This is a genomic window from Pseudomonas sp. RL_5y_Pfl2_69 (assembly GCF_963970465.1).
Lineage (GTDB): Bacteria > Pseudomonadota > Gammaproteobacteria > Pseudomonadales > Pseudomonadaceae > Aquipseudomonas.
In genome coordinates, this window is record NZ_CAXAOU010000004.1 from 1 (window position 1) to 57,671 (window position 57,671).

52 protein-coding genes, 1 tRNA gene and 2 pseudogenes (1 of these 55 running past the window's edge) are annotated in these 57,671 nt (G+C 56.9%); 27 read left to right on the forward strand and 28 right to left on the reverse strand.

The window, feature by feature from the left end; translation table 11 throughout:
• The 3 genes from AACY07_RS08475 to AACY07_RS08485 all read left to right on the forward strand — a co-directional run.
• Positions 1-109: IS3 family transposase (locus AACY07_RS08475; protein ID WP_339474677.1), on the forward strand; the 109-nt coding region annotated here is incomplete at its 5' end.
• Between the two features lie 109 nt (positions 110-218).
• Entirely contained in the window at positions 219-569 is a 351-nt protein-coding gene (locus tag AACY07_RS08480) for a hypothetical protein (RefSeq protein WP_339474372.1), read from the forward strand.
• Positions 566-799: a hypothetical protein gene (locus tag AACY07_RS08485; RefSeq protein WP_339474374.1), complete on the forward strand. Its 234-nt coding sequence runs from the start codon at positions 566-568 to the stop codon at positions 797-799. The genes AACY07_RS08480 and AACY07_RS08485 overlap by 4 nt, the downstream gene beginning before the upstream one ends.
• 171 nt (positions 800-970) lie before the next feature.
• Here AACY07_RS08485 and AACY07_RS08490 read toward each other — a convergent pair whose 3' ends face one another.
• The gene (locus AACY07_RS08490; protein ID WP_339474375.1) at positions 971-1,186 is read right to left on the reverse strand and encodes a hypothetical protein; all 216 of its coding nucleotides are present in this window, start codon (positions 1,184-1,186) and stop codon (positions 971-973) included.
• A 269-nt stretch (positions 1,187-1,455) separates the two neighbouring features.
• On the opposite strand from AACY07_RS08490, the gene AACY07_RS08495 reads away from it, so the two are divergent.
• Complete coding sequence (locus AACY07_RS08495) at positions 1,456-1,788, forward strand: phage holin, lambda family (RefSeq protein WP_169885330.1); 333 nt, start codon at positions 1,456-1,458, stop codon at positions 1,786-1,788.
• A gap of 282 nt (positions 1,789-2,070) precedes the next feature.
• On the opposite strand, the gene AACY07_RS08500 is transcribed toward AACY07_RS08495, so the two are convergent.
• Together AACY07_RS08500 and AACY07_RS08505 are read right to left on the reverse strand one after the other, a co-directional pair.
• The gene (locus tag AACY07_RS08500; protein WP_339474380.1) at positions 2,071-2,400 is read right to left on the reverse strand and encodes a hypothetical protein; all 330 of its coding nucleotides are present in this window, start codon (positions 2,398-2,400) and stop codon (positions 2,071-2,073) included.
• A 133-nt stretch (positions 2,401-2,533) separates the two neighbouring features.
• Positions 2,534-2,893 (reverse strand): hypothetical protein, encoded by a 360-nt coding sequence (locus tag AACY07_RS08505; RefSeq protein ID WP_339474381.1) that lies wholly within the window; start codon positions 2,891-2,893, stop codon positions 2,534-2,536.
• A 131-nt stretch (positions 2,894-3,024) separates the two neighbouring features.
• Here AACY07_RS08505 and AACY07_RS08510 point away from each other — a divergent pair.
• The 11 genes and pseudogenes from AACY07_RS08510 to AACY07_RS08560 form a co-directional block, all read left to right on the forward strand.
• Positions 3,025-5,256, forward strand: a pseudogene (locus tag AACY07_RS08510) (phage tail protein); the annotation flags it as partial.
• Positions 5,257-5,581: 325 nt separating this feature from the next.
• Positions 5,582-6,277 (forward strand): hypothetical protein, encoded by a 696-nt coding sequence (locus AACY07_RS08515; protein ID WP_339474385.1) that lies wholly within the window; start codon positions 5,582-5,584, stop codon positions 6,275-6,277.
• A 78-nt stretch (positions 6,278-6,355) separates the two neighbouring features.
• On the forward strand, positions 6,356-6,997 hold the full coding sequence (locus tag AACY07_RS08520) for a hypothetical protein (protein WP_339474386.1): 642 nt from the start codon (positions 6,356-6,358) through the stop codon (positions 6,995-6,997).
• Complete coding sequence (locus tag AACY07_RS08525) at positions 6,997-7,329, forward strand: hypothetical protein (RefSeq protein ID WP_339474387.1); 333 nt, start codon at positions 6,997-6,999, stop codon at positions 7,327-7,329. The genes AACY07_RS08520 and AACY07_RS08525 overlap by 1 nt, the downstream gene beginning before the upstream one ends.
• Positions 7,316-7,588 (forward strand): hypothetical protein, encoded by a 273-nt coding sequence (locus AACY07_RS08530; RefSeq protein ID WP_339474389.1) that lies wholly within the window; start codon positions 7,316-7,318, stop codon positions 7,586-7,588. Before AACY07_RS08525 ends, AACY07_RS08530 begins: the two co-directional genes overlap by 14 nt.
• A gap of 57 nt (positions 7,589-7,645) precedes the next feature.
• Entirely contained in the window at positions 7,646-8,179 is a 534-nt protein-coding gene (locus tag AACY07_RS08535; RefSeq protein WP_339474390.1) for a glycoside hydrolase family 19 protein, read from the forward strand.
• Entirely contained in the window at positions 8,176-8,697 is a 522-nt protein-coding gene (locus AACY07_RS08540; protein ID WP_339474391.1) for a lysis system i-spanin subunit Rz, read from the forward strand. Before AACY07_RS08535 ends, AACY07_RS08540 begins: the two co-directional genes overlap by 4 nt.
• A 100-nt stretch (positions 8,698-8,797) precedes the next feature.
• Positions 8,798-10,723 (forward strand): DEAD/DEAH box helicase, encoded by a 1,926-nt coding sequence (locus tag AACY07_RS08545; RefSeq protein ID WP_339474393.1) that lies wholly within the window; start codon positions 8,798-8,800, stop codon positions 10,721-10,723.
• The gene (locus AACY07_RS08550) at positions 10,716-11,126 is read left to right on the forward strand and encodes an EcoRII N-terminal effector-binding domain-containing protein (protein ID WP_339474395.1); all 411 of its coding nucleotides are present in this window, start codon (positions 10,716-10,718) and stop codon (positions 11,124-11,126) included. The genes AACY07_RS08545 and AACY07_RS08550 overlap by 8 nt, the downstream gene beginning before the upstream one ends.
• Before the next feature lie 14 nt (positions 11,127-11,140).
• Positions 11,141-12,754, forward strand: a complete 1,614-nt coding sequence (locus tag AACY07_RS08555) for an ATP-binding protein (RefSeq protein ID WP_339474396.1) — start codon at positions 11,141-11,143, stop codon at positions 12,752-12,754.
• A complete protein-coding gene (locus AACY07_RS08560) occupies positions 12,744-13,586 on the forward strand; it encodes an HNH endonuclease (protein ID WP_339474397.1) in 843 nt (280 codons plus the stop codon). The genes AACY07_RS08555 and AACY07_RS08560 overlap by 11 nt, the downstream gene beginning before the upstream one ends.
• Positions 13,587-13,716: 130 nt before the next feature.
• On the opposite strand, the gene AACY07_RS08565 is transcribed toward AACY07_RS08560, so the two are convergent.
• The 6 genes from AACY07_RS08565 to AACY07_RS08590 form a co-directional block, all read right to left on the reverse strand.
• A complete protein-coding gene (locus AACY07_RS08565) occupies positions 13,717-14,979 on the reverse strand; it encodes a type II restriction endonuclease (RefSeq protein ID WP_339474398.1) in 1,263 nt (420 codons plus the stop codon).
• Positions 14,940-15,443, reverse strand: a complete 504-nt coding sequence (locus AACY07_RS08570) for a very short patch repair endonuclease (RefSeq protein WP_339474400.1) — start codon at positions 15,441-15,443, stop codon at positions 14,940-14,942. Before AACY07_RS08570 ends, AACY07_RS08565 begins: the two co-directional genes overlap by 40 nt.
• Before the next feature lie 60 nt (positions 15,444-15,503).
• Positions 15,504-16,910, reverse strand: a complete 1,407-nt coding sequence (dcm, locus tag AACY07_RS08575) for a DNA (cytosine-5-)-methyltransferase (protein WP_339474402.1) — start codon at positions 16,908-16,910, stop codon at positions 15,504-15,506.
• A 666-nt stretch (positions 16,911-17,576) separates the two neighbouring features.
• Complete coding sequence (locus AACY07_RS08580; RefSeq protein WP_339474403.1) at positions 17,577-18,689, reverse strand: hypothetical protein; 1,113 nt, start codon at positions 18,687-18,689, stop codon at positions 17,577-17,579.
• A gap of 340 nt (positions 18,690-19,029) precedes the next feature.
• The gene (locus tag AACY07_RS08585; protein ID WP_339474404.1) at positions 19,030-20,136 is read right to left on the reverse strand and encodes a hypothetical protein; all 1,107 of its coding nucleotides are present in this window, start codon (positions 20,134-20,136) and stop codon (positions 19,030-19,032) included.
• 619 nt (positions 20,137-20,755) lie between these two features.
• On the reverse strand, positions 20,756-21,394 hold the full coding sequence (locus AACY07_RS08590; RefSeq protein WP_339474405.1) for an EcsC family protein: 639 nt from the start codon (positions 21,392-21,394) through the stop codon (positions 20,756-20,758).
• Between the two features lie 1,216 nt (positions 21,395-22,610).
• On the opposite strand from AACY07_RS08590, the gene AACY07_RS08600 reads away from it, so the two are divergent.
• Together AACY07_RS08600 and AACY07_RS24285 are read left to right on the forward strand one after the other, a co-directional pair.
• Positions 22,611-23,234, forward strand: a complete 624-nt coding sequence (locus AACY07_RS08600; RefSeq protein ID WP_339474406.1) for a glutathione S-transferase family protein — start codon at positions 22,611-22,613, stop codon at positions 23,232-23,234.
• Positions 23,235-23,267: 33 nt separating this feature from the next.
• Positions 23,268-23,390 (forward strand): annotated as a pseudogene (locus AACY07_RS24285) (nucleotidyltransferase family protein); the annotation flags it as partial.
• Positions 23,391-23,403: 13 nt separating this feature from the next.
• Here the strand turns inward: AACY07_RS24285 and AACY07_RS08605 are convergent.
• On the reverse strand, positions 23,404-24,243 hold the full coding sequence (locus tag AACY07_RS08605) for an endonuclease (RefSeq protein ID WP_339474407.1): 840 nt from the start codon (positions 24,241-24,243) through the stop codon (positions 23,404-23,406).
• A 126-nt stretch (positions 24,244-24,369) separates the two neighbouring features.
• Positions 24,370-24,876, reverse strand: a complete 507-nt coding sequence (locus tag AACY07_RS08610; RefSeq protein ID WP_326398005.1) for a GNAT family N-acetyltransferase — start codon at positions 24,874-24,876, stop codon at positions 24,370-24,372.
• 351 nt (positions 24,877-25,227) lie between these two features.
• Between AACY07_RS08610 and AACY07_RS08615 the strand changes: the two genes are divergently transcribed.
• Positions 25,228-25,302: transfer RNA gene (locus AACY07_RS08615), tRNA-Gln, on the forward strand.
• Between the two features lie 152 nt (positions 25,303-25,454).
• Here the strand turns inward: AACY07_RS08615 and AACY07_RS08620 are convergent.
• The 10 genes from AACY07_RS08620 to AACY07_RS08665 all read right to left on the reverse strand — a co-directional run bounded on the left by AACY07_RS08620 (position 25,455) and on the right by AACY07_RS08665 (position 35,440).
• Positions 25,455-26,867, reverse strand: coding sequence for an amidase (locus AACY07_RS08620; protein ID WP_339474409.1), 1,413 nt, complete (start codon positions 26,865-26,867; stop codon positions 25,455-25,457).
• Entirely contained in the window at positions 26,864-28,144 is a 1,281-nt protein-coding gene (locus tag AACY07_RS08625) for a Zn-dependent hydrolase (protein ID WP_339474410.1), read from the reverse strand. The genes AACY07_RS08620 and AACY07_RS08625 overlap by 4 nt, the downstream gene beginning before the upstream one ends.
• Before the next feature lie 16 nt (positions 28,145-28,160).
• The gene (locus tag AACY07_RS08630) at positions 28,161-28,856 is read right to left on the reverse strand and encodes an ABC transporter ATP-binding protein (RefSeq protein ID WP_133077411.1); all 696 of its coding nucleotides are present in this window, start codon (positions 28,854-28,856) and stop codon (positions 28,161-28,163) included.
• Positions 28,856-29,614 carry an ABC transporter ATP-binding protein gene (locus AACY07_RS08635; RefSeq protein ID WP_339474411.1) on the reverse strand — a complete coding sequence of 253 codons (759 nt, stop codon included), beginning with the start codon at positions 29,612-29,614 and terminating at the stop codon, positions 28,856-28,858. The genes AACY07_RS08630 and AACY07_RS08635 overlap by 1 nt, the downstream gene beginning before the upstream one ends.
• Complete coding sequence (locus AACY07_RS08640) at positions 29,611-30,621, reverse strand: branched-chain amino acid ABC transporter permease (RefSeq protein ID WP_133077413.1); 1,011 nt, start codon at positions 30,619-30,621, stop codon at positions 29,611-29,613. Before AACY07_RS08640 ends, AACY07_RS08635 begins: the two co-directional genes overlap by 4 nt.
• A gap of 1 nt (position 30,622) precedes the next feature.
• Positions 30,623-31,483 carry a branched-chain amino acid ABC transporter permease gene (locus AACY07_RS08645; RefSeq protein WP_019821837.1) on the reverse strand — a complete coding sequence of 287 codons (861 nt, stop codon included), beginning with the start codon at positions 31,481-31,483 and terminating at the stop codon, positions 30,623-30,625.
• A 69-nt stretch (positions 31,484-31,552) separates the two neighbouring features.
• On the reverse strand, positions 31,553-32,755 hold the full coding sequence (locus tag AACY07_RS08650; RefSeq protein WP_219261432.1) for an ABC transporter substrate-binding protein: 1,203 nt from the start codon (positions 32,753-32,755) through the stop codon (positions 31,553-31,555).
• 94 nt (positions 32,756-32,849) lie between these two features.
• Positions 32,850-33,620 carry a FadR/GntR family transcriptional regulator gene (locus AACY07_RS08655; protein ID WP_219261433.1) on the reverse strand — a complete coding sequence of 257 codons (771 nt, stop codon included), beginning with the start codon at positions 33,618-33,620 and terminating at the stop codon, positions 32,850-32,852.
• Between the two features lie 189 nt (positions 33,621-33,809).
• On the reverse strand, positions 33,810-34,667 hold the full coding sequence (locus AACY07_RS08660) for a GNAT family N-acetyltransferase (RefSeq protein ID WP_339474412.1): 858 nt from the start codon (positions 34,665-34,667) through the stop codon (positions 33,810-33,812).
• 53 nt (positions 34,668-34,720) lie between these two features.
• Entirely contained in the window at positions 34,721-35,440 is a 720-nt protein-coding gene (locus AACY07_RS08665; protein WP_133077417.1) for a murein L,D-transpeptidase catalytic domain family protein, read from the reverse strand.
• Between the two features lie 144 nt (positions 35,441-35,584).
• On the opposite strand from AACY07_RS08665, the gene AACY07_RS08670 reads away from it, so the two are divergent.
• Together AACY07_RS08670 and AACY07_RS08675 are read left to right on the forward strand one after the other, a co-directional pair.
• Positions 35,585-37,144, forward strand: coding sequence for a L,D-transpeptidase family protein (locus AACY07_RS08670; protein ID WP_339474414.1), 1,560 nt, complete (start codon positions 35,585-35,587; stop codon positions 37,142-37,144).
• 265 nt (positions 37,145-37,409) lie between these two features.
• A complete protein-coding gene (locus tag AACY07_RS08675) occupies positions 37,410-38,492 on the forward strand; it encodes an NAD(P)H-dependent flavin oxidoreductase (protein ID WP_339474416.1) in 1,083 nt (360 codons plus the stop codon).
• On the opposite strand, the gene AACY07_RS08680 is transcribed toward AACY07_RS08675, so the two are convergent.
• From AACY07_RS08680 to AACY07_RS08705, 6 genes are all read right to left on the reverse strand, one after another.
• A complete protein-coding gene (locus AACY07_RS08680) occupies positions 38,465-39,778 on the reverse strand; it encodes a spinster family MFS transporter (protein ID WP_339474417.1) in 1,314 nt (437 codons plus the stop codon). The genes AACY07_RS08675 and AACY07_RS08680 overlap by 28 nt on opposite strands.
• A 71-nt stretch (positions 39,779-39,849) precedes the next feature.
• On the reverse strand, positions 39,850-40,872 hold the full coding sequence (gene dmpG, locus AACY07_RS08685) for a 4-hydroxy-2-oxovalerate aldolase (protein ID WP_339474419.1): 1,023 nt from the start codon (positions 40,870-40,872) through the stop codon (positions 39,850-39,852).
• A 10-nt stretch (positions 40,873-40,882) separates the two neighbouring features.
• A complete protein-coding gene (locus AACY07_RS08690) occupies positions 40,883-41,812 on the reverse strand; it encodes an acetaldehyde dehydrogenase (acetylating) (RefSeq protein ID WP_133077422.1) in 930 nt (309 codons plus the stop codon).
• A gap of 21 nt (positions 41,813-41,833) precedes the next feature.
• Positions 41,834-42,625, reverse strand: coding sequence for a fumarylacetoacetate hydrolase family protein (locus tag AACY07_RS08695; protein WP_133077423.1), 792 nt, complete (start codon positions 42,623-42,625; stop codon positions 41,834-41,836).
• Positions 42,626-42,760: 135 nt separating this feature from the next.
• A complete protein-coding gene (locus AACY07_RS08700; RefSeq protein WP_339474422.1) occupies positions 42,761-43,534 on the reverse strand; it encodes a glucose 1-dehydrogenase in 774 nt (257 codons plus the stop codon).
• A gap of 25 nt (positions 43,535-43,559) precedes the next feature.
• Positions 43,560-44,540, reverse strand: coding sequence for a flavin reductase family protein (locus AACY07_RS08705; protein WP_338647071.1), 981 nt, complete (start codon positions 44,538-44,540; stop codon positions 43,560-43,562).
• 173 nt (positions 44,541-44,713) lie between these two features.
• Between AACY07_RS08705 and AACY07_RS08710 the strand changes: the two genes are divergently transcribed.
• From AACY07_RS08710 to AACY07_RS08740, 7 genes are all read left to right on the forward strand, one after another.
• A complete protein-coding gene (locus tag AACY07_RS08710; RefSeq protein ID WP_339474424.1) occupies positions 44,714-46,150 on the forward strand; it encodes a coniferyl aldehyde dehydrogenase in 1,437 nt (478 codons plus the stop codon).
• 122 nt (positions 46,151-46,272) lie between these two features.
• Complete coding sequence (locus AACY07_RS08715) at positions 46,273-47,856, forward strand: amidase (RefSeq protein WP_339474425.1); 1,584 nt, start codon at positions 46,273-46,275, stop codon at positions 47,854-47,856.
• A 168-nt stretch (positions 47,857-48,024) separates the two neighbouring features.
• Positions 48,025-49,212, forward strand: a complete 1,188-nt coding sequence (locus AACY07_RS08720; protein ID WP_133077428.1) for an acyl-CoA dehydrogenase family protein — start codon at positions 48,025-48,027, stop codon at positions 49,210-49,212.
• Between the two features lie 59 nt (positions 49,213-49,271).
• On the forward strand, positions 49,272-51,017 hold the full coding sequence (locus AACY07_RS08725) for an FAD-binding protein (RefSeq protein WP_339474426.1): 1,746 nt from the start codon (positions 49,272-49,274) through the stop codon (positions 51,015-51,017).
• Positions 51,014-52,774, forward strand: coding sequence for an FAD-binding protein (locus AACY07_RS08730; RefSeq protein ID WP_339474427.1), 1,761 nt, complete (start codon positions 51,014-51,016; stop codon positions 52,772-52,774). The genes AACY07_RS08725 and AACY07_RS08730 overlap by 4 nt, the downstream gene beginning before the upstream one ends.
• Before the next feature lie 33 nt (positions 52,775-52,807).
• Positions 52,808-53,839: a ferredoxin--NADP reductase gene (locus tag AACY07_RS08735; protein WP_339474428.1), complete on the forward strand. Its 1,032-nt coding sequence runs from the start codon at positions 52,808-52,810 to the stop codon at positions 53,837-53,839.
• A 19-nt stretch (positions 53,840-53,858) separates the two neighbouring features.
• Positions 53,859-55,445, forward strand: a complete 1,587-nt coding sequence (locus AACY07_RS08740) for a FadD3 family acyl-CoA ligase (protein ID WP_339474429.1) — start codon at positions 53,859-53,861, stop codon at positions 55,443-55,445.
• A gap of 1,712 nt (positions 55,446-57,157) precedes the next feature.
• Here AACY07_RS08740 and AACY07_RS08745 read toward each other — a convergent pair.
• Positions 57,158-57,671 carry the 3' portion of an enoyl-CoA hydratase-related protein gene (locus tag AACY07_RS08745; RefSeq protein ID WP_133077435.1) on the reverse strand. It continues 272 nt past the right edge of the window, so the window shows 514 of its 786 coding nt (coding positions 273-786); its start codon lies off the right edge, out of view; the stop codon is at positions 57,158-57,160.

Genomic DNA, 57,671 nt, shown 5'->3' on the forward strand with positions numbered 1-57,671 from the left:
CGATTACATCGAGATGTTCTACAACGCAAAACGCCGCCATGGTTTCAACAATCGGCTGTCACCGGTAGAGTTTGAAAAGCGTTACGCAATGAGCTTGCAAGGTGTCTAGAGAATCCGGGGCGATTCAGTCAATATCTGCACGGATACAGCACGCCATTGACACCTTACCCAGTCGACTTAAATCTTTTGGCAATTTCATGTATAGCCCGCTGGCCACCATGGACGACAAAGAGGAGGCCGAGGAAGCACTCTTCATCGCTGCATATCGCATGGGGCCTAGGATGACAGCTAAAAAGTTTGAGCGTGCTCGTTATGTGTCGATGGGAGTGATACACCGTTACCGTCAGATGCATCAGGGCGGACAAAGTGAGGGGATCGATCCGTTCCCATCCCCAGAGTCCTTCCGTGCTCACCTGTTACGAGTTTACGATCTGAAGCTCTCTTCGGAGCAATGGAGGCGAGAATGGGGCGGGTTCATCGACCTGTGCTTCGCAGCATGTAATGATTTAGACAAGGCGGCCCTGGTGCCGGTTTCGAGATGTATCATCGTGATGAAGGAAGCAGCATGAGCACTATAAGTGGACTTATGGACGCAAGTCAGACTTATCAGATTGGTAATGGTGGGGTACCGCCATCGGAAATATGGGTTCATGACCAAGATACTTGGGACAACCTAACGCAATTACCGACACCCCATGTCAAATGCGATAGCCTTAAAAAAACCTGTACTTATCGGGATATACCTCTTGAGCTAAAATTAGATTCTTCAAAAACTGATGAGTTTACCTTTTTGCCTTGAAATAGAATCATGTGGAAGTGATGCCACGACCCTTGACTAAATGTCCGGCTGACGGCATCCTTTAACTATATTGAGTATTTTGCCTGCGGCAACTTGCTCAAAGGAACCCGGCCATAGAGCCGGGTTTTTTATTGTGAGGATTTTGGTCTAGTAAATAGCTGTCGCGGTATTCTAGGCGTTATCTCGTTTCTTACCGGAAGGTTCGCCAGTCTTGCTTGGCCAGTTTCGAACGTGTTCGAAGATCAAAAAGTCTTCCCCGTCGAAAGACACCCCCCGCGACACGTCAACGATGGGGCGAAACCCGTCATGAGAGAAAACTCGTATTTCCTTGTCGCCATATTCCTTCTTTTTGGCTTCCAGCAGGCCTATCAGTTCGCTGATTTTCATGGGGTCTCCTTGGGGGGCAGTTTGATACTCAACCTTAGCAGGCAATTTGAATTGCACTAATCAGCATGGCTCCGGATGCCCCGGATAGTTACATCCCCCCAACGCTTCGGTAGTGATCCGCGTCTACTCAAAGCCTTGCATTGTGCGAGGGTTTTTCGTTTTCGGCCCCACCACACCCATCGCCTCAAGCTGGGAGTGCTGCAGGGGCTGATTCAATCCGCAGGTCATGGCCTGTCGTATCCCTAACTCCCTGACGGGGAGGAACCGAGATGAACAACATGCCCGAGAAACCGGACACCTGGCTGCTCGTGCTTGCTTGGTTCAGTCAGCACACGCCCGCGCTTTACGCGGCAGGGTTGGCAGTATCGATATCCGCCCTGCGCATCATCTATGGCGGCGGCACCCGCAAGGCGGCGATCCTTGAAAGTCTGTTGTGCGGCTTCATTACCCTCGCAATTCTCTCTGGGCTGGAGTTGCTGGGTATCCCACAGTCGGCGGCTGGAATCATTGGTGGGATGGTGGGCTTGCTTGGGGTCGACAAGATCCGGGCTTATGCCGATCGCTTTACGGGTTTCAAGTTGCCAGGTCGCGGGCCTGAGTAAGTAGCTCCAAGTTTTCGAATGCGCCAAATTGTGGCGCACATAAATCAAGAATCACCATGGGCAACCAGAACAAGAAAAAGACTGGCTACCGCGACCTGAGTTCGATCAATGCTCTTGAGGCTGATGTCAGTGAACCGATCAAGCAGATCGGCCAGATTTAAGGTGTAGGTCTGCTCTTGTTGGCATTGTCCAAGGCAAACCTGCTGCTGGGCTTCATGTGTTTCGCTTGCTCGCTTGCCAAGTCAGCCGGCACTTTTAGCCGACCGCAATCTCAGCGCGCTGTTACCTGAATGTGTCTGGATAAACTGATCCGAAAATATCCTGACATTTATTCATGTCGACCTTGAGCATAGACCCATTTTTGTGTGGGATGAGCACAATCTGTCCCTGGTCTTTGATGTGCGTGGGTGTTTCAGGCGGGTGAGAATGAACCTGAACATCTCTTATAAGGTAGCCAGCATCTTCAAGGCTTTTCTCGCATAAACTGAGGTACGTTTGGGCGCGCTGTATTGCCTCTGGAGTGCCCTGAAGGGCGCCGCTCAAGATATAGCTCGCCGCAACAAAGTGCGCTGCATGATCGGCTATTACATACGTATCGATTGAAGTTGACATGGAGTTTTCCATTTCGTAGTCGGACAATTACCAAGCGCAACATCTGCACTGGCGGCACAATACGTACACTTGTCATTGAGCCGAGGTGAGTTTTGTAGGTGTGCCGCAGGTGAATGCGGCACGGGTTATGGAGTTAGTCCTCCTCAACCGGATCCTCAGCTTCCGCAAGAGCCTCCTCTTCCAGCGATTCGAAGTCCAATTCAGAACCGTCAACTAGCCGCTTCAACATATCCCCCATCAGGCGTTTTGCCGTGACCGCTTTAGCGCCTTCCAGGCTTTTTGCCGATACAAGGGCGTAACCGCCAGTGTCCAACTCGATCAGATACAAGCCAAAGTCGGCAAGGGCGTCAGAAACGGAAACGACAAAAGCAGATTTCAAGCGGAACCGGTACGACAGAAGCTTCAAGGTTTTTTGGCTAATCCGAACGCGGCTGAGCTCTGACCGCTTGAAAAGTACTGACAAAAGTATTGCGGTTTGAATTGGTGTGCGCATGAGGCTCTCCATAGGCTTTCCAGATTCGCCTTTCGAATCCTATTTCAGGATCTTGATCCTTAAATAGGATCTTGTAAAGTTTTATTTCATTTGTAGATATCTGACGGAGGAATGACCCATGGACAGGCCATACGTTCAGAACCGGTCTGGCAGGGCGTATTCCATTGCCAGGGTATGTGATCCCCATTGCTGACGAGTTGATCGCAGGGCGGCCGGTTGGTGGCCTGGTGTCGGCGGTGGGTGGCAAGGTCATTACCCTGGATCGCGAGACCTCGGCCAAGCCGGGCGATCGCCTGATTCTCAATCTGCCCGACGGCAAGTGTGAGGGCCGAACGATTCAGTTGGTCAGTGGGCGCAAGGTAACGGTGACCACGGCGTACTCCGTCGCACCTGAACCGGAACTTGTCTGGTGCCTGGACGCTGACGATCTGGCGGTACCGCTTTACCGGGTCACCTGCGTGTCGCGACCAGAGCCCGGCGTATTTGAAATCTCGGCCGTGCAGTATGACCCGAGCAAGTTCGCGCATATCGACACCGGCGCCCGGCTGGAAGAGCGGCCCATCAGCGTGATTCCGATCACCGTGGTACCGGCGCCGGCCAGCGTGACACTGGCGTCAAATTCGTCGGTTGCTCAAGGTTTGGCCGTGACCACAATGACCATCGCCTGGGAGTCGGTGCCCGGCGCGGTTGCCTATGACGTGGAATGGCGCAAGGACAGCGGCAACTGGACCAAGATGCAGCGCACGGGCTCGTCCAACGTCGACGTCACCGGCATCTACGCGGGCGCTTATCTGGCCCGGGTGCGGGCAGTCAGTGCGTTTGATATTTCCTCGATCTGGAAGTCGTCTCAGCTGACACAACTGAACGGCAAGGAAGGGGTGCCTCCTGCGGTCAGCTACTTGAGCGCCCAAAGCAGGTTGTTTGAAATCGGCCTCAAATGGGGCTTCCCGGAAGAGGCAGAAGACACTCAGCGCACCGAAATCTGGTACAGCCCATCCAACAGCCTGGAGAACGCCACCAAACTGTCGGATCTGGCCTATCCGCAAAATGATTACCGCCTGCAAAGCTTGGCCGCGGGCGCGCAGTTCTTCTTCTGGGCACGGCTGGTCGACCGCACCGGCAATTTCGGGCTGTTTTACCCGGTCAAAAACGGGGTGATGGGGCAGGCCAGTGCTGAGGCTGGGCCGGTGCTGGAGTTGATCGCTGGGAAGATTGGCGAAACCGAGTTGGGCAAGGAGTTGCTGGATCGGATCGAGTTGATCGATGGCAGCGGGCCGGGGTCGGTCAATGACCGGCTCAACGAAGCCAAAAAGGAACTAGAAGACCTGATAGGTGAAATCACCGATGCGCTGGAGTACGACAACACCAAGGACTATGCCTCGGGCGAAGTCGTGCGCTTTGGCAATCGTCTATTTCAGGCGATCGCAGCTACCGCCGGCCATCCGCCGCCTGACGCCACGTACTGGCTCGACATGGGCACCCTGGCCGAAACCACCAACGCCTTGGTGCTGCAGGTGCAAAGGAACTCGGCCAGCATCATCGAACACGACGGCAAGATCACGGCGCAGGTCGAGCAGCTCAACGCGATCAACGCCAAGGTTACAGATCCGGTTACGGGACTCGAAGCCACGGCCAGCGGCTTGAGTTCGCTCACCAGTACCGTGAAAACCCTCGACGGCAAGGTCACTGCAACGGCTGAGAAAGTCGATGGTGTGTATGCCTATATCGACTCAGGCTCTGCCGGTGATGAAAACGGCAGTGCAGGGGATGAGCGTTATTCTGCGGGTGCCGAATCGCTGATGTCAGTGATTGCCGAGCGTGACTTTGCACAGGCAGTACGCACCGACCGGGTTCAGGCTGAGGTGGGTGAAACATCTGCCGCCGTGGAAGTCGTGAGCAAGGCCCAGGCTGAGTTCGAAGGCAAGGCCAGCGCCATGTGGTCGGTCAAAATGCAGGTTAATGCCAACGGGCAACTGGTCACAGCCGGTATCGGGCTGGGCATCGAAACCAACGCTGAAGGTGTTTTGCAGAGCCAGTTTCTGGTTAGTGCCGATCGCTTTGCGGTGGTGGGTGCGCTGGCAGGCGGGCAGGTATTTACGCCGTTTGTGGTTGAAAACGGGCAGGTGTTTATGGCATCGACGTTTATTCAGGACGGCACGATCACCAACGCGAAAATTGGCGAGTACATCGCTTCGACCAACTATGTGGCCGGTATCAGCGGCTGGCGTTTGGACAAGTCCGGTACGTTTGAAATCAACGGCAGCGTCCCGGGTGAAGGCAGGATGATCATGACGCACAGATCGTTGCGCGTATACGACGCCAATGACACCAAGCGCGTGCAGCTGGGAGATCTGACCGAATGAGCTTTGGATTAAGGACGTGGAGTGAAAAGGGGGCTATCGAGCTGGACACCGATAACTTCACCTATCAGGTAATCCATAACCAGCGCTATCAACTGAGTCGGGGGGCTGTGATCACAGTCCCCATTGCAGGGTTTGACCCCGCCAAGTGCTCGGCTTCAATCCTGCCGGTAAATCCGGCGATTTACGGATACAACACGGAAGCCATGCCCTTTATGTCGGTCGGGGCCGGGTATGTGAGTATTCGATCATTGCACCCTAACGAAGACCCCAAGTTTGGCTATGGGTCCACCATAGCCTTCAGGTTGCTGGCGATGAGGTACCGAAATTGAGCTTTGGTCTGACAGTCCGTAACGATGACTCATTTATTCAGATTGACTCGGAAACCCCCAGGCTGTGTTCGGTTTACAACGGGACATACGCCGCCACCGGGGACAGGGTTGCGCGGGTGTTATTTCCTGCGCCCATAACGACCGAAGAGCCACCGTGTATCTTCATTCGCAATTCGCCGGATAGAGCCCACGAACTCTACGACGGCATGACTATCAATGGCTCGGCGGGTAACTGGACCGGGTTCAGCGTTTCGGCCAACAACGTCAGTTGGAGACCTGCCGGCAAGTGGTTTGCGGCCGTGTTCGCTTCGCGCACGGCGGCTCAGTATGGCCTGAGGTTGTGGTCTGCCGCTGGGGCGCTGGTCTACGACTCCGGGGCCGCGCCCGTGATCATGACCAGAGCCAGCCACACCTGGGCGTATGCAGGAAGCACGCAGCACCCTCCACTAGGCAACGCTTATTACTGGGTAAATGGAGCTGTGGGGCCCTTGAAGGCAGACGAGTACTTCATGATCAACCCATTCTCCCGGGGCCAACTGAACCCCGGGCTTGCCGTCTGGAACACTGCCGGAATCAGGTTTGATTACGGGGCAAACAGACTGCAGTTGTTCATCATCACCAACAGGCCGGGTGGCGTCTGGACAAACATCGGCCAGCCTTCGGCAGTGTTCGCGAGGCTACCGGGCACGTAATCAGTACGTATTGGGACCGACTTCATCACCCACTATCAGCCCGCCCAGATGCGGGTATTTTTTCGCCTGGAGAACAGCATGGCACGGCAAGAAATCATCCTGGGGACGCCGCCAACGGGACTGGGTGGTGATCCACCGCGGGTGGCCAGTATTAAAATCAATGCGATGACAGAGGAGCTGTATAAGAAGGTCGAAAGCCTTGTTTCGACCGGAGACGTAGTGCCCATTGAGAGGGGCGGTACAGGCGGCACTACGCAGGAGCTGGCTCGATCTGGACTGGGTTTAGGATCTGCGGCTGTTGCGAATCTGGTGGGTACGATGGCTAACGGTGCCATTATAGAGAAGGGCTCCAACGCTAATGGCAACTTTATAAAGCTCGCAGATGGGACGATGTTGACGTGGGGTGCGCAACTCAGAAACGTAACAACTTTAGCCGGGCAGGCGGCATCTTGGGATGATGAAAGTCAACAGCCGGCACCCTTCTTGGAAGGGTCTGGCAATGTACAGACCACAGTTTCATTTGGGTTCTATATAGGCATTAATGGTGCGGGAGGTCTACTTTACTGTGCTATGCAGCATTACAACAATGGCGTGAACTGGTATCACGCGGGTGTGAACATGGGTGTTAGTCCATCTGCTTCACATCCGTCCTTTGCATACGGAAGTATCACGTCCCTGTCTTATGTAGTTTCCTTTCAATCAATGGGGAGGTGGAAATAATGAAATTCACATTAAGTCCTCAGCGCAGAGACGATACGGTTAGTTATAGAAAAGCAGGTGATACCCTTTCAGTTGATGGCGAGGTCTTTGACTTTTCCAAGGTGGGCGAAGGGGACATATTGCCTAGAAACGCAATCAAGTCAGAGTGGTTTTCCGGGGATGTAATCCGAGTCAATGGCGAGCTCCAGCTGGCCCTGATTTTGCCAAACCCCTGGAACTACAGCCAGGCGCAGGCGTTCCCGGTTCCCATAACTGTCACCAAGAATGGTCTGGTTGAGTTGCCAGGGCCTTTGCCTGTTGCCACTGAGGGGGCGACTTATGAACAATATTGACTGGTCAAAACTGCGTAAGGCAGCAGATATCAAAGCTGAGGCCGAGGCTGCACGCTTGGCGCCTTTAATTGCTGTCGAAGTCCAGTGGGTCGAGCAGGAGCGTAAGTTCGTGGCTGAGCAGTTGGAGGCCATCGAGGATGGCGAGCAGGTAGGGGGCACAGAGCGCCTGTGGCGTGACTACCGTACTCAGGTTCGAGCCTGGAAGCTGGATGCAGAGGGCTATCCCGATTCAAGTCAGCGGCCAGCACGGCCAAGCTGAGCCGTGCAGCAATACCGAACCCGCCAAGTGCGGGTATTTTTTTGCCTGGAGAAAGTCATGCCCATCACTGTGCAGCAGTTGCTGCAGATCCTCCCGAACGCCGGCCAAGTGGCCGACGTTTTTGTTCCTGCCTTAAATACCTCCATGAACCGGTACCAGATTATCGGCTCCAAGCGCGTTGCAGCCTTTATCGCGCAGATTGGCCATGAGTCCGGCCAGCTCAAATACGTCAAGGAAATCTGGGGCCCAACGGCCGCCCAAGCCAGATACGAAGGCCGCAAAGACCTGGGTAACACCGAGGTCGGCGACGGCTTCAAGTACCGGGGGCGTGGACTGATCCAGATCACCGGCCGGGCTAACTACATAGCGTGCGGTGAAGCGCTGGGCCTTGACCTGATCACGCAACCCGAGCTGCTGGAGAAACCACAGCACGCCTGCATGTCAGCTGCATGGTTCTGGGCGACCAAGGGCCTGAGCACCCTGGCCGACGCGGGCCAGTTCGACAAGATCACCCAGCGCATCAACGGTGGCCAGAATGGTGCAGTCGATCGGCAGGCGCTGTACGCCCGGGCGCTTAAGGTGTTGGCGTGAAGATCGACGCGGTGAAGTGGGGCGGGGTAGTGCTGATTATTCTGGCCCTGATGGCGGGCAGCGCGTGGACCGCATGTGGGTGGCAGGCCAACGCCTACGGCCAGCAACTAGCCGCCAAAGAAGCTGTCCACCAAACCGAGCGCACCAATCTGGCCAATGCCCACTCTGCGCAAATTCTGGTGGAGCAGAGCAAGCGCTTCGCCCTGGAGCAATGGCTGGCAGCCAGCGAAAAAGCCTATTATCGAGCCCTTACCGATGAAACAACCAAACAAGCACGCCTACGTGATCGTCTTGCTACTGCTGACCTGCGGTTGTCAGTCCAACTCGACGCCGCAGCAACTGGTTGTGACGGAATGCAACCCACCACCAGCACCGGCGGCGTGGTTTATGGCGCCCATAGAGCCCGACTTGACGCAGCGCATGCTCAACGAATTATCGGGATCACCGGCGACGGCGACCAGGGACTGATAGCGCTGCAGGCCTGCCAAGCATATATTGAAGCACTACATCATCAGTAAAAGGGAGTCGCGTGGCATGAATTTTGACTCTTAAGAACATCGCACAAAACTACAAATGGCATGATATGTTGATTGAAGTTTGTAAAAGAAAAAAATCAGAATGGAATACAACATAGGAGGTTGTGTTTTGCAGGCTCGCTGGGAAATTAGAGGGAATGAACTATGGTTGATTGATGGTTTCGGCGTCGGCGCCATTCCGTCTATGGAAAAAATCTATCAATCCCTTGTCGAGAGGTGCTCAACCGAGCTTCCGATAGCTCCTAACTCCGTCGAAGGGTTGCGTGTATCGCGTTATCCTTTGGTCGCGGTTGTGGTCATTCGAGAACAATGCTTGGGTATCCCGGCATACTCCGTTGTTGCGACCTGCAGAGGCATAGTCATTGATCTTCAGTTAATTGATTTAGAGCGCGGCCATATTATAAGCAATGGTGTCTGGTATCCCATTGATCCTTGTAGTAGAGGCGAAGTATTGGGGTTATTCCATAGCAATGGAATAACCATAGGTCCGGCACAATCGCTTAGGGCGTTTCTTGCAATCTGTCAAGCTTCAGCTACAGGGGGACCCGTAGAAAATAAAATGGATGAAAAGTCTATTTCGCCGATGGCTTTTGCTCCTGCAACTGATGATTTACCTATTGGTATTAAAGCAACGCTATATCCTTACCAGCATGCAGGATGGCGCTGGCTCAAATATTTGCTCGCTGAAGGGATTGGAGGCCTATTAGCCGATGAAATGGGGCTGGGTAAAACGTTACAAGTGATTAGTGTTTTGAGTGATTCGGCTGGCCTTAAGCTTCGTCCCGCTTTGATTGTGGCTCCTGGGTCTATTCTCGAAAATTGGAGTCGTGAAATCGCTAAATTTGCCCCGCATTTGAAAGTTTTAAAACATCATGGACCGTTTCGTACCGGACGACCAATAGAGCTCGAAGCATACGATGTTATAGTAACATCATATGATTGTGTGGTGATTGATAATAGCCTGCTTAATATGATTTTTTGGAAGGTGATTGTTCTTGATGAAGCGCAATTTATTAAAAATCCAGAAGCGAGGCGAACTAAGGCAATTAAGAGGCTGAGGCGCGAAGTAGGACTCGCAATGACAGGTACGCCGGTGGAAAATAGCTTGATTGATATGTGGTCAATTATGGATTTTGTTCGGCCTGGCTATCTTGGAGACATAGGTTACTTTGTAAGAAATTTCCCAGATGGTATTGAAGGTGCTGCCAAATTAGAGGTGCTTGCATCACCGCTAATTCTCCGTAGAAAAGTGGCTGAAGTTGCAAAGGATTTGCCTGCACGTATAGATATACCTCAGCTAATAGAACTTGATGATAGTGAGGTTTTGTTGTACGAGTCTGAGCGAAAGCGAATTTTTGAAGAGTATGGTGCTGCAGCTACCTTGGTGGCTCTTACTTCACTTAGGCGCTTCTGCTCACACCCAAGCTTAATGGATCGTACATCTGATGTTGCCAGCCCAATGTCATTTTCAAAATTCCGTCGTCTGGACGAAATTGTTAAAGAGATTTTTGCTTGTGGTCAGAAGGTTATTATATTCACGTCATTTACAGCAATGGCGGATATGATTTCTCGTCATATAAACCAAAGTTTTAATAAGTTTGTAGGTGTTATTGATGGGAGACTTAATATTGATGATAGACAACCTTTGATTGATGAGTTTAGCGCTATTAAGGGTGGTGCTGCATTAGTTCTCAATCCGAAGGCGGGAGGCTCTGGGCTTAATATTACAGCAGCTAATCATGTTATTCATTACAATCCAGAGTGGAATCCAGCATTGGAAGATCAGGCTTCTGCTCGCGCTTACCGGAGGGGTCAAACTTTACCTGTAACTGTTCATAGATTACTTGTTGCAGATACAGTAGAAGATGTCGTGAATGATCGGTTAGTGAGGAAAAGGGAAATTTCAAGCGCCGCAGTGATTGGCGTTGTTGGTGTTGAAGGGGATTATGGGGATATTGTTAAGGCCTTGAGTCGATCGCCATTGAAGCGGAGGGATAGCCTTGAGTAGAAAAATTGTAAAAACATTGAGTGCCAATGATACAGGAGAAACAGGAGGGCATCAGGCGGGAATACTTGTACCTAAAGATCCTGAAATTCTTTCTTTCTTTCCCGGTCTTGACGCGAAGCGATATAATCCTCGCGTACATTTGAAGTTTCTTGATGATAGTGGTGTGTGCTGGGAATTTGCTTATATTTATTATAATAATGCACTTTTTTCGGGTACGCGTAATGAATACCGGTTAACAAGAATGACGAAGTTTATCAGGCAGGCTGCTCTAGTTGCAGGGGATGAACTAATTTTATCGCTAGATGACGATCGCTATTGTATTGAGTATTTGCGCAAGCGAAAATCTAAAGGTGAAGGAAAAATTTTGCAACTCGGGACCGGGTGGCGAGTAGTAGGAATTTAATAGAGGGATAGTGTATGGATAATGTAGAAGAGTATGATCTGCCGCCGGACCCCGAGCGTGTAATAATTGGTCTTCGTGATACGGGTTATGAATTTAATACTGCTGTTGCAGATATAGTAGATAATTCAATTGCGGCTAATGCATCGCTAATTCAGCTTTCACTTGCTGCAGATTTGAAAGGTAATATCCGATTATTGATCGCAGATGATGGCGATGGTATGGATCGGCGTGGGTTGATAAATGCAATGAAGTACGGCTCTGAAGTAAGACCAAATGCTGCTAGCTTAGGAAAGTATGGTCTTGGGCTCAAAACTGCTTCGACAGCATTTTGCAAACGGCTTTCAGTAATTTCTCGTGCTGAAGGGTTTGGTCCTGTGACTATGGCTACATGGGACTTGCACCATGTAGCAAAGAGTAATAAGTGGACTTTACTGCTTACTGAAGATTGTGATGATGAGGCTCTTGAGTTGTTGAACTCAGTTGCTCCTGAACGGGCGGGGACCGTAGTCCTTTGGGAAGATGTTGATCGTCTACTTAAAGATTACTCCGATCCAGGTGGGAAACATGCTAGGAAGGCTTTGTCAGTAAAAGAGGAGGCTCTTAGATTTCACCTAGCTATGGTTTATCAACGGTTTCTTGATGCCAATGATATAAGGGGTGCAAATGTAAGAATAGAGCTCAATGGTAAACCAGTAGTTGGGTGGGATCCATTTCAGCGATGTTATTCAGAGCTTGTGGCAGAAGATACAATCACTACTCAGCAACAGAGTGGAAGCAAAGCTGACTTTGAAGTTAAGGCTTGGATCTTACCCCGCAAGGAGGAGTTCCCCTCTGAGGACGCGGCTTCGAACGCATACCTTTCTAATGAACGACAAGGTATATATATTTATCGTGAAAATCGTTTAATTCATGCTGCCGATTGGTTGGGTTTATATCAGAAAGAAACTCACTTGGCTTTGTTGAGAGTTGAGTTCTCGTTTGGTCATGATCTAGATGACGCATTTCATTTGGATATTAAGAAATCTCAAATCATTCTTAATGAAGATATTGCAGAATGGCTAAAGACTGAATTTTTGCCAGCGCCTCGACGGGAGGCTAATCGACGTTCTCGTATAGGGCAGCAGAAAATATTTTCGAAGCAAGGTGAAGGAGCACATGATAACTCCAATTCAAATATCCGGAACCGGGAAGCCGCTGCTGGTGGTCCAATTGTAAAAGCTTCGGATGCTGACGCAGGTGAGGCAATCGTAGAAAACAAACACGGTAAGATGCGTTTAAAACTTGCTATTACATCAGCTAAGCGTCCAGGTGAGGTTTTTGTGCAACCTGTTGACGGAATTAATAATGGTCTTCTTTTTCAGCCGGCTCTAATAGAACAACATAAAGCTGTTCAGATTAATACAAGTCATCCATATTATCATAAGGTTTATGTTCCAAATCTTGGGCGCAGCGTTACAATGCAAGGTTTGGATTCCTTGATGTGGGCATTATCTGTAGCTGAGTTGTCCACTGTTCAAGATAACACGGCCTCTCTGTTTCAAGATATGAGATACGAGATCTCTCGGATTCTCGAAAAACTAGTGGAATCTCTGCCAGAACCGGATATTGAGCAGAATAATGTCGATTGATGCTGAAAGTCTGGCTGGATATATCAGTGCTGAAATTGGGCTTGAGTTCACAGGCATAGGCGGGCGAAATGGCGAAGGAAATCGTTATTTTGAACTATTGCCTGCTGGGCACCCGGCTGGACAAACCTTTGCCCTCAGGTTAATTGTTGGATGGCGAAGTGTTGAAATTCAATTTCGTCTTGGTACTTTTGCTGGTGAGCTATTAAACGCAATGGGGGCTGCGGACTTCGTCCGTCGAGAGGCGTTTTGCGCAGTACTTAGAGTTTGCCATGAGGCTGGTGCTGAAGTGATATTTACTCTAAATAATGTAACTAGCGATCCAAGAGACGACTCTACATGGTGCGTCCCGTGGAGGAGTTTAAGCCTGATAATTAAAAAAGGCATGCTTAATATAAACGAAGGTGATTCAGAGTCAGATATGGTTCATTTTCGACTCTGGACAGCTCGTTCGCTGGCAGCAATATTTGCTCTTCTCCCTCTGGAGGTAGAGGAAGACGAAGGAGAGGTCTCTGATTTTGATGGGTTTCCTGAAGGAGGGAAAACTCGAATTGAAGTTAACGCTTATGAGCGAGATCGGCGGAATCGTGCGGTAGCGCTTGCGATCCATGGTTTTTCTTGTAAAGCATGCAATCTGGACTTGGGCGAAATTTACGGTCCGGCTGCGGCGGGTTTAATTGAAGTACATCATGTTGTTCCAGTGTCCATGATTGGCACTGGATACATTATTAATCCCCAAAAGGATTTATTGCCACTATGCCCGAATTGTCATGCTGTTACTCATCGCCGCACACCGCCTTATTCACTAGATGAGGTGAAAGAAATGCTTCGGTAAAATTATTGTTTCATTGATCGGTCAAGGTTGTAAATAATAACTTTGGTCGATCATAATATTTTGGATTTCTTTGTTTTTAGGTTATGGCGGCTGTAAGGGTTTATGGTTTTTTCTAGGGTGAGTGAGCAGTTTAATTGGTTGTATTTAAATTGTTGTGTTTGACATGGTTTATGAAACTTTCTAGTGAAAGCAGCCACGTTGCTTGCGAGGTAGTGTATGTTGAGTGGATTGCAGATGGGATAATTAGTTGTAGGTTGTTTGATTGCATTTCACTTGTCTGTCTCTCGCTTATGGCTGCCTCAAGAGTGATTAGATTCTTTAATGGCACTCTATTCGCTTCACTAAGAACTTGTCTCCAACGATCTTTACAAGTTGTCTTGGCACCCAGCATATGCAGATTTTTTATAGAGAATTTTGGATCGCGATACGATTCAAAGTCCGGAAAAATAAAGTCAGGTTTGGAGTTGTTTTCAGTGGTGAACCCTTTTCCGCCGCCTTGTTGAAAGTGCAAACTGTGTGCTGTGAATATCTCTTTGAGATAGTGCTCAAATGCATGCCCTACACGAGACTTTCTGCGATTTTGCACGCTCAGCGAAAAGCTTATAAAGCCGTCAACATCAGCACCGTCGTGTCCAAAGCCTTGGCGGAGCCTGCCCTGAACCAGGTGGCGTTCGTAAATTCTGAACAGTTTTTCCTCGTGATCCATCCAGTCAAGGATGGCTTTATCCGGATCAGCACGCGGTTCTACTGTTTGCTCAATGGATTCACGGGCAAATTTAGAAAATATAGACGTCGGCGGGAATTTTTCGCCGCCAAACAGTTCTATGAGGCGCTCAAGCCAAGCACCGTCACCTGTCTCAGAGTTACCTGTCTCGATGCCGAGGTCTTCAAGCATCAGCCTCAGCGGGAGAAACAAGCGTAGAGTCTCAACGCTGCCGGCTTTAAATCGCTCGTCCACATTGTCCAGTGCAAAGAGAACGCGGAGCTGTCGTTCTATGGTACTTCCGGCTGGTGTGAAAACCATTAGCAGCGAGTCGTCACGCAATTTGGCGACCAGAAGAAAGTCACCTTCCGCAAGCAATTCAGTGACGGCATTTGTAGGGTAGTAGAGCCTGTATTCAGGACTGCGATGAGGCTGCTTTCGACGACAGTCATACCACGTAACCTCAGCCTCTACGGTCTCTGGCGCAACTGATTCGTCAGTGATGTAAATTTGCTTTGTTTTGAATCGGTACTCTTGGTCTTTAGACGGAGTGCCCAAGTACTGTTTAAATCCGGCTGCTGGGAGGCCACCAATCTCATGCTGATTGGAGCGTTCAGAATCAGCGTCGACGGCGCTCAAATATTTTGCCGCTACACCTTCGAAATAGTCACTGATACGGTCTGAGAACATGCTGATTCCAAATGGGTTTCGTCTATCTGGGCTAACTCTGAACCTTGTAGCAGCCAGTAAACAATTTGGTCAATCAACAATGGCGTTCTTTGTTTTTTCATGGACCGTACAGCGCATTCCCATATGGTCAGTACCCGCCAGTTGAGAGTCCTTAAGGCAGCAATCTGCTGTTCATCTCGAGCCTGGTTCTTACCGATCTTCTTCAACCAGAAATCCTGGCGCGTTTTGGGTACTTTGAAATAGCGGCAACGGTGGCCGTGCCAAAAGCAGCCGTGAATGAAGACTGCAGCTTTATACTTTGGCAGTACCAGATCTGGCGTTCCCGGGAGGTTTTTAGCGTGTACACGAAAACGAAAGCCTCTTGCATGCAGGGCTTTGCGGATCAAGAGTTCGGGTGAGGTGTTTTTGCTCCGGATGTTAGACATCATCCGGGAGCGGGTTTCTACATCGACAACATCAGTCACGGTGTCCTCCGCATCGGGGCTCTGATGGCCCCGACACTGGCGTGGAGAACGTCGGAGCGCTTACTGCTGCTTAGGGGCTGCGGTTATGGCTTTCGCCGCCAAAATCCGTTCCTTCATCAGTCGCGCTACTGCTTCGAATACAGGAACTGCAACTGAGTTACCGAACTGACGATACGCTTGCGTGTCCGAAACCGGAATCACGAACTTGCTTTCGCCCGGCTTATCGAAGCCCATCAAGCGGGAGCATTCGTGAGGCGTAAGTCTGCGAGGGCGATTCAGCTGATTGAGCTCGCTATTAAAATCGAGCATCTCTGAGAAGCCGCGGTCAACCAGTATCTCTGAGCCGTCTTTGTGGTACCTCGCCGAAAGAGTGCGTGCTACATCATTCGGCCCTGTCAAACCAAACCCGAAGCCGTTACCTTTCTGGCGGTGTTTCTCGGCATACCTGTAAAGGTAATCCCAAAGTTTCGGCGTGAGGATGTACTTGCTGTTTACTTCCTCCTTCGGCTCCAGAATGTCACCAAAGGTTGGTCGCTGTTTGGGTATCAGCTTGTCGATATCACGCAATGTGAAGCCGTCATGGATCCCTAGGTCGCGGCGGAAGCCGACAAGTACGATGCGTTCGCGGTGTTGCGGAACAAAGTTCCTTGCGTCGATGACCTTGGGATCAGCACCCTTGGGTGCATTGACGTCCGCGACTTCATACCCGAGTTCATCTAGGGCTTCGCAGATGATGCGGAATGTATTGCCCTTGTCGTGGCTTTTCAGGTTCTTGACGTTCTCCAGCAGGAAGGCAGCCGGGCGTTTGGCTTTGATGATCCTGGCGACGTCAAAAAACAGGGTGCCCTGAGTTTCACACTCGAATCCATGCTTGCGGCCCAAAGAGTTTTTCTTGGAAACACCTGCCAGGGAGAACGGTTGGCACGGGAAGCCGGCCAACAGGACATCATGATCAGGAATTTCACGATCGATATTCTGGTAGGCCTCTTCTTCGCTAACGTCGAGCTTGTCGGACAAGGTAACTGTGCGGATGTCCTGATTGAAGCGGTGACGCTCCGGGTCGCAGTAGTGGTTTGCCTTGTAGGTGCGGACGGCGAAGGGGTTCCACTCGGACGTGAATACGCATTCACCGCCGATGGCTTCAAACCCTTTACGGATGCCGCCTATGCCTGCAAACAGGTCGATAAAGGTGAACGTGGTCTTTTTTGTCGGCTTTGAAGGAAGAAGTGACTTCAAATGCATGTGTTCTGCATAGGTAAGGCGCGGTGTTAGCTTCCCTTTTACCCAGCGGTTTACCGTTTCCCGGCAATGCTGGGAACCTACCTCGTTAAGCTTTGCGGCAAGCTGCCCTTGGTCGTAAATCTCAAGGATCTTGTTAATCAGTTCGAGATCTTCAGCAAGGTGCGGTTGAGAGATCGGGAGTCCCAGTTGAGCAGATTCAGGAGCTGCGCTTTCAAAAAGGTTCATGAGTCCTGCTTTCCTCTGGGTAAAATCTGTGACGTAATATCACCATTCTATCCCTGTATCTTGTGATGTAAATTAATATCTTCCCGCTATGACCAAATTAGCCGTTTCTTGGGTCGGGCGTGCCAAGGATATGCTGCTGACAGGTTGCTGTATATCTAACCAGTATGCAAGGGTGGCAATTCACAATTTGTGTGTAATTGCGGACTGGTGCTAGCAGCTGTTTCGTGTCGGAGGGGATACTTATCGTTGAGCTGGATTGAAGCAGGCCTGTGCAGCCAGGAAGAGAAGGAGGAGTGACCGGCACTCTTTATTCGGCTAATCGGAGTCTTAGCTCATAAAGAGGCAAAGGCTAGGGCCTAATCACACCAAAACCTTGCGCCCCCCCACAGACCCCGGTTTACCGTTTGCCTACGCACGAATCGCAGTACATTTTGCCATCATCCATAATTGTATTTTTATCTTAATTACAATGGCTTACGATATTTTTACGAGGGGACATGGGGTGCTAGTGTCAGAACCCGCGGTTCCTAGGGCCCAATATCCGCATTCGCCCCATAACAGACCTTCGTGAAAGGCTGCTTTCGGCCAGAAGCAGTCACTCGCTGCCATCAGAGTCATCCGAGGATTCCCCCGCACGATCAATATCGTGATCTTTCACCGGTATTTTTACCGCTGAATTCGGTTATCAATCAAAAGCTGATCAGTGACAGGCCGGTTGAGGGCGCCTGTGGCTGCAAGGGCGATGTTTCTTGCCACAGTGTCAACTGGATCATCAAGCGTTCCAAGGAGTTGAAATTCAGACGCGCCAACGTAGCGGGCCTTCTGTTCATCCTTGCCGGTGAAGGACTGCTCTAATCCCGTTCGCCATGAGTCCCTAGATCGAATCTCGTGCAACGTACCTGCATCCAATAGCTTTGCCAGCAGCAACACGTTCTTCCGGTCGCCAATTCTATTTAAGAGATAGCCTGTCCCAAGATTTTTGTCCCAGATTGGCTTCACCATGATCATATGCAGTGTCTTTATTCCTCGACGTGCTAAATCCTGCATTACTCTCAATTGACCATTGTTAATGCCAAAAGAGAGTTTCCTGGAGTTTTTCTCCATATGCGGGTACTTGTGCTTCACCTCTAACTGCATGAGAGAGTTGTCTGGTAATCGCGCCAAGCTGTCAATGTCCCAGACACCATCGAAAAAAGGTTGTATCGCACAGTTCTTAAACAGCCGATGAAGCACGACATTCTTAAACAGATCATCGCTATAGTGGCTGGAAATACCTGCCCAGAAGGCTTGCTGAGATCGATTATCGTCAATCACCGACTCCGATGGAATCCTGAACTGGGGAGCCGAATGCCCTCGCTTTTCCAGCATGAAAGACTGAATAGGGATGTTGGTTTGCTCTCCCCATTTTTTAATGAAGAAATCACGGCTCATCTCGTGGTAGTAGCAATCAAACAGGAACTCACCCTGACCGGACGAAGGGGCCATAAGATGGCACAGGTCAGCTGCTGCTTGACCGGTCTCGGAGTGGTCCCACACCCACCAAGAGGTTACGAATTTCTTTTGTGGCTTTTTCTTTACCGTCAGAGTCCTTACGAGAGAAACCGGTAAAACATCGATTCCTTGAGCAACCAGCTTGCCGAGGTACTCATTGAACACAGCCTCAATGACCAGTCCTTCAAGCATTCTGCTCTTGTCAGAACGGACAAGTATTTCCTTTAGCTGCTCGATGTTGTCTAGGGGAATATCTCGGAGAGGCCCAAAAGGGGTCAGCAAGCTCATTTAGTGTCGCCCTTGTACTACACATCAAAGCCGATTCTGGCCAGACCCTAGAAAATTAGCAACCTCCAGAAAAAATAAACGATTCTAAATCAAAGACTTGAATAATCGGGGACAGACCACGGTGTTGATCACTGACAAGGGGTGTCTGGGACTGACTATGTTGGCAGTAGGCGACTGCTTTTGGCCGTTCTCTGCCAGTCAGCGACAGGCAGAAAACGACCCGGTCACTCACGTCTCACTAGCGTTGGTTGCCAGCCCGTCGAGGTTAATCGATAGGTTTATCCACTAGAAAAAGGTGGCGTCAATCATGCCTAGGTACCAGCTCATGACGCTGTGCAACTCATTTATAATCCACTGCAGCACATAGCTGCCGGGAAGAAGGACGACTGCTATCAGGCAGGGTTGTCGACTCGGGCAGTATCAACAAGATCTCTTCACCAAACTCGAAACAGTCCGGGCTTAGCGAGACGCTATCTACCTTGATATCGAATGGCAGCTTTTCCAGTATCTGGATGGTCTGCACGGCGAGCTCGCGAACGTTCGCGCAAATGCGCAATTTTGCCTGCAGCTTCTGAATACCGTATATGCGATACAGGTGATAAGGGTGATCACGCATATGCAGTAGTTCATTAAGCGAAATATGCAGCTTCTGCTGGAAGCTGTACGTAGTTGATTTCACGTCAATCAAAACTGAATCGTTGACTTTGAAATCGAACGCTTCTATAGCATTAGCAAGCGATGCCCACTGATAGGTCTGAATTCGGCCGTCTGCTTGCTCTTGACTAAGGAAGTAGTCAACAAACTCCTCACCTTTTTGGCCGGTCGCGTTCGCACGCTCTCTGGCTCTTTCAAGCTCGGCCTTGTCGATCTTACGACTTGAGGTCCAACCGGCAAGTTGTCGCTGGCCATCAATACCGCATAGTGCTGCATCTTCCAGGGCTGCTTCGATACCAAGGCCAGCAAGCTCTTCAGACGAAAGAGCGGCCATGGAGCGGCCGGCCATCAGCTTATGAAGCTCAGCATGCAACGTCTCATCCTTCTCAAGGCTGGCGCTTACCAACGTCATCGTAAGTTCTGTGGGTTCGGTTTCGCCGTCGAACCTCATGATCGCGTAGTCGCCTGAAGCAAGGTAGTTATAGCGCTTCGGCTCATCGGACGGGTTAGCGATTGCGGGGCCGCACAAACGCCAATTTTTACTGGGTTTTGAAATTATTTGCTTTTTAAGGGAGTGAACATCCGCTTGGCCAGGGCCATAAATGCTAAGGTCCAAGTGAAAAGGAGACCTACCCTCTTTGGCCAAAACAGGCAATTCCGGATACAGCTTTTTGATAAAAACATCAGCGTTGAGATTGATAGCGATCTGACGACTTCCAACGGTGTGATCGAAATGCCATGTAAACAGAGTCAGATCTGAACTTGTCAGGCACTTAACTGCGATCTTGCTCATGCTCATCCTTTAATATTGCCATCTTTACCTCCGCGATAGCGACCAACTGGTCTCCCGCCATCTCCAAATTGACTGACTAAAGAGGCATGGAGTTTTCTTTGCGACTGAGTCACTTGTGGCTACCATTCCAGCCATTAGAACAGCTTGCTCGAAAAAATTGCCAAGAATCTTTGCCCCTCTCCATGTTGATCGGTGTGTAACGCATATGTGGGGGTAAGAATGATCTTGCCTCTATAGTGGCTGCTTTTGACCGATTGTTGCGCGGGACACCGCGTCGTCGTTGGCGGCTGCCCCGCTGGGGAGAGCGCAGAGCCAGCTTTGCTATCGATGCGATCCTGTTAATTTCCGTAGGGGATTCTAGTGAATCGCTCGCGCGTATTGGGTGAAATCGCGTTTGGTTATTCTTTGTGGAAGGTGCTGAATGTGGCGGGCGGTGCGGGATGAAGAGTCAAAGCAATAGGGCCAGGGTTCATCAGTTGTAGATGAAGGGCTGCTGATGCCGGAGGTGTCTGTTTCTGCTCGTTGTAAGTTGCGTAAATACAGTAACAGACACCTTGGAGTAGCGGGGTAGGCTGGAGGTCATGAAAATATTGATGTAGTGAAGGGGATCTAACCCTTGTTATGCAGTTGCAACTTCTTTTGGTGTAAATGTATCGCGTGCTACGTTCCCGATAGTGTTGGTAGTGTAGGCATCGAAACTTCCGCCAATCAATCCTCCCAGCAGGGGCACGGCTTTGCCGAGATTGATCACGCCTTTTTCACCAAATTTGGTGAACAGCTTGAAACCTACCTTTTTGTTTATCTCTATCAGAGTCTTACCGGAAATCGACTTCACGGCGTTCATCGCCAGCTTGTTGCCGACGGCAATGCCAATGTCTTTCAACACTTCCTTTGCGGAGTTGGCTGTGAGGCAGGCGAAAACGAGGGTCTTTACCTTGTCATCCTTGACGTCGTAGCCGCCTAGGTGTGCGATGGCGGCGATCATGCGAATTTGTACGAAAAGCACACTTGTAATGTTTACGGGCAACGCGATGGGAAGTGTTATTAATCCACCCAAGCCGGTAACAAAGCCTGAGGTGGCCGATTTGGTGTTCTGCCAGCGAATCAAGGAGTTAGCTTGATCGTAGGTAGGGCTTTGTTCCTTGGCGTAGTCGGCTGCGAGCTCCTCGGCAGAATCCAGACCGGAGAATCCATTTACAGATCTCTCGTAGGCCCAGTCAAGGACTTGCATAATCTTTTCTTGACTTATCAGTTCCATCTTCAGTCTCGGCGCATATATGATGGCCTTATGATGCCACACCTGTTTGGTAATAAGCACCACCTCGTTTTGAACAATTATGCTCCAAAAAACTCTTCGCTCACTGCGCTGATAGCAGAACGCCATTTACTAGATTATTGCGCACAATTCGCGGCTTAATTCTTGCGGATGCTGGTTCCCCAGCGAGCGGGGATTCTTGAGGTTATGACTCAATAATTACAACATTCAAGGTTGCTATGGATGGTTAGTAGGCAAATCTGCTTTTAGCCGTACCCACCTAATCAGGCGGCTGACTGCTTTTGGCCGAAAGCAGGCCCTCACACAGCACTGTCAATTTTGGAGTGCCAAGAGAAATTACCATTCAGCAGAACGCTGTAGGAAAAGACAAGAGTTCGTACTGTCTTTGATTGGACGGATCGGGGGAGAACGCTTGAGTAGCAGTATCAATCAAGTCTCACCGGCTGCTTGAGTTTTGCTACAGCAACATCTTAACTATATATAACTTATTGATTTATAAGAATATTTTAAATAAGTCGCTGCGATCCATCATGGGGGCAACAGAAAATCTCCTAACTACCGAATTCACTGCGGAGCCTGGGTTTTCTGCGGGTTTGGTGGGCATTCTGGTAACTCTCGTTTACTTCTGTTTACCGGCGTTTTTGCTTGTAGTTGAATGCTCGTTGCTACCTTTTGGTAAGCCCGAACATTCCTGTAGCAAAAATCATGGGCACTATCACCGTTCGCAAGCGCAGGGATGGATCGACGGGTTACGCCACGCAGATCCGCATCATGCAAAAAGGTGCGACAGTTTATCAGGAAAGCCAGACGTTCGAACGGAGCTCTTCCCGCACTTGCTGATCGTTCAGCCGCTCACAACGCAATCCGGTTCCCAGCTTTATTCAACCTTCTGATCGGCTGGCAGCCTTTTATGAGAAAGCCGGATTTATCAGATGTCACTCCCTGTCCTCCAGTTCGATGCTGCTGCCCATTACCTGAGTCGAACGTTCATTCGCGTGTCAAATTCAACCATCCCAGCGCTGCGGGGGCGTAACTTGGGCAATTCATCAACGCTGATGTTTTTTGGTCGGCGTTATCCAGGCTGCGCGCTCGCCACGACTGCATTTTTTAAATACTCGGGCCAGTTACGGGCACTGGACAGCTCTCTCGACAAGGCGATAGTGTCGACAGGATTAGCCTTCAACGATAAGGACAGGGAATGTTGCGCGTATTGGGTAAAGCATCGTCGATCAATGTGCGAAAGGTTCTCTGGACTTGCGCCGAGGTTGAAATTCCCTTTGAGCGAGAGGAGTGGGGCTCAGGCTTCAGGTCGACGCACACACCTGAATTCCGGGCGTTGAACCCCAACGCCATGGTGCCGGTCATCCAGGACGAAGATTTCATTCTTTGGGAGTCAAACTCGATCATTCGCTACCTGGCGTCCCGTTACGGCTCAGGCCACCTTTACCCGATAGAAGCCAAAGCCAGGGCTCGGGTGGATCAATGGATCGATTGGCAGGCATCGGATCTCAACAAATCATGGTCTTATGCCTTCATGTCGTTGGTCCGGCAGTCGCCTGAGCATCAGGACAGTCATGCTTTGGCAACCGCATGTGATGAATGGTCAAGGCACATGGAAATTCTCAATAGACAGCTCGAATCAACCGGGGCCTATGTCAGCGGTGAAGAGTTTTCTCTCGCCGACATACCGATCGGTCTTTCGGTTAACCGATGGTTTGAAACACCGCTCGCTCATCCGGACTTTCCTGCTGTGAGCGATTATTACGATCGATTGAATCATCGAAATGGCTACCGGCTGTACGGCAGGAACGGGACGCCATAAGGTCGCTAGAGAGGCGCCTTTTCGCTTGCGAAGTCAGTGCTGCGTCCCAACCCCCAAAATCTCCAGCCGGATTTATTCGCGTACAAGGCCAGAAGTTACCAGGAGCGCTGGCCTTGGCTGAAGGTCCTGGAACCCGGCTCGCAGGGTTTGGGGTGACGACGATCCTGCGTTAAGAAAGCAAGATAATGGCCGTGCTTTCGAGCAGCACCGGTCGCACCAGGATCTTGTAGCAGTCGGCATCGAATGCTTGCCCCGTGAGTTTGGGGGCCCGTCTGGCATCAGCCTCGCAGGCGTAAGTCCCGATGTAACGCCAACTGTCCACGACGTGGTATTCCTCGGTCTGCCCATGTCGTTCGTGCAAAGCGATAGCGCCGGGGAACGGCCAGTGATGCACTGCCCAGCGTTCTAGAGCACCCAGCAACCGTTCGGTATGCGCCTCATGGCTTTCTGCGCCTTTGCAGGCGCCGGCGCACTTGCCTATTTGAGCCCTGAAGCAGGGACGTCCTGTCGGTTTATCAATACCCAGCAATGTATGGCAAAGGCGCTGTTCATCTGCAATCAGCATCAGCGCTTCGGTGGCCATGCGCCGGTTACGGAAAAGTCCGTACAACTGAGGTCCGTCGCAAATCGTGGTGGTGTCGATGATCTCCAGTACCCCGTCGCGAATGCGCAGTGAGCACAGGCGTTGCTGGCGACGAAGCCGCTTGTTCTTCAAGGGTTGCAGTTCTTTGATCAGTCGGGACTCAAGCAGCAGGGCGCCTATTTCCCCGGCAGTTTGCCGGTACTCGATTCGTTGCGCCTGGCGCAGCATTCTGGCTTCTTCGGGGGCGCGCAGGTGCGCAAGCAGTCGACTGCGAATATCGATGCTTTTGCCGATATAGAGCGGTATCGAGTCGTCTTCAGCGTAAAAGAAATACACCCCTGGTGCCCGCGGGGCCGCTTCGACCTGAGCGCGCAGGTGCGCTGGATATTCATAAACAAGGTCTGGGCGAGCAGAAGGGGCGGGCATACCGGAAGCCTTTGTGGCGGATCAGTGTGGTGGTTAACCAGTCATCGATCTTATGACACTTATCTTATTGGCGAGTTTCGATTGAACGCGCTTCTAAGGAGGGCGCAAGGGTGGCGCTTATCGCTATTACTCGGTGGCATCAAATGCGTCGTCGTATTTCACAACCCCCGAAGGTAGCTCACCTTTCAGGAGGATTGCCTGAAAGTACTCTGGATCAACCCCGGGAAGCTCAAGACCGTGGCATGTCTTGAACCCGAAACGACTGTAATAGGCAGGATCCCCCAATACCACGCAGCCTGCACTGCCCATGCGTCGCAACTCAGTCAGTGCCGCGTTCATCAGCGCTGAACCAATACCTTTTCCTTGCCGGTCAGGCGAAACACAGATCGGCCCTAGGCCGTACCATCCGGTGGCTCCCGAAGAGATCGTCACTGGAGAAACAGCAACATGCCCGATGACTGAGCCGTGCTCTTCTGCCACCAGAGAAATGCTCAGCTGACCAGCGCGTCGCAACGCATTCACAATGTGGTGTTCTGTATGGCTTGAGTGTTTTTCGTTTAAAAAAGCAGCCGCTGTTAACTGTGCGATGGCCTCGATGTCTTCGGCCCGTTCATTGCGGACAGTGATGTTCATGTTGTTTTCCCTTTGGTCTTTTTAAGCTGTCAGGCATGCCTGCGTTGCCTGTGTCTGTCTGAACCCGGTCCCGACAACTATAACCGTCTATTGCTCAGGCACGATTTTTCGAGAGGGCAGGCACCGGGAAAGGGCGGACAGCATGACGGCCAAAACGCTCATTTGGCCCTGATTTTCACTAAGTAGCTGTTTTTGAATAAATTTATTTAAAAAGTGCTTCCCCAATCCAAAGAGTGTTGGTATATTTGCGCCCGTTCTTGCAGCGAACCCTTACAGGCTCGCAGCGAATGGAGGCATTTGCAGGCTGCAAGCATCAGTAAAAGAGTGCCAGGCACTCATCGCTACAGATACAGGGGCGTCGCCAAGCGGTAAGGCAGCAGGTTTTGATCCTGCCATGCGTTGGTTCAAATCCAGCCGCCCCTGCCATTTTCCAGAGTCCATCCGCACGTGATGGATATCTTCAAGTTCAGCGTCAACGCCATCGGGCCTGACGCGCACTTATCAGCAAACAATCCTTCTGCTTCAACGTCTTCTGCGTGCCATGCTGGCTCATGCAGCATGGCAACGTTTTGCCCGGATCAGTCCTGGCCGTTTTTCGGCACCAGGGGGTGTGTGGCCGGGAAGTGTTGTTCATACGCCCGGCAGACCCGCAGCACCTGGTCATCCGCAAACCGCGCAGCCACCACTTGCAACCCCACCGGCAAGCCGTTTTCAGTAAGCCCGCAAGGGATTGAAGCCGCGGGCTGCTGAGTCAGGTTGAAGGGGTAGCTGAAGGGCGTCCAGTGCATCCACTCGGTATATGCCGAATCCGGCGGTACGTTATGCCCGGCGGCAAACGCCGTGATGGGCAGCATCGGCGAGACCAGCACATCGTAGCGCTCATGGAACGCCGCCATCTGTGCCACCAGCGCCGCTCGTGCTTCAAGGGCTGCGCTGTACTCGCTCAAGGTGATGCGTTCGCCCAGTGCCGCAATGCGTTGCAGACCCGGGTCGAGCAGGTCGCGCCGGGCGCTGTCGAGTTGTCCGGCCAGCCGTGCGGCCCCCGCAAACCACAGGGTGTTGAACGTATCCAGCGGATCGCTGAACCCCGGATCAACCTGCTCGACATGGGCTCCCAGTTCCACCAGTCGTTCGACGGCCCGAGCCACCACCCTGGCGACCTGCGGATCGACCTTCACATGGCCGAAGTCCGGGCTGTAGGCGATGCGCAGCCCCTTGAGGCTGTCACCTTCAGGCAGCCACGGCAGGCTGCGCGGCGCGCCGATCAGGCCATCGCGAACATCCGGCCGGGCCACGGTTTGCAACATCAGCACGGCATCTTCCACCGTGCGGGTCATCGGTCCCAGGTGGGAGAGGATCGTCATCGAGCTGGCTGGCCACTGGGGCACATAACCAAAAGTGGGCTTGATGCCAAAGGTGCCTGTAAAGGCGCAGGGGATGCGGATCGAACCGCCCGCGTCGCTGCCCTGGTGCAATACCCCCAGGTTGAGTGACGCGGCTGCGGCTGCACCGCCCGAAGAACCGCCCGCCGTCAGGCGGGTATCCCACGGGTTGCGGGTGATGCCGTATAGCGGATTGTCGGTGACACCTTTCCAGCCGAATTCCGGTGTGGTGGTTTTGCCCAACAGCACGGCGCCAGCCTGGCGCATGAAGGCCGTGAACGGTGCATCCACCTCCCATGGTCCCTGGGGCGATATGGTGCGCGAACCCTTGCGCGTGGGCATGCCGCGGGTCAGGGTCAGGTCCTTGATCGATGCCGGCACACCATCCAGCGCGCCGCAGGGCTGGCCTTTCAACCAACGCTGCTCGGATTCCCTGGCAGCCTGCATCGCACCTTCGTGGTCCACGTGGCAGTAAGCGTTGACCGCCGGGTTGTAGCGCTCGATACGCAGCAAGGCATCTTCGGTGACGTCTACCGGCGACAGGCTCTTGTCGCGAAAGCGGCTCAGCAGTTCAACCGCGTTCATTTGCCCGATATCAGGGGTGCTCATGCTGTAACTCCTGCCTGCGCCGCATTGACCATTGCCCGCAGCAACACGGCGCAGCCGTCAGCCAGATCCTGAGGCGCGGCATTTTCGATTTCGTTATGGCTGATGCCACCTTCGCAGGGTACGAAGATCATCCCGGCGGGGCCCAGCTCAGCGATGAAAATCGCGTCGTGGCCTGCACCGCTGACAATGTCCATATGGCTCAGGCCCAGCTGTTGCGCACCCTGGCGCACGGCTTCGATGCACGCCGGGTTGAAGTCCAGCGGCGGGAAATCGGCAGTGGGCGTCAGCTCGAAACTCAACCCATGCTCGCTGCACGCAACTTCAATGGCCTCGCGCACCTCATCGACCATCGCTTGCAGCCGGTCGCTATGCAAATGCCGCAGGTCGATGGTCATGTGCACCTGGCCAGGAATCACATTGCGCGAGCCCGGGTGCAAGGTCAGGCAGCCGACAGTGCCGCAGGCGTGGGGCTGATGCTCATGGGCGATACGGTTGACGGCGCTGACCACATGGGCGGCGCCCACCAGCGCATCCTTGCGCAAATGCATCGGTGTTGGGCCCGCATGGGCTTCGACGCCGGTCAGGGTCAGGTCAAACCACTTCTGCCCCAGGCATCCCATCACCACACCCAAGGTGATGTTGCGGTCTTCCAGTACCGGACCTTGCTCGATATGCGCCTCGAAATAGGCCCCCACCGGATGCCCGAGCACGGCTCGGCTGCCGGCGTAACCAATGCGCTGCAACTCGGCACCCACCGACAGGCCTTGCTCGTCCTCTTTGCTCAGGGTCTCGTCGAGGTCGAACTTACCGGCGAACACGCCGGAACCCATCATGCACGGCGGGAAGCGCGAACCTTCTTCGTTGGTCCACACCACCACTTCAATGGGGGCCTCGGTGCTGAGCTTCAGGTCATTGAGGGTGCGAATCACCTCAAGCCCGGCCATGACGCCATAACATCCGTCGAACTTGCCGCCCGTGGGCTGGGTGTCGATATGGCTGCCGGTCATCACCGGCGGCAGGTGCGGCTGGCGACCGGCGCGACGGGCAAAAATATTGCCGATCCCATCGACCGTGACAGTGCAGCCGGCTTCTTCGCACCAGCGCACAAACAGGTCACGGGCCTGGCGGTCGAGGTCGGTCAGGGCCAGGCGGCAGACACCGCCCTTGACCGTGGCACCGAGTTGCGCCAGGTCCATCAGCGATTGCCACAAGCGATCGCGATTGATCAATGGCGCGTTGCTGTTGAAAAGGTCGGATAACAGGATTGGACTGTTCATGGACACGAATCTCCCTTCAGGCGCTCAGGGCCAGGTAACGGTTCTTGATGGTCGGGTTGGCACGGAAATCGGCGGCACTGCCTTCGTACACCACGCGGCCTTGCTCCAGTACGTAATGACGGTCGGCCAGCTTGTCGCAGACCATCAGGTTCTGCTCCACCAACAACACAGGCAGACCATCGTCCTTGATCTTGCGCAGGATTTTCACCAGCTCGTCGACGATCACCGGGGCCAGGCCTTCTGTGGGTTCATCCAGGATCAGCAGCTTGGGGTCATTGAGCAGCGCCCGTGCGATGGCGAGCATTTGCTGCTCGCCGCCGGACAACGCGTGGCCGGCATTTTTGCGCCGCTCCTTGAGACGCGGGAACATGGTGTACACATCCTCCAGTTGCCAGCGGCTGGTTTTGCGTTGAGCAATGCGCAGGTTTTCCTCGACGCTGAGCAGGCGGAAGATGCCGCGATGCTCGGGCACCAGGGCCAGTCCTTCGCGGGCGATCTCGAAAATCTTGCGCCCGACCATGTCCTGGCCGTTGAAGCGGATCTGGCCTTTACGCGGGCAAATGATTCCCAGGATGCTGCGCAAGGTGGTGGTTTTACCCGCGCCGTTGCGGCCCAGCAGCGTCACCAGTTCCCCTGGGTTGACCTGCAGTGAGACGCCTTCAAGGACGTGGCTTTTGTCGTAATAGGAGTGGATGTTCTCGACGGTCAGCATCAGGCGGCTTCTCCCAGATAGGCGACACGTACGCGCTCATCGGCGCGAACGAATTCGGGTGTGCCTTCGACCAGGATCTGGCCGTGGCTCATCACGGTGATGCGCTGGCTGATGGACATGACGATGCTCATGTTGTGCTCGATCAACAGCACCGTGTGATCGCGCCCCAGGTCACTGATCAACTGGGTCATGATCGGAATATCGTCAATGCCCATGCCGGACGTTGGCTCGTCGAGCATCAGCAGCTTGGGTTTGGAGCAGATCGACATGCCCACCTCCAGCACCCGTTGCTGGCCGTGGGACAACTCACCGGCCAGGGTGTCGGCACGCTGGGTCAGTTGCAGGCGCTCCAGCACCTGATCGGCCATCTCCAGGTGTTCGCGGCGACTGTCCACACGGCGCCAGAAATTCAGGGCCGCCAGACCATCCCGGCCTTGGGCCGCCAGGCGCAGGTTTTCCCGAACACTGAGGTTTTGAAACAGGCTGGTGAGCTGGAACGAACGGGCCATGCCCAGGCCAACGCGGCCGTGGGACGGCTTCTTGATGATGTTCTTGCCATCAAACAGGATTGCCCCGCCGGTGGCCTGACGCTCGCCGGTCAGGCAGTGGAACAGGCTGGTCTTGCCCGCGCCGTTGGGGCCGATCACGGTATGGATGGTGCCTTGTTCGACGTTGAGGCTGACGCCGTTGACCGCACGAAAGGCGCCATAGGCCAGCTCCAGATTGTCGGTTTGCAGCAGATATTCAGGCGCGTTCATGGCTGCTCCTCCTGCACGGGCAGGCTGGTTTTACGTTGCCCTTTGATTCGTTCGAACAGGCTCGAAAATCCGCCCCACAAGCCGCCGCGCATAAACACCACCACCAGAATCAAAATGACCCCCAGCAGCATCAGCCAGCGTGGCCACAGATCAGACAGGAATTCGCCCAGCAACACGATGGAACCCGCGCCCAGCAAGGAGCCGAACAAGGACCCGGTACCGCCGACGATGGTCATGATCAGAATGTTTTCCGACATCGCCAGGTCGATATTGGACAGCGGCACAAAGTGCAGCAGCATGGCGTAAAGCGCTCCGGCAATACCGGTGACGGCGCCCGAGAGCATAAACACCAGGATTTTGAAATGCCGGGTGTCGTAGCCAATGGCAGCTGCGCGGGTTTCGTTTTCGCGGATCGCCATCAGCGTGCTGCCAAAAGGCGAGCTGATAACGCGGCGGGCGCCGATGAAAATCAACAGGAACAACACCGCGACAAAACCGTAGAAGTAACGTGCGTCGCTCAGGGACATCAGCACGGTGTCACCGATACGGATTTCAGGCCGGGGCACGTTGAGCAGGCCGTTGTCGCCGCCGGTCCAGTCACTCAGGGTGTAGGTCAGGAAGTACGCCATCTGGCTGAAGGCCAGGGTCAGCATGACGAAATAGATGCCGGTGCGCCGAATGGCCAGGGCGCCCACCAGAAATGCCAGGAAACCGCCAGCCAGTGCAGCGCCCAGCAAGGCACTGAACAGTCCCAGGTGCAGATGGATCATCAGCAAGGCGGCGCAGTAGGCCCCGGCGCCAAAGAAGATCCCTTGGCCGAACGACAACAGCCCGGTGTAACCCAGCAGCAGGTTGCAGGCCAGAGCTGCCATGGCGAAGATCAGGATTTCAGTGGCCAGGGTCGCGGAAGGCAACACCAGTGGCAAACCGACCAATACCGCCACCACCAACAGCAGCATGGAGCGCGACTGGGTTTTGGCGAAGGGCAGGGGGTTTTTCTCGCTCATGTCAGGCTCTCCCGAACAGGCCGTAAGGCCTCAGCAGAATGACCACGGCCATCGCGCCGTAAATCATCAGGCTCGCCCCTTGGGGCCAGATAGTTGTCATCAGGCTTTGCACCACGCCCACCAACAGGCCGCCCACCAGCGCGCCGCTGAATGAACCCATGCCGCCGATCACCACCACCACAAAAGCCACCCCGAGAATTTCCGGGCCGACAAAGGGCTGGGCGCCGCGCAATGGCGCAAACAGCACACCGGCTACACCGGCGAGTCCAGCGCCCAGGGCGAACGTCATGGAAAACAGGCGGAAAATATTGGTGCCCAATAGCGATACGGTTTCCGTGCTTTCACTGCCGGCGCGCACCAGGGCGCCAAAGCGCGTGCGCTCCAGCAGCAGCCACAGACCGAATCCCACCAGGGCTGAAAACACAATCAGGAACAGGCGATAGTAGGGGTAGACAAAGTCGCCGATCACCAGCACGCCACGCAGCAACTGCGGTACGGCAACGCTTTTGCCCACCGGGCCCCAGATCATCACGCTGGCTTCCTGGATGATCAGCGCGATCCCCAGGGTCACCAGAATCTGGAACATGTGGGGCAGGTGATAAATCCGCTGGATCAGCAATCGCTCAATCACCCAGGCCAGTGCGGCGACGAGCAAGGGCGCAAGCAGCAGCGACAGCCAAAAATTGCCGGTCAGGCTGACCGCGGTGTAGCAGATGTAAGCGCCCAGCAGGAAAAACGCGCCGTGGGCGAAGTTGACGAAGTTCAGCAGGCCGAAAATGATCGTCAGTCCGACGGCAATCAGAAAGTAGATCATCCCCAGGCCAAGGCCGTTGAGAATCTGAAACAGGTAGAGTTCGAGCATGCAGATACCCTCTGCAGGCGATCACGGGTGATCGGCTGCCAGTAGCAAAAGCTGAAGAAGTGCCGGGGCTCAGCCCAGAACGCAGCCGGTGTCTTGTACCGGGGCAAACGACTGACCGGAGCTGACCACTTGGGCGAGGTCGTCCTTGTCACTCATTTGGTCAGCCGGTTTGCCGACCAGCAGGTAGTAATCCTTGATCACCTGATGGTCACCGGCGCGGATCGATTCGGGGCCGGTCGGGCCTTCGTAGCTCAAGCCCTGCATGGCTTTGGCCACCGTGGGGCCATCGAAACTGCCGGTGGCAGCGATGGTGTCGAGCATGACCTTGGTACTGATGTAGTCGGCGGCTAGGGGGTAGGTGGGGTTGATCCCGTATTTGGCCTTGGTGATCTTGACCAGTTCGCGGTTGAGCGGAGTATCCACCTGATGCCAGTACTGGGCGCCGAGGTAAACGCCTTCCAGAATGTCGCTGCCCAGTTCCTGGAATTGATCCAGGCCAGCCGACCACACCAGCAGGACGTTCATTCGCTCCTTGATCCCGAAATTCACCGCCTGGCGAAGGGTGTTGGACGACTGGCTGCCAAAGTTGAGCAGCACCAGCACATCGGGCCTGGCAGCAATGGCATTGGTCAGGTAGCCGGAGAATTCCTGTTCCTGCAGGGAGTGATAGCTGTTGCCGACATGTTCCAGGCCATGCTCCTTCAGCACCTCTTTGGTGCCCTCAAGCAGTGCTTCGCCGAATACATATTGCGGGGTGATGGTGTACCAGCGCTTGGCCTCGGGCAATCGCTTGATCAGCGGCACCAGGGTTTCGCGCACGGCGCCGTAGGTGGGCACCGACCAGCGAAACGTCGCCTTGTTGCAGTCCTTGCCGGTCACTTCGTCGGCACCCACGGGGGTCATGAAGACACCGCCTGCCTTGTCCACTTCCTTTGCGACGGCCAGTGCTGAAGACGACAAGGTACAGCCCTGAAAGAAGCGCGCGCCGTCCTGGGCAATCGCCTCCTGTACCTTGCGCACCGCCTTGCCGGCGTTGCCCTCGGTGTCGATCACCTTGTAGTTCAGGGGTCTGCCCAGCAACTGCGGATACTGCTCCACCGCCAGGCGCGAGCCCATGTCGGCGAACTTGCCGTAACTGGCAAAGGCACCGGACATTGACTTGAGGCCATAGAAGGTAAAGGGCTCGGAGGCGAAGGCATGGCGCATGCCCAGCGGAAGGCTCAGGGCACTGGCAGCGGCCAGGCTTGCTTTCAACAAAGTGCGACGTTGCATGGGGAAACTCCCTGGTTTGATTAGTTATTGGCAGGAGTAGCAATGGCAAACGGCGGATCATGGCCTGTGGGCAGGCCTTTTATTGGCACAGCGATTAGTGGTTGTGATCGAATTCCAGCAGGAAATGCGGGCTGACCTGGCCCTCTAGGGCGGTCATATGATGTTCGGCGTCGCACATGTGTTCGTGCATCAGGCTGCGCACAGAGGCTTCGTCCTCTGCTTGCAAGGCAATCAGCAGTTGCTTGTGATAGTCGAGGTTGGCGGCGTCGAACTGCTTGCGCTTGGGTTTGTAGGCTTTCTTCAGCACCACCAGGTCGCGCAGCAGATCGTTGAGAAATTGCGCCATGAAACTCAGCAGAGGATTGGGGCATGCCCGTGCCAGCAGGTTATGAAATTCCAGCTCTGCCAGCCGCTGCTCCCGTTGTCCGGCTTCACTGTCTTCGGGCGCGCTGCAAAAATCCACGTTGGCCTGCAGGGCCAGATAGTCCTCGGCACTCAGGCGGCCAATCACCGACACCGCGAGTTCGACTTCGATTACCTTGCGCAACTGGTAGACCTGTTCGCCATCCAGGTGCTGAAAGTGCAGGTAGTTGCGCAGGGCGCGACTGGCGGGCTCGGTCCCGGCCTGATTCAGGTAGGCGCCGCCGCTGGGGCCGGTGCGGGTGTTGACCAGGCCTTCGACTTCCAGCGCCTTGAGTGCTTCGCGGGCAGAGCCCTTGGAGCACTGAAAGCTCTCCATCAGCTCCCGTTCCGTGGGCAACCGGTCACCGGGCTTGAGTGCGTCGGTGACGATCGAGCGCTTGACCGACTCGACAATCACATCGGAGAGCTTCTGGCGTTTACGGTGCAGGGGGCGACTGAGCATATTTTCTATTTATCGTATTAATGCGGATTAATAGTAATAAATAGCGCCGAGCCCGATGAGTCAACAACAGGCCCGGGGAGGTGTCGCTTTCAATGGAAAAGGGTCGGTAACGGATAAGAAACGGCAGGGCGGGGTACTGCGGTGATGCCATCGCGAGCAAGCCCGCTCCCACATCCTTCGCTCGACAGCTCAGCCAATGGCCTGGGAAACCAGTGCGAACTGGCGTACGAAGTCGCCAGGCTGCGGGGGCGTACCTAGAGCCATCTGGGTTACGCGGTCCACCGGTTCAAGGCCCGCCAGGGTCAGCCATTCACACAGGCCACTGTCCATCGGGACGTCGATGCGCACAAATTGGTTGGGGATCCGGGCGAGCAGGGTGGCGATCAGGTGCCTGGCCTGGCGGGTGTTTTGTGCAATGACAGGGCCAATGCAGTGGCCGCGTCCGGCCCGGCGCAACAGGGCAAACGCCTGTAGCTGACCCTCGCGTACGATCCCCGCCGAGTGCACGATCGTGTCATGCAACTGCTCGAAGAGGGCGCTTCGGTCCAGCCCGCTGCCTGCGTTGGCCAGCAACAGTTGCCGGGCCTGATCCTGTTCGCAGAGGTCACGCAGTTGCTCATCTTGTGCAGGGGGTTCAAGTGTCACGGTCTGGGCCAGGCCCTGGCGCTGTTCAATGGTGCCGAACTCGACAAAGCCCTGGCTCAGGTACAGCGGGGCGCCAGCAACGGAGGCATTGAGGATCGGAGTACCTGGCTGGCAAGCGTCGAGTGCCCGTTCCATCAGCAGACGGCCAATGCCCTGGCCCTGAAAGTCGGGGCTGACCACCACCAGGCCAATGGTTGCAAAGTCGCCCTGGGGGCAGGCAAATGCCGTACCGATCAAACGCTCATCGACCGTCGCTACAAATCCTTTGAAGATCCGCTGCAACAGGCCCCAGTCTTCCAGTCGGTGGGGCCAGTCCAGTTGCGAGGACAGCCCGTGGGCTGCGGGTAAATCGGCCTGGGTCATGGGACGATAAATACAGGCACTCGTGTGCAGCGCGGACATGGTGAATCTCCTTGGACATGTACGCACTATGTACCGGCATTGCGCCTTCGCTTTCAACCCCCGGGCATGACCTCATGCCTGGCTGACACAATGCTTGCCACCTGCCGTGGCTGGCAGTTGAGGTAGGCCGAGGATTGCAGCCAGCGCTTGTCGGGGTACCAGGCGAACATGAACTGGCCATTCTTGAGCTTGTCGACCACCTTGCGCGCCACTTGCGGGCGTACTGCCGGGCAGCCAAGGCTGCGGCCGATACGGCCCTGGGTCTTGCTCCACAGCGGATTAACGTAATCGGCGGGGTGGATCACGATCGCCCGTTCGCGGGCCTGATCATTGATGCCCGGCTCCAGGCCGTCCATGCGCAACGAATAGCCGTGGCTGCCGACATAGCTTTCCTGCGTACTGAACAGCCCAAGGCTGGACTGGTTGCTGCCTTCGGTGTTGGAGAAACTGGTGGCGAAGTTCTCGCCGGATTCTTTTCCGTGGGCCACCAGATCTCGTAGAACCAAGGTCTTGCGGTTCAGGTCAAAGATCCAGAGACGTCGTGCCGTTGAAGGCTGGGAGAAGTCGATCACGGCCAGGTGCTGGGCCTGCTTGGCACCATTGTTGACCGCGCATTGCATGGCACTCAGGGCGCTTTTCAGGGCCTGCGGGTTGAGTTCGGGGGCGGCATGGCTGAGTTTGCTGAGCAGTTGAGGATTGGCAGCGTATGCAGTGCTGCAGGTTGCAGCCAGTGCGAGGGCTGCGAAACAAAAGCGACGTAAAAAGATAAGCATAAATAGCGTGTTCTCGATGATGTCAGGCCGGCAATCCTGCGCCGATAACTTGGCGATCCTGCGTTAGATGCTAGCCTGTGGGTTTACCGTAACTGCAGATTCAGTTGTTGTACCTGGTGACGGCCCTTAATTGGAGTTAAGCAGTTGTTCAAAAAACGCGCATTTTACTTGAGCATTGTCCTGCTGACTGCGCCATTGGTCGCTGTAGCCGATCCCCTACCTGCGGGTTCCCTGAGTCCGGTTCAGCAGGCACTCAGTCAACTGCCCCAGGACTGCCCGGGCCTGGCGGCGCGAGTCAATGGGGCTGCCAAGCAACTGCTGCAGGGTTTTTATCTGGGGCAAAACGATCAGTTGGTCTGGACCGACAACCAACGCCTGAGCGCCTTGCAGTCGGCACTGGGGCAGTTGGCGGATGACGGTCTGAACCCTGACAACTACAAGCTGCCAGCTACTCGGGACGTGTGCGCCGATATCGAGATCAGCCAGCAGTACCTGCAGGCATTGCAGGATCTGCACTATGGGCGTCTGCCCCAGTCGCAGTTCGAGCCGGTATGGCATGCCAGCGAGGTGCCGCAAGACCGTCAGGCGCGGATTCTGGCCCTGGCAGGGCCGGGACTGAACGATATTCCCCGGGCCTTTGCCCAGGCGCGTCCCCAAGGCGAGCTGTATCAGAACTTGCGCCGGGTCTATGCCCGCCAGCGTCTGCAACCACTGCCACAATGGCAGCCCCTGGCCAGCGGCCCCTTGTTGCGGCCCGGCATGCAGGATGCCCGGGTGCCCGAACTGGCCCGACGGCTGTTCAACGAAGGCTACCTGAACCACCTGCCGGCTTCTGTCGATCACACCTACACCAATGAGCTGGCGGCAGCCGTGAAGAGTTTTCAGCTTGATCACTCGTTGCAGGCCGACGGTGTCATCGGGGCCGGGACCTTGAAAGAGCTGAATATCAGCCCTCGGGATCGGCTTGAACAACTGCGCATCAACCTTGAGCGTTTTCGCTGGATAGCCCAGGACTTTGAGCCTGACAGCCTGCTGGTCAATGTGCCTGCTGCTCAATTGACCGTGTACCAGAATGGCGTGCCCGTGTGGCAGACGCGCACCCAGGTTGGCCGTGCCGAGCGTCAGACGCCGTTGCTCAAATCCAGGGTGAATCGCTTGACCCTGAATCCGACCTGGACCATCCCGCCGACCATTTTCCGCGAAGACAAACTGCCGCAGATCCGCCGCGATCCGTCTTTCCTCAGTCGCCAGGACCTGCAGATAGTGGACAGCAATGGCCAGCCGCTGGCGGCCCAGGACATCGACTGGGACCGCCCGGGCAATATCCTTCTGCGTCAGGGCGCGGGGCCTAGAAACCCCCTGGGCCGAATTGCCATCCGGTTTCCCAACCCGTTCTCGGTGTACTTGCACGACACCCCTAGCCAGGCGTTGTTCAGCAAGGGACCGCGGGCTTTCAGTTCGGGCTGTGTGCGGGTCGAGTCGGTCTTCCAGCTGCGTGACTTGCTGGTGACCCCGGCCGAGAAGGCCCGTACCGAAGAGCTGTTGAGTACGGGGTTGACCCATGAATTCAGATTGTCCCGGCCGATGCCGATCTTGATGACCTACTGGACGGCCCAGGCGAACAAGGATGGAAAAGTGACCTATGCGCCGGACATCTACAACCATGACCCGGCTTTGATTGCGGCGTTGGCTGGCAAGAAATAGCGTCCGGTTTGGTGCGCCACTGCGTGCTCGAACGCAGTCTCGTTCTACTCGTCAGCGGCTACAAGGGTAGGTGGCGATCTGTAGTCGCTGACGAGCCGTGCGAGGCTGCGTCCGGCTGCGTAGCAGTCGTAAAATCGGCTTCCTCGGTTAATCAGGTATACCGCGTGACCGCTTCGTCGCAGTGGCGCACCATCTCGATCAAGGCTGCGCCTTCGCAAGCCAGCCGCTAGTATTGGCATCCCGATCATTACCCGTGAGAGCCCTCATGAGCTGCTGGCCCGATTCTCGCCTTATCGACTTGCTCGGCATCACCCATCCCATCATCCAGGCCCCCATGCTGGGCGCTGGCGCCGATATGATGATCGGTGTCGCCAAGGCCGGTGGCCTGGGCTCTCTGGCCTGTGCCACGTTGAACCTTGAATCGATTCGCGCCGAAGTGGCGGCCTTTCGGGCCGAGAGCAAGCAGCCCCTGAACCTGAATTTTTTCTGCCATCAAGCCCCTGCTTACGATGAAGCCGCGATCGAGCACTGGAAGTCGTTGTTCAAGTCCTACTACACCGAGCTTGGGGCCGACTATGACGCGCCCACGCCCGTGTCGAGCCGCGCACCCTTTGACGAAGCCACCTGCGCTCTCGTCGAAGCGTTGCGCCCCGAAGTGGTGAGTTTCCACTTCGGTCTGCCTGCCCCGGAGCTGGTGGCCAGGGTCAAGGCCTGCGGAGCAAAAATCCTCAGTTCAGCCACCACGGTCGAAGAGGCCCGATGGCTGGAACGCCACGGCTGTGACGGGATCATCGCCATGGGCTACGAAGCTGGCGGGCATCGGGCAATGTTCTTGAGTCGTGAGCTGACCACCCAAATCGGTACCTTTGCCCTGGTCCCGCAAATCGTCGATGCCGTGGACATACCGGTCATTGCCGCAGGCGGCATCGCCGATGCACGGGGTATTGCGGCGGCGTTTGCGCTGGGGGCCAGCGCCGTGCAAATCGGCACTGCCTACCTGTTTTGCCCGCAGGCAAAACTGGCCACACCCCATCACCGCGCCCTGCGCGAAGCCGACGCCAGTGACACCGCGCTCACCAACCTGTTCACCGGCCGACCGGCCCGCGGCATCGTCAATCGGGTGATGCGCGAACTGGGCCCGATCAATACGCAGGCACCTGCCTTCCCGCTGGCGGGCGGTGTGTTATTACCGCTCAAGGCCAAATCCGACCCTGGCTGCGCAGACTTCATCAACCTGTGGGCGGGCCAGGGCTTCCCCTTGAGCCCCGGACGCACGGCCGAGCTTTCGTCCTATGAGCTGACCCGCACATTTGTCGATGACTATGCCGCCCGCTCCGCCGCTAAATAATGGGTGTGTGCAGCATGGGTGGAGGTGCGGATCAGCAACACGACCGCACCGGCTACCGGCAGACTCACCAGCAATAACGCGTAGCGCAGGGATTCAACGCCGAAGGCCGGTTGCAACGCATCACTGAACAAGCCGGCCAGCAAAGGACCCACCCCAACCCCCAACAATGTGGAGATGATGGTCTGCAAGGCCATGGCCGTGCCCCGGCGGTTGGCCGGGACCAGTTGGGTGACCAGGTTGTATGACGGCGCCACCCACCACACCACAAAAAAACTGTACAGCGCGCACCACAGCATCGAGCTGGGGACAGGCACGCTGCCCAGTTGCGTCCACACCGTGTCCGGCCACAGCAGATAGGCGAACAGTGCAGCCAGCGCGGCCACATTGCCGATCACCGGAATACCCACTTGCCAGTGCGGGTTGCGTGGCGTCAGGTGGTCGCTCAGCCAACCGCTGAACAACGCGCCGATCCCGGCAAAACCACCACAGATGAAACCTGCCAGCAGCCCTGCATGTTGCAGTGACAACCCGTGGGAGCGCACCAGAAAACTGGTGTTCCACATGCCGATCGCATAGGAGCCCAGCGTGGTCAGGCCGCCCGCCATGACCAGGCAGCGGTAGGCGGGCAGGGCCCAGAGTTTGCGGGCCTCACTGCCCATGCTTTGCAGGGGATGGGCAGCATGGGCGCTGGCCAGATCCCAACGGCCCCGGGCCGGGTCTTTTGCGATAAAGGCCAGCAGCGTGGAGAACAACAGCGCGGGCAAGCCGATCACGATGAATGCCGAGCGCCAGCCATACTGCTCGACCACCCATGCCCCCAGGCTCAGGCCGATGACGGCGGAAAAGGTCGGGGCGGCCGTGAAGCAACTGATGGCAAACGAGCGGCGATGTGGCGGGTACAAATCGGCAATGATCGACATCGACGCCGAGGTGGTCGGCGACTCGCTCACGGCAACCGCCATGCGCGCCACGGCCAGCATCCAGAAACTGACCGCCAGGCCACAGATCATGGTCGCCACCGCCCATAACAGGCAGGCAATTGCCAGCAGGCGGGTACGGGACATGCGATCTGCCAGCCGCCCGGCAGGCAAGGCGAGGAGGGCGTAGATCCCGGCAAATGCCAGGCCCGAAATCAGCCCCATCGCCGTATCACTGACCCCGAACTCTGCCTTGATCGGTTCAATCATCACCGCCAGAATCTGACGGCCGACAAAATTGTCGGCAAACATGGCCGCCAGCAACAACAGCAAAGCATGGCTGCGCCAGCCGACCTGAGCATTGGGCATGGTTGAATTCCTGTCAGATGGAAACGCCAAGGGCGCTGATCAGTTCAGCGCCCCTGGCAAGGAACAAAGCCTCAGGCCCGCTGGCGGGCCAGGGTCATGGCAGTGTCTTCGATCATGTCTTCCTGACCGCCGACCATGCCGCGACGTCCCATCTCGACGAGAATTTCCCGTGCCGGTACGCCGTATTTTTTCTCGGCGCGCTTGGCGAACAGCAGGAACGAGCCATACACCCCGGCATAGCCCATGGTCAGGGCATCACGATCGCTGCGGATCGGGAAGTCCATGATCGGTACGACGAGATCCTCAGCCACATCTTGAATACCGAACACGCTGACTCCGGTCTCAATGCCCATGCGGTCGCACACCGCCACCAGGATTTCCATCGGCGTATTACCCGCACCTGCGCCCAGCCCGGCTGCTGCGGCGTCGATGCGTGTGGCACCGGCTTCGATGGCAGCAATGGAGTTGGACACGCCCATGGACAGGTTGTGATGGCCGTGAAAGCCGATCTCGGTGTCCGGGTGCAGTGCCGCACGCAGGGCCTCGACCCGGGCCTTGATGTCGTGGGGCAGCATGTAACCGGCCGAGTCGGTGAGGTACACGCAGTTGGCGCCGAAGCTCTCCATCAGCTTGCCCTGCTTCACCAGGCCTTCGGGTGAGTTCATATGGGCCATCATCAGGAACCCCACAGTGTCCATGCCCAGCTTGCGTGCATAGGATATGTGCTGCTCCGACACGTCGGCCTCGGTGCAATGGGTCGCTACGCGGATTGTATTGACCCCCAGCTCATAAGCCATTTGCAGATGGTCCACGGTGCCGATACCGGGCAGCAGCAGGGCCGAAACCTTGGCCTGTTTCATCATCGGGATCACGGCCGACAGGTACTGCTCGTCGGTGTGCGCCGGGAACCCGTAGTTCACCGAGCTGCCGCCCAGGCCGTCGCCGTGGGTGACTTCAATCAGGGGCACACCGGCGGCGTCCAGGCCACAGGCGATGTCTTTCATCTGTTGCAGGCTGATCTGGTGACGCTTGGGGTGCATGCCGTCGCGCAGGCACATGTCATGCACGGTAATTTTTTTGCCGCGAAGATCCATGGTCGACTCCTTAAGCGAGGGCAGGTTGAGGGGCGGATGCCTTGAGGTGCAGTTCACCCTTGAGGATTTCCTCGGCGAACATCTCTGCGGTGCGCGCAGCGGCGGCCGTCATGATGTCCAGGTTGCCGGCGTACTTGGGCAGGTAGTCGCCCAGGCCTTCGACCTCCATGAAAATCGACACGCGGTTGCCATCAAACACCGGCCCGTTGACCAGCTTGTAACCCGGGACGTACTGCTGTACCTGCTCGATCATGTTGGCAATGGCCAGGCTGATCGCGGCTTGATCCGGTTCGGTTTCAGTCAGGCAGTGCACGGTGTCGCGCATGATCAGCGGCGGCTCGGCCGGGTTGACGATAATGATCGCCTTGCCTTTTTTGGCGCCGCCCACCTGTTCGATGGCACTGGCGGTGGTGCGGGTGAACTCGTCGATATTCTTGCGCGTGCCCGGGCCGACCGATTTGGACGCCGCCGTGGCAACGATCTCGGCATACGCCACCGGTTGCACGCTGCTGACGGCCGCCACCAGAGGAATGGTGGCCTGGCCGCCGCACGTGACCATATTGACGTTCATCGCGCCGCGCTTGAGGTTTGCCTTGAGGTTGACCGGGGGCACGCAGTACGGGCCGATGGCGGCGGGGGTCAAGTCAATCATCAGCACGCCCAGCTCATTGAGCTTGCGGCTGTTTTCGGCGTGAACGTAAGCCGACGTGGCATCGAAGGCAATCTGGATATTGTCGGCCAGCACATGGGGCAACAGCCCGTCGACCCCGTCACTGGTAGTCTTGAGGCCCATCTCGCGGGCACGGCTCAGGCCTTCGGAGGTGGCGTCGATGCCCACCATCCAGACCGGTTCCAGTACGTCACTGCGCAGCAACTTGTAGAGCAGGTCGGTGCCGATATTGCCCGGCCCGATCAGGGCACATTTGATCTTTTTGGTCATGGGAAAGGTCTCGAACAGGGGTTAGGGCACGAAGCGCAGGCGGGCAGAACCCAGGCCGCTGAGGGTCAGGCTGACCTCATCGCCGGGTTGCACCGGCACCAGCGGCGCCAAGGCTCCGGAAAGGATGATTTCACCCTTGCGAAACGGGATGTCGAACTTGCCCAGGGTATTGGCCAGCCAGGCCACGGCGGCGCAGGGGTGGCCCTGTACTGCCGAGCCGAAACCGTTACCGGCTGGCTGTCCGTTTTTCAGCATGTGCAGTTCGACCTTGGCCAGGTCCAGTTCGCGGGGGTTGATACGTTGCTCACCCAAGGCGAACACGCCGCACGAAGCGTTGTCGGCCACCGTGTCCTGAATGCGGATTTTCCAGTCGGCGATACGCGAGTCGACAATCTCGAAACACGGCGCCACCCAAAGGCTGGCAGCCATGACGTCTTCAGCGGTAATGCCAGGGCCGTGCAGGTCTTCGCCGAGAATAAAAGCGATCTCGCCTTCGGCCCGTGGTTGCACCAACTGGTGGGCGGCGAAGCTCACATCGCTGTTGTCCGGGACCTGCATGGAATCGGTCAAGAAACCGAAATCGGGCTGATGCACATCCAGCATTTCCTGCACGGCACGGCTGGTGACGCCGATTTTCTTGCCAATCACCAGCTCGCCCAACGCCTGGCGGCGTTGCAAAAAGCGCAGGGAAATCCGGTACGCCATGTCCAGCGTCAAGTCCGGGTAACGCTGGGTCAGTGGCTGCAGGCTGCGGCGCTCGCGCAACGCATGAAACAGCTCATCGCCCAGGGCTTCAATCAACTGTGTGTCCATAAATACGCTCTCTTGAAACTGAAAAACCCCTTGTGGGAGCGGGCTTGCTCGCGATGGAATCACTGCGCGCTGCCAGACAGACCGCATCGCCTGTATCGCGAGCAAGCACGCTCCCACCGTTGGTTGTGCCGTGAACTAGCCCGGCCAGACACTCGACTCGGCCCCGCCGTCCACTTCCAGGATCTTGCCGGTGACCCAGCGTGAAGCCGGGGAGGCCAGGTACAGCGCCGCTGCCGCGATGTCCTCAACCTCGCCCAGGCTTTGCAGCGGGGTGGCTTTGATCATGCCTTCGCGCATGGCAACCGGCAGGACACGGTTCAAGGCGTCGGTCAGTACCGGGCCGGGGGCAATCCCGTTGACCCGCACCAGCGGGGCGAAATCCTGGGCCAGCAAACGGGTCATGTGGCTGAGCGCAGCCTTGGCGGTGCCATAGGCGCTGAATTGGGTTTGGGCATAGCGCGCCGCGCCGGAGGTGATATTGATGATGTTGCCGCTGCCCGCGTCGCGCATGTGCGGCACGCACAGCTGGCTCAGGTGATAGGCTGAGGACACGTTGAAACGCATGATTTCTTCGAAGCGCTCGACACTCAGGATCAGCGGATCGTTGGGGCCTGCGCCGCCTGCGTTGTTCACCAGATGGGTGATACGGCCCATGTGCTCCCGGGCCTGGGTGACCACCGCGCTGCGCTGCTCGGCGTCAGTCACGTCGCAGCTCAGGGCCAGGGCGCGGCGTCCCAGGCGGCGAACTTCTTCGGCCACCGCTTCAACGTCGCTCAAGGTACGGGCTGCCAGTACCACATCGGCGCCTGCCTCGGCGCAGGCCAGGGCGATACCGCGGCCAATGCCGCGCCCGCCGCCGGTGATGACGGCCACGCTGCCGGTCAGGTTGAAGCGCTGAATAATGTTCATAAAGGGTCCTGTTCCTTCAAGGGAATTAGCGGGGCGCCCACAGATCGGGCAAGCCGGGATCACTGGCCGTAATCAGGCGCTTGAGCAGCACTTTAAGGGCCTGGGCATCGCCGGGAGCGAGCCTGGCCGACACGTTTTCCTCCACGGCCTTGGCCAGTGCCACCTGTTGCAGCGACGCCTCACGGCCCGTGGCGGTCAGCACATAGCGCGGTGCCTGCTGGCTGCCTTCGAGGGCGACCAGGTTCTGTTTTTCGAGAAAACGCATGCTTGCCACAGACACCACATGCCCGGTGTAACTGACGAAGTGATTGATTTCATCCAGGGTCAGGTTGTCGCGAATACACAGGACCGAAAGGATAAAGAAAGCATGCTCGTCCAGCTGCTGATTGCTCAGCAAGCGGTGCAGGGCGTCGAGCAACTGGTAATGGGCGCGGCCCAGCAGGTACCCGAGCAAGTCCTCGGTGTAGCTGCACTCCGGTGGTGGCGGAGTGGTTGCCAGGCGCAGCTCGCTGCGTGGTTTACGGGTTGCCAGGGCATATTGGCCGCTTTGAAAGGCCAGCGGTGCGCGGTCGCTGTGATCGAAGGCGAGCACTTCACCGACAAAAATCACATGGTCACCGCCTTCATATTGAAAGGCCGTGCGGCACTGAAACCTGGCGGTGCAGTCCTGTAACAGCGGTGCTTCGCTGATGCCGTTGTCGAGTTCGATTTCGGCAAACTTGTTCTCGCCCTGCATCGCAAAACGTCCGGACAGAGGTTCCTGTTCGGTCGACAGCACATGCACGTTCCAGTGCTTTCCGGAACTGAACACCGGCAGGCTGCGAGCGGACTTGGCCAGACTCCACAGCACCAGCGGCGGGTTAAGCGACACCGAGTTGAAACTATTGGCAGTAATGCCGATGGGCGAGCCATCTTCAGCCTGGGTGGTGATGATCGTCACCCCGGTGGTAAAGGTGCCCAGCGCGGTACGGAATGCCTGCGGGTCGAAACTGCTTTGCATTGCCATGACGAACCTCATGGATTGGATTTTCGTGCTGGCAGTATTCGCCCCGAAGCGGTGCGCTACATCGTCTTAATGGACTAACGAATACAGCCGATTATCGTCCGATTGGACGAGGCTAATCGGGGCGCTATTCACTAGGGTCAGCTCATTGAACCGATGTATCAGAGGACTCATCCATGACGTTCAGCAGCACTGCTCCAGAACAGCTGTCCAGCCTGTTGGCGGCGCAAAAACAAGCCTTTGTCGAGGCCGGGCACGTCAGCGCAGAGCTGCGCCGGGCACGGATTCAGCGCGTGATAGAGCTCGTGGTGCGCTATCAGCAGCCACTGATCGAGGCCATGGATGAAGACTTTGGCGGTCGGCCCCAGGGCTTTTCGCTGATGAATGACGTTCTGGGCTCGCTGGCATCACTCAAATATGCTCGCGATCACCTTGCCCACTGGGTCGAAGACGAGCCGCGACAGGTGTTTTCGCCCTATGACCAACTGGGCGCCAAAGCCTGGGTGATGCACCAGCCCAAGGGCTCCATCGGCATTCTGGGCACCTGGAATGCGCCGCTGTTCACCTTGCTCAGCCCTTTGGCCTGCGTACTGGCAGCGGGCAACCGCGCCATTCTCAAACCGTCCGAAGTAGTGCCCCGCACCGCCCGGGTTCTGGCCCAGGCCTTTGCCGACGTGTTTGATCCACTTGAAGTCGGTGTAGTGACCGGAGATGCCGGGCTGGCGCAGGCCTTCACCTCGCAACCTTTCGACCATCTGGTGTTTACCGGCAGCACCGCAGTGGCGCGTTCGGTCATGCGCAATGCGGCTGAAAATCTGGTGCCATTGACCCTGGAGCTGGGAGGCAAGTCCCCGGTGATCATTTCCCGCAGCGCAGATCTGGCCAAGGCGGCCTTCAGCATTGCGGTGGCCAAAGCCAATAACGGTGGGCAAATTTGCATCAACCCGGACGTGGTGTATGTGCCGCGCGAGCTGATGGAGGATTTTATCGGCCTGCTGGGTGCTGCCTACAGCGAATTGCTCCCCACCACGGACGACAATCCGGATGTGGTGGCAGTGGTCAATGCCCGCCATGTGCAACGCATCGACGGCTACGTGCAGGATGCCCGCGAGCGGGGCGCCCGGATCGAAAGCTTCCCGCAGGCACCCGAGGCTGACGCCCGAACTCGTCGGCGTGCGCTGCACGTAGTGATCAACCCGCCTCGCGACAGCCAGATCATGCATGAAGAAATCTTCGGCCCGGCGCTGGTGTTGCTGCCTTATGAACAGATTGATCGGGCGTTGGGCGACATTCACTCTCGTGAGCGCCCGCTGGCGCTGTATTACTTTGGCCAGAGTGAAGAAGAGCAGCGCCATGTGCTGCAGCACACGATTTCCGGTGGCGTGAGCATCAATGATGTGATGATGCATGCGGCTCTGCACGACGCTCCGTTTGGCGGGATCGGCGCCTCGGGCATGGGGCATTATCACGGCCGTGAAGGCTTCCTGGAATTCAGCCATATGCGCACCGTTTACAAGGCCCCGGCCCATGACCCGCGGCGTGAGTGGGGCCTGCTGCCACCGTATGGCGAGCACTTTCTGCCCACCATGCAATCGATGGTCACGGCTGACTGAAACACGCAGTGCAGGAGCGGGCTTGTTCGCGATGCTGTCGACTCGGCGCCTTCATGGACCGCATTGATGCAATCACGAGCAAGCCCGCTCCCACAGGACCCTGGCGCCTAAAACAACACGAAATGTTCTGGAGATTGACCTTGCACAACCCTGCTCAAACACCTGAAGAATCCACCGGCTGGCAGCGTCGACACGTACTCAAGGCCGGTGCCTTGGCCGTGGGTGCCGGTCTGCTGGGACGTTTTGCCCATGCCGACAGCACGGGCGCGCTGTCGTCTGGCGAGTACCTGGCGATGGACGCCACTGACATGGCCAGTGCCATACACAAAGGCGAACTCAGCCCGCACAACCTGCTCGCGGCGGCCATGGCCCGATGTGATGCGGTCAATCCCAGGGTCAATGCGGTCAACATGCGCCATGACGACTACGCCAATGCGCTGCTCAAGGCCCGTGCTGCCAGCGGTGCGTCGACCACGGGCCCTCTGGCCGGGGTGCCGATCCTGATCAAGGACCTCAATACCTACCTGGAAGGCACCCGCACCACCAATGGTTGCCGCCTCTACAAAGATGCGCCGATGGCCCCCCATACCAGCACCCTGATTGCCCGTTATCAGGCGGCCGGTGCCGTGCCGTTTGGCAAGACCACCTGCCCGGAGTTCGGATTGACCACCACCACCGAATCCCTGTTGTGGGGGCAAACCCGCAACCCGTGGAATCTGGCAAAAAGCGCGGGCGGCTCATCTGGTGGGGCGGCTGCGGCAGTTGCAGCGGGGATTGTTCCCGTGGCCCACGCCACGGACGGCGGCGGTTCGATCCGGATTCCGGCGTCTTACTGCGGCCTGGTCGGGCTCAAGCCGACGCGTTACCGAACCCCCAGTGGCCCGGGAAAATATGAGGGCTGGTTTGGGGCCAGCGTAGGCAACGTGGTGTCGCGCAATGTGCGCGATATGGCGTTGTTCATGGATGCGGGGCAGGGGCACGAGGCCGGCAGCCCGTACTGGGCCAAGCCCCTGGTGCGTCCTTATGTCGAAGAACTGCGCACGGCCCCCGGTCGCTTGCGCATCGGCGTGGTGCGTGACTCGCTGACCGGCGCACCGCTGGACCCGGAGGTGGCGAGGGTGCTGGACGACACCGCCAAACGCCTCGCAGCCCAGGGGCATGACGTTGAAGAGCTGCGCCTGAATGTCGATCCGAGGCAGTTGTTCGGTGCCCATGGTTCGGTGATTGGCGATGCATTGCTGACGATGGTTCACGATCGCGAGCAAGTGCTGGGGCGAAGCGCAACGGCCGATGACTACGAGCGCATCACCCAGGTGGTGCTGGGCAATGCCCAAAAAGTCACTGGAGAAGGCCTGTACCGTGCGCGCCAGTCGTTCGAAACCATCGGCGGCTACATGGAAGATCAGTTCCAGACGTTTGACGTGATCCTGTCGCCGGTGACGGCCAATGTCACGCCGGACCTGGGGCTCTTGAGCCTCAATCAGCCCTGGGAGAGCTATGCCCACAACGCCATGGGCAGCGCGTCCTTTACCGTATTGGCCAACGTCAGCGGCCAGCCGGCCATTTCCTTGCCGGTGGGCATGAGCGACAAGGGCCTGCCTATCGGCATGATGTTCACCGGGCCATTGGGCGGCGAAGACGTGTTGCTACGCCTGAGTGCGCAGATTGAACAGGCGCGGCCATTCGCGGCACTGCCGATCCTCTGAAACGGTGGGAGCGGGCTTGCTCGCGATGCAAGCCCGCTCCCACACAAGTTCAGTGTGATGCCGTGTGCCTAGTCCGCTTTGACGATGAACCACAGCGTTACAGGCCGGATTATTCGTCATACACCGCCCGCGCATTCGCGCAGCGAGAGACTGACGGAGAACACACGGATGGATCAGATACGAGAGAAAAGTCCGATTGAGCTTGAGCTGCTGCAACGTGCGCGCAATCTGATTCCTGCGCTCAAAAGCCGTTCAGCCCAGGCGGACAAAGACTGCAAACTGCCCGACGAAACCATTCGTGACATGCAAGAAGCCGGTTTGTTTCGTGCCTTGCAGCCCAAGATCTGGGGCGGTCATGAAGTCGATCTGCGCACCTTTTTTGAAATCCAGATGACCTTGGCTGAAGGCTGTATGTCCACGGCCTGGGTCTTTGGCGTGGTAGGCGTGCATCCGTGGCAACTGGCGCGTTACCCGATGGAGGCCCAGCGTGATGTCTGGGGTGAGGACAGCTCTGTGCTGGTGGCTTCCACCTACATGCCGGTGGCCAAGGTCACGCCGGTCAAGGGTGGTTTTCAGGTCAGCGGACGCTGGGGTTTTTCCAGTGGCAGCCAGCATGCACAGTGGTGCCTGCTCGGGGGCATCGTGCCGCAAGACGAAACGGGCCCTACCGAACACGGCACCTTCCTGATTCCGGCCAGCGACTATCGCATCGAACAGAACTGGGACGTGCTGGGCCTGCGTGGCAGCGGCAGCCACGACATCGTTGTCGAAGACGTTTTTGTCCCGGCCCACCGGGTCCAGCGCACCAATAACTTCAGCATCGAAGCTACGCCGGGGCGCCTGGTCAATACCAACCCGATGTACTCGATCCCGTTTGCCCAGGTGTTTGCCCGCGCCGTATCGACGTCGGCCCTTGGTGCCTTGCAAGGGGCCATCAACGAGTTTCGCGATAACGCGGCAAAGCACATCGGCAAGCACGGCGCCAAAACCGCCGAAGACCCGGCGGCCCAAGCGGCCGTGGCCGAAGCCATCATCACCGTCGACTCGCTCAAGCTGGTGCTGATGCGCAACTACGGGCACCTGCTGGCACTGGCCGCAGCCGGGGAATACCCGGATGTCGAGACCCGTCTGTTGTATCGCTATCAGTCCTCCCACGTGACCAACGTCTGCGCCGATCGGGTCAGTGACCTGCTGCGCTGCATGGCCGCTTCGGGCTTATACAACACCAATCCGGTGGCGCGTTACTTCCGTGACCTGCACCAGGCTCGCGGGCATATCGCCAACAACGAGGCGGCTTACCGCCGCAGTTACGGTCTTGTACAGCTGGGCCTGCCCAACGCGGACCCTTTTGTCTGATCGGGTCAATTCTGTGACCCGGTAATCAACCTCTGACCTCAGCGCAAGGCATAACAATAATGACGGCTCACGATCAGTCTCAGTCCAGCTATGACGTAATTGTTGTCGGCTCCGGCGCCGGCGCCATGACCTCGGCCCTGTTTGCGGCTGATCAGGGCCTGTCGGTTCTGATTGTCGAAAAAAGCGATAAATATGGCGGCACCTCGGCGATTTCCGGCGGCGGTATCTGGATCCCGAACAACCATTATTTTGCCGCCATTGGCGGGCAGGACAGCCCTGAGCTGTCCCTGCAATACCTCAAGGCCGCCACCGGCGAGCACGGTGATCCACAGCGGTTGCAGGCGTATCTGGACAACGCCGCGCCGATGATCAAAAAGCTCACCGACAACAGCCGCGTGCGTTACGCCGTGGCCGATAAATACCCCGATTACTACCCGCAACTGCCCGGCGCCTTGCCAGGCGGTCGCACCCTGGACCCGGAGCTGTTCGACACCAGCCTGCTGGCTGAAGAGCTGCCCAATCTGCGCAAGCCTTCGCCGTCGACCCTGCTGATGGGGCGCATTGCCTGGACGGCCCGCGACGCGCACAAGGCCATGGCCCGCAGTTTTGGTTGGCAATGGCTGATTTTCAGGCTGATGGCCCGCTACAAACTCGACTTCAAATGGCGCCGCAAAAGCAAATACGACCGCCGCGCCGCACTGGGCAGCTCCCTGGTGGCGTCGTTGCGCCGTTCCCTGATGGATCGCAACGTGCCGTTATGGCTCAACACTGACTTTCAGGACGTGTTGCTCGACGGTGATCGGGTCAGCGGGATCAAGGTTGCAACGGGTGGCAAAGTCCTGGAACTCAAGGCCCGCCGTGGGGTGATTTTTGGCTCCGGCGGCTTTGAGCAGAATCAAACCCTGCGCGAGAAATACCTGCCGCAACCCACCCGGGCCAGCTGGAGCGCTACGCCACCGGGCAACAACACCGGGGCTGCACTTGAGGCGGGACTCAATATCGGTGCGGCCACGGCGCTGATGGACTGGGCCTGGTGGGCTCCCACCATTGCCGTGCCAGGCGAGGAAAAACCCCGTGGCGTGTTTGCCGAACGGGCGTTCCCGGGGGCCATTGTGGTCAACAGCCTGGGTCATCGCTTTGTCAACGAAGCGGCGCCGTACCTGGAGTTCGTCGACGCCATGTACACAGACAACCGCAAGACTGGCGGCCGCTCGGTGCCGTCGTGGGTGATCTTCGATGGTCACTTCCGTTTTCACTACGCCATGGGCCCGTTGATGCCGGCCCAGGTGGTCCCCGACAGCCGTCTGCGCAAGGAATGGCTCAATACCGTGTACTGGAAGGCCGACAGCCTGGACGCGCTGGCCATGCAAATCGGGGTCGATGCCCGGGGCTTGAGCAGCACCGTGCAAAAAATCAACAGCTACGCCCAAACCGGGGTCGATCTTGACTTCGATCGCGGTGGCAACGTGTTCGATCGCTACTATGGCGATAGCAATATCAAGCCCAACCCGTGCCTGGCACCGTTACGCAAAGGCCCGTATTACGCCATGCGCCTGGATGCCGGAGATATCGGTACCAAGGGCGGATTGCTGACCAACCAGCATGCTCAGGTCGTACGAGAAGACGGCCAGCCAATCCCTGGCCTGTATGCCATCGGCAACTGCTCGGCATCGGTGATGGGCATCAGCTACCCCGGTGCCGGTGGCACCCTGGGCCCGGCAATGACTTTCGGCTACATCGCTGCCAACCATATCGCCAGCAGCGTGTCGGCAACCGCCAGCGCCCGGGTACGGGCACTGTCATGAGCCGGGCGCAGAGCAGCTCCAGTAACAGTAAGATCCTTGCGCCCTTGCAGGCCGAACGACTGACCGCGCGGGACTGGCAAGACACCTGCGACGTGCTGGTGATCGGCTGGGGCGCGGCAGGCGCCTGCGCCGCGCTGGAGGCCAGAAGCAATGGCGCCCATGTGATTGTGGCCGACCGCTTTACCGGTGGCGGTGCCAGTGCCAAGAGTGGAGGCGTGGTGTATGCAGGCGGTGGGACCCGGCACCAGCAGGCCGCAGGGTTCAACGACAGCACGCAAGCGATGTTCGACTACCTCAAGCACGAAACCCGGGGTGTGATCAGCGATGCCACCCTGCAAAAATTTTGCGACGACAGCGTCAGCAACCTCGACTGGCTTGAGAGTCACGGTGCCCGCTACGGCCATAGCATGCCGCCGGGGGGGAAGACCTCATACCCGTCCGATGGCTACTTCCTGTATTACTCGGGCAATGAGCTGGTGCCCTCCCACGGCGGTGAACAACCCCCGGCGCCACGGGGTCATCGCACCGTAGGCAAGGGCCAGTGCGGCGCGGTGTTGTACGCCCACTTGAAAGCCGCCTGCCTGCGTGACGGAGTGCAACCCTTGCTGCAATCCGCTGCCCGGCGTCTGGTGGTGGATGCCAGCGGGCGCGTGGTTGGCGCCGAGTTCTGGAGCTTGCCCGAGGGCAGTCGCGAAGCGCGCTTGCATGCACGCCTGGCGGCACGGGCCGAGCGCCTGCAAAATTTCGCCCCCGGCTACTGCGATCGCCTGCGGCAAAAAGTCAGCCAGCTGGAGCGCGATCATGGGCAGCCGGTGCTGATCCGGGCCAGGCGCGCCGTCATTCTCAGTACCGGGGGGTTTATCTTCAACCGCGGACTGATCCGCGATCATGCGCCCAACTTTCGCCGCAATTTCAAGGTCGGCGCTACCGGTTGCGATGGTAGCGGCCTGCTGCTGGGGCAGTCGGTGGGTGCCAGAAGCGAGCGTTTGAGCCGGGTATCGGCCTGGCGCTTTATCAACCCGCCGCACTGTTGGCCCAAGGGCATCGTGGTCAACACCCTTGGCCAACGGTTTTGCAACGAAGAAGTCTACGGCGCCACCCTGGGCCAGCCGTTATGCGAAGAGCAGGGGGGGCAGGCCTGGCTGGTAATGGATGCGCGCTTGCGCAAACAGGCGATCCGCCAGGCGCTGTTTGGGGGCTATTGGTGGTTCCAGACCTTGCCGGCGCTGGCCTTGATGCTGCTCAAGGTCCGCAAGGGCGACAACCCTGACCGGTTGGCGACGGCCTGTGGCATGCAGGCCGGGGAGTTGAGTGATGCATTGCGCACCTACAACGCCGGTGCCCGAGGCGACGCACCGGATCCCTTTGGCAAGTCTGAAGGCAGCCGTCAGGTGCTCGACAAAGGGCCGTTTTATGCCTGCGATATCAGCGTTGGCAACCCGATATTCCCCTTGGGGGCGCTGACGTTGGGCGGCCTTAAGGTGGATGAATCAAATGGCGCAGTCCTGGACGCACAAGGCCAGCCGATTGCGGGCCTGTTCAGTGCGGGGCGCACAGCCATCGGCGTGGCGTCACACCTCTACATCAGCGGACTGTCGCTGGCTGACTGCGTGTTTTCGGGCCGCCGTGCGGGGCTGGCTGCCTCGTGTGGGAGCGGGCTTGTGCGCGATACAGGCGGCGCGGTTTCCATCGATGAGCGCAGTGATGCCATCGCGAGCAAGCCCGCTCCCACAGAAACCACCAAGGTGACCCCATGAGCGCAAGTAGCCCGTTTGTGATGAGTATCTGATATGACCCAACCTGCGTATTTCTCCCTGCGTGTGGCGCAAGTCGTGACTGAAACGGTGGACTCCAGATCCCTGGTGTTCGACGTTCCGTTGGCCCTGCGTGAACAGTTTGCCTACAAGCCCGGGCAGTTCTTGACCCTGCGCGTACCCTTCGAAGGCGGCTGGTTGCCGCGTTGCTATTCGCTGTCGAGCACGCCGCTGCAAGACGAACCGTTGCGCGTAACGATCAAGCAAGTCCGGGACGGGCGTGCTTCCAACTGGTTGTGCGAGCACGTGCGCGAAGGTGATCAACTTGAGGTGCTGGCCCCGGCCGGGGTGTTTGTCCCTCGGCATTTTGACGATGACTTTGTGCTGTTTGGTGGCGGCAGCGGGGTGACTCCGGTGCTCTCGATCCTGCGCTCGGCCTTGATTGCCGGTACAGGCCGGATTCTGCTGGTTTACGCCAACCGTGATGAAGCGTCGGTGATCTTTGCGGCTGAGCTCAAAGCCCTGGCCAGTGCCTACCCCCAGCGCTTGCAGGTGATTCACTGGCTGGACTCGGTACAGGGTATTCCTGGCGTGGCGCAACTTGCGCAGATGGCCCTGCCATTTGTTCATGCCCAGGCCTATATCTGCGGGCCTGGCCCGTTCATGGACGCTGCTGTCAGCGCCTTGCATGACATCGGCATGGACCACGGGCGCATCCACGTCGAGCGGTTTGTGTCGTTGCCTGAAGAAGGCAGCGTGGCGGCCCCGGGGCCGGTCAACACCGATGTGATTGGCAGCCAGCTTTCGGTTCGCCTTGACGGTGAAGAGTTCGAAGTACCCTGTGCTGAAGGCGAAACGCTGCTCAACGCCATGCAGCGCGCGGGGTTGAAACCGCCCAGTTCATGCCTGGTGGGTTCCTGCGCGACCTGCATGTGTACGGTTGAGCGCGGCAGTGTAGAGATGCTGCGCAACGATGCCCTTGACCAACAAGAACTGAACGACGGCTGGGTGCTGGCGTGCCAATCGGTGCCCAACAGCGAACAACTGCGTGTGTGCTTTCCCGAATAATCTGCCAGACGAGTGCCTGATGACTTCCAGCCTGCAACAGATCCTGCCCAGCTCGATTCCTCAATTACTGCTCAGTGCCGCGCAGCACCATGCCGGGCGTACCGCCATTGAAGAGCATGGGACCTGCACCGACTACAGCGAACTGCCGGGCCTGGCCCTGGCCGTAACCCGCAGCCTGATGGCTCAGGGCATCGGCAAGGGCGATCGGGTGGCGATCTGGGCGCCTAACGGGCGGGACTGGATCATCGCTGCATTGGGCATCCACTGTGCGGGCGCGGTGATGGTGCCGATCAACACCCGCATGAAAGGCAGTGAAGCTGCGGATATCCTGCAGCGTAGCGGGGCAAGGGTGTTATTCGTGCAGCCGCAGTTTCTGGGGACTGATTATCTGGCGATGCTGGCGCCCTGTCGTCCGGCGAGCCTTGAGTGTCTGGTCCTGCTGGGCGAAACCACGGCTGGCAGTTCCCAGGGCCTGAACTGGAACGGCTTTCTGGCCCTGGGTGCGGCCATCAGTGAATCGGCAGCGCTGTTGCGGGCATCCGGGGTGGGCGCTGATGACCTGAGCGACTTGCTGTTCACTTCCGGCACCACCGGCAAGCCAAAGGGCGTGATGAGCGCTCACGGGCAGAATATCCGGGCTTTTAGCGAATATGTGAAAGTGATCGGTCTGCAGGCCGGTGACCGATACCTGGTGATCAACCCGTTTTTTCATGCCTTTGGCTACAAGGCGGGCTGGCTGACGTGCCTGCTGGCGGGCGCGACGATCCTGCCCCATCCGGTGTTCGATGCCGAAGCGGTGTTCCAGCGTATTGCGGCTGAGCGCATCAGCGTGCTGCCGGGGCCGCCGACCTTGTACCTGTCGATGCTGGCCCATCCCAAGCTGGCTGAAACCGATCTGTCGAGCCTGCGCATTGCCGTCACGGGCGCGGCGACCATTCCACCGATCCTGATCGAGCGCATGCGTCGCGAACTGGGCTTCTCGGTCGTCACCACCGCCTATGGCCTCACTGAGTGCGGCGGCCTGGCGACCATCTGTGACCCGGGCGACGCTGCGACGGTTATTGCCGGCACCAGTGGCCGGGCGATCCCGGGGACCGAAGTGAGCATTCGCGACCCGCAAAACCGGGCATTGCCGGAGGGTAGTACGGGGGAAATCTGCCTGCGTGGTTTTCACGTGATGAAGGGGTATTTCGAAGACCCGCACGCCACGGCTGAAACCATCGACAGTGAAGGCTGGTTGCACACCGGCGACATTGGCGAGCAGGACGCGTCGGGCAACTTGCGCATCACCGACCGGCTCAAAGACATGTTTATCGTGGGCGGATTCAATTGCTACCCGGCGGAAATCGAAGCCGGGTTGATAGAGCATTCGGCGATTGCCCAGGTGGCGGTGATCGGAGTACCTGACGAGCGCATGGGGGAGGTGGGGTGTGCCTGCGTGGTGTTGCGTCATGGTCAGGCGCTGGATGAAGCCGGGCTGATCCTGTGGGCCCGTGAGCATATGGCCAACTACAAGGTTCCCAGGATGGTGCGGTTTTATGAGGCGCTGCCGGTGAATGCGTCGAACAAAGTGGCGAAGAATGAGTTGCGGGCGGGGTTGCTGTAGGCGTCCTGCGCAGCCTCGTTTCACTCGTCAGCTGACATATTGAATGGATATGTACTCGGCATAGGTGCGGGCGCATCGCAAAACAACTGGCACACGGGGTACATATCCGGCATTCGCGGTTAACTGAAATGATGGTTTCGCTCCGTGGGCCCGTCGTGACGGGCCATCCCTGGCCCAACACGGCTCTCCCGGCATCCATGTCGGTCGACCCACTACGCAGAACCTCCTCTCGGCCTCCCGAGGCGGCCGACCGGCCGGCCTGGTTGGTGGGTTGCATTCACGATCCGTAGCAGCTGACGAGCCGTGCGAGGCTGCGTTCGAGCGCGCAGCGGTCGTAAAGTCAGCCTCCTCGGTTAACCAGGCATACCGCGTGTACTGGTTTTGCGACCGCTGCGCGCTCGAACGCAGCCTCGTTCTACTCGTCAGCGGCTACATTGGGGCAGGCGCGAAATCTGTAGCCGCTGAGGAGCGTAGCGAGGCTGCGATCGGCGGCGTAGCCGTCGTAAAATCAGCCTCCCAGGTTTATCAGGTAAACCGCGTATTCCGGTTTTGCGACCGCTGCGCGCTCGAACGTAGCCTCGCACTACTCGTCAGCGGCTTGTATGTTGGCGCTAAAACGTTTTGCGCAAGGTTCTGTGGCGTCTGCGAAGCATTTTTGCTTTTGCTTTTGCTTTTGCTTTTGCTGGAGCCACACGCATGTCCAGACGACGCTAATGCCCATCACAGAAGGCCGAACGCAGGTGCTGTTATGGGGGTGGCGCGGCAGGACGCCGCGCCAGCCGCGATGGGCCATGGATGGCCCGTCGCGGCGTGCCCCCATGACAGTGCCGGAGTGAGGGGACCACCGAGCCTGGGCGAGGAGGCCGTATGGTAGGGCAAGCCTTTTTGGTTACTTTTTCGGCGTCTGGAAAAAGTGACCCGCCGTAAGGGCGGAACCCGTAGAGAGCCGTGACACATCGAATGGATATGGACTCGGCATAGCTGCGGGCGCTTCGCAAAACAACTGGCACACGGGGTACATATCCGGCATCCGCGGTTAACTGAAATGATGGTTTCGCTCTTACAGCGAGTCACTTTGCAAAAGCGGCAAAGTAACCAAAGCGCTTTCGCCCCAGCGTACGGCCTTCGCTGCGCTCAGGTGTCCCTCGCTCCGGTCCCGCTCCGTGGGCCCGCCGTGACGGGCCATCCCTGGCCCAACACGGCTCTCCCGGCATCCATGCCGGTCGACCCACTGCGCAGAACCTCCTCTCGGCCTTCCGAAGGGGCGGGCAGATCAAGAGCACTGCCCGCCGAGGCGGCCGACCGGCCGACCTGGTTGGTGGGGTGCATTCACGATCTGTAGTCGCTGACGAGCCGTGCGAGGCTGCGTTGGGCTTGGGCGCCACTGCGACGTAGCACTCGTGGAATCGGCCTGCACGGTTAATCAGGCACTGCGCGTGTACCTGTTTTGCGACCGCTGCGCGCTCGAACGTAGCCTCGCACTACTCGTCAACTGCTACACGCGGGATGGGTGACGATATCTGTAGTCGCTGACGAGCCGTGCGAGGCTGCGTTCTGCTTGGTGCGCCACTGCGACGTAGCAGTCGTAAAGTCAGCCTCCTCGGTTAATCAGGCATACCGCGTGTACCGGTTTTGCGACCGCTGCGTCGCAGTGGCGCACCATCTCGAACGCAGCCTCGCACGGCTCGTCAGCGACTACAGGGGCGCGCCGCTCAATGCCCTTCAAACCGCGCTGCACGTTTCTCGATAAATGCCTGCATCCCTTCTTTTTGATCCCTGGATGCAAACAGCAGCGCATTGGCCTTGCGCTCAAGGGCCAGCCCGGTCTCCAGCGGTGCGTCCACGCCCGCCAGTATCACTTCCTTGATTTGCTCGGCAGCCAGCGGGGGCATGGCGGCGATCAATTGGGCCATCTCCAGGGCATAAGCCTGTACCTGGTCATCATCGACCACGTTACTCACCAACCCCGAAACCCAGGCCTCTTCAGCCGTAATCGGCTGCCCGGTCAGGGCCATGCGCATCGCCTTGGCCTTGCCCACGGCCCGTACCAGCCGCTGGGTGCCGCCGATGCCCGGCATGATGCCGATGCGTATCTCGGGCTGGCAAAACTTGGCACTGCGCCCGGCCACGATGATGTCGGCCAGCATCGCCAGCTCACAACCACCGCCATAGGCATAGCCGCACACCGCAGCAATGACCGGTTTGGGGCAATGCTGAATCGGCGCC

Coding starts and splice junctions, on each gene's coding strand:
- AACY07_RS08480 (WP_339474372.1), top strand. CDS start 219: ATGGACGACAAAGAGGAGGCCGAGGAAGCACTCTTCATCGCTGCATAT.
- AACY07_RS08485 (WP_339474374.1), top strand. CDS start 566: ATGAGCACTATAAGTGGACTTATGGACGCAAGTCAGACTTATCAGATT.
- AACY07_RS08490 (WP_339474375.1), bottom strand. CDS start 1,186: ATGAAAATCAGCGAACTGATAGGCCTGCTGGAAGCCAAAAAGAAGGAA.
- AACY07_RS08495 (WP_169885330.1), top strand. CDS start 1,456: ATGAACAACATGCCCGAGAAACCGGACACCTGGCTGCTCGTGCTTGCT.
- AACY07_RS08500 (WP_339474380.1), bottom strand. CDS start 2,400: ATGTCAACTTCAATCGATACGTATGTAATAGCCGATCATGCAGCGCAC.
- AACY07_RS08505 (WP_339474381.1), bottom strand. CDS start 2,893: ATGCGCACACCAATTCAAACCGCAATACTTTTGTCAGTACTTTTCAAG.
- AACY07_RS08520 (WP_339474386.1), top strand. CDS start 6,356: ATGGCACGGCAAGAAATCATCCTGGGGACGCCGCCAACGGGACTGGGT.
- AACY07_RS08525 (WP_339474387.1), top strand. CDS start 6,997: ATGAAATTCACATTAAGTCCTCAGCGCAGAGACGATACGGTTAGTTAT.
- AACY07_RS08530 (WP_339474389.1), top strand. CDS start 7,316: ATGAACAATATTGACTGGTCAAAACTGCGTAAGGCAGCAGATATCAAA.
- AACY07_RS08535 (WP_339474390.1), top strand. CDS start 7,646: ATGCCCATCACTGTGCAGCAGTTGCTGCAGATCCTCCCGAACGCCGGC.
- AACY07_RS08545 (WP_339474393.1), top strand. CDS start 8,798: ATGGAATACAACATAGGAGGTTGTGTTTTGCAGGCTCGCTGGGAAATT.
- AACY07_RS08555 (WP_339474396.1), top strand. CDS start 11,141: ATGGATAATGTAGAAGAGTATGATCTGCCGCCGGACCCCGAGCGTGTA.
- AACY07_RS08560 (WP_339474397.1), top strand. CDS start 12,744: ATGTCGATTGATGCTGAAAGTCTGGCTGGATATATCAGTGCTGAAATT.
- AACY07_RS08565 (WP_339474398.1), bottom strand. CDS start 14,979: ATGTTCTCAGACCGTATCAGTGACTATTTCGAAGGTGTAGCGGCAAAA.
- dcm (WP_339474402.1), bottom strand. CDS start 16,910: ATGAACCTTTTTGAAAGCGCAGCTCCTGAATCTGCTCAACTGGGACTC.
- AACY07_RS08580 (WP_339474403.1), bottom strand. CDS start 18,689: ATGAGCTTGCTGACCCCTTTTGGGCCTCTCCGAGATATTCCCCTAGAC.
- AACY07_RS08585 (WP_339474404.1), bottom strand. CDS start 20,136: ATGAGCAAGATCGCAGTTAAGTGCCTGACAAGTTCAGATCTGACTCTG.
- AACY07_RS08590 (WP_339474405.1), bottom strand. CDS start 21,394: ATGGAACTGATAAGTCAAGAAAAGATTATGCAAGTCCTTGACTGGGCC.
- AACY07_RS08600 (WP_339474406.1), top strand. CDS start 22,611: ATGTTGCGCGTATTGGGTAAAGCATCGTCGATCAATGTGCGAAAGGTT.
- AACY07_RS08605 (WP_339474407.1), bottom strand. CDS start 24,243: ATGCCCGCCCCTTCTGCTCGCCCAGACCTTGTTTATGAATATCCAGCG.
- AACY07_RS08610 (WP_326398005.1), bottom strand. CDS start 24,876: ATGAACATCACTGTCCGCAATGAACGGGCCGAAGACATCGAGGCCATC.
- AACY07_RS08620 (WP_339474409.1), bottom strand. CDS start 26,867: ATGAGCACCCCTGATATCGGGCAAATGAACGCGGTTGAACTGCTGAGC.
- AACY07_RS08625 (WP_339474410.1), bottom strand. CDS start 28,144: ATGAACAGTCCAATCCTGTTATCCGACCTTTTCAACAGCAACGCGCCA.
- AACY07_RS08630 (WP_133077411.1), bottom strand. CDS start 28,856: ATGCTGACCGTCGAGAACATCCACTCCTATTACGACAAAAGCCACGTC.
- AACY07_RS08635 (WP_339474411.1), bottom strand. CDS start 29,614: ATGAACGCGCCTGAATATCTGCTGCAAACCGACAATCTGGAGCTGGCC.
- AACY07_RS08640 (WP_133077413.1), bottom strand. CDS start 30,621: ATGAGCGAGAAAAACCCCCTGCCCTTCGCCAAAACCCAGTCGCGCTCC.
- AACY07_RS08645 (WP_019821837.1), bottom strand. CDS start 31,483: ATGCTCGAACTCTACCTGTTTCAGATTCTCAACGGCCTTGGCCTGGGG.
- AACY07_RS08650 (WP_219261432.1), bottom strand. CDS start 32,755: ATGCAACGTCGCACTTTGTTGAAAGCAAGCCTGGCCGCTGCCAGTGCC.
- AACY07_RS08655 (WP_219261433.1), bottom strand. CDS start 33,620: ATGCTCAGTCGCCCCCTGCACCGTAAACGCCAGAAGCTCTCCGATGTG.
- AACY07_RS08660 (WP_339474412.1), bottom strand. CDS start 34,667: ATGTCCGCGCTGCACACGAGTGCCTGTATTTATCGTCCCATGACCCAG.
- AACY07_RS08665 (WP_133077417.1), bottom strand. CDS start 35,440: ATGCTTATCTTTTTACGTCGCTTTTGTTTCGCAGCCCTCGCACTGGCT.
- AACY07_RS08675 (WP_339474416.1), top strand. CDS start 37,410: ATGAGCTGCTGGCCCGATTCTCGCCTTATCGACTTGCTCGGCATCACC.
- AACY07_RS08680 (WP_339474417.1), bottom strand. CDS start 39,778: ATGCCCAATGCTCAGGTCGGCTGGCGCAGCCATGCTTTGCTGTTGTTG.
- dmpG (WP_339474419.1), bottom strand. CDS start 40,872: ATGGATCTTCGCGGCAAAAAAATTACCGTGCATGACATGTGCCTGCGC.
- AACY07_RS08690 (WP_133077422.1), bottom strand. CDS start 41,812: ATGACCAAAAAGATCAAATGTGCCCTGATCGGGCCGGGCAATATCGGC.
- AACY07_RS08695 (WP_133077423.1), bottom strand. CDS start 42,625: ATGGACACACAGTTGATTGAAGCCCTGGGCGATGAGCTGTTTCATGCG.
- AACY07_RS08700 (WP_339474422.1), bottom strand. CDS start 43,534: ATGAACATTATTCAGCGCTTCAACCTGACCGGCAGCGTGGCCGTCATC.
- AACY07_RS08705 (WP_338647071.1), bottom strand. CDS start 44,540: ATGGCAATGCAAAGCAGTTTCGACCCGCAGGCATTCCGTACCGCGCTG.
- AACY07_RS08710 (WP_339474424.1), top strand. CDS start 44,714: ATGACGTTCAGCAGCACTGCTCCAGAACAGCTGTCCAGCCTGTTGGCG.
- AACY07_RS08715 (WP_339474425.1), top strand. CDS start 46,273: ATGTTCTGGAGATTGACCTTGCACAACCCTGCTCAAACACCTGAAGAA.
- AACY07_RS08720 (WP_133077428.1), top strand. CDS start 48,025: ATGGATCAGATACGAGAGAAAAGTCCGATTGAGCTTGAGCTGCTGCAA.
- AACY07_RS08725 (WP_339474426.1), top strand. CDS start 49,272: ATGACGGCTCACGATCAGTCTCAGTCCAGCTATGACGTAATTGTTGTC.
- AACY07_RS08730 (WP_339474427.1), top strand. CDS start 51,014: ATGAGCCGGGCGCAGAGCAGCTCCAGTAACAGTAAGATCCTTGCGCCC.
- AACY07_RS08735 (WP_339474428.1), top strand. CDS start 52,808: ATGACCCAACCTGCGTATTTCTCCCTGCGTGTGGCGCAAGTCGTGACT.
- AACY07_RS08740 (WP_339474429.1), top strand. CDS start 53,859: ATGACTTCCAGCCTGCAACAGATCCTGCCCAGCTCGATTCCTCAATTA.